Genomic DNA, 57,671 nt, shown 5'->3' with positions numbered 1-57,671 from the left:
CCGCGGCCACCGCGAAAGGCGAAGGACTTATTTTGCATCCGGAGTGGCTGGAAACCATGACCCGCTTCTTTGCTGAACGCGGGCGGCCGATGGCGGAAAGCAACCGTAAGCAGGCGGAAATCCCCGCCAGCGCCGAGATGATCAATAACCCGGTGGGCACGGCCTGCGGCTTTGCCATCCAGCTCAATCGCTGCCTGATGTTTTTCACCCCCGGCGTTCCCTCTGAATTCAAAGTGATGGTCGAGCAGGAGATTTTACCGCGCCTGCGCCAGCGCTTTACGCTGCCGGAACCGCCGGTATGCCTGCGGCTGACCACTTTTGGCCGCTCGGAAAGCGAGCTGGCGCAAAACCTCAATCCGCTGACGTTACCGCCTGGCGTGGTGATGGGCTACCGCTCGTCGATGCCGATCATTGAGCTGAAGCTGACCGGACCGGCTGAGCAGCGTGACGCCATGCTGGCCCTGTGGCCGGAAGTGCGTAAAGTGGCTGGCGACAGCCTGATTTTCGAAGGCACTGAAGGGTTACCGGCGCAGATTGCACGCTGCCTGCAGGAGCGGCAGCTGAGCCTGACGCTCAGCGAGCAGTTTACCGGCGGTCTGCTGGCGCTCCAGCTGTCCCGCGCCGGCGCGCCGCTGCTGGCCAGCGAAGTGGTCCCGGCGCAGGAGGAGACGCTGGCGCAGGCGGCCCGCTGGGCGGCCGAGCGGCGCATTAACCATTTTGCCGGCCTGGCCCTGGCGGTGAGCGGCCAGGAAAACGATCATCTTAACGTGGCCCTGGCCACCCCCGACGGCACCTTCGCGCTGCGGGTGAAGTTTAGCGTCACCCGCCACAGCCTGGCGGTACGCCAGGAAGTCTGCGCCATGATGGCATTAAACCTGCTGCGTCGCTGGCTGAATGGCCAACCGCTGGCCAGTGAACATGGCTGGATTAACGTGGTGGATTCCCTCTCAATGTAAGTCGTTTCCCGGCGCGCGGGCTTCTCCCGGGCGCCGGTTGTCCAGCCTGTTGTACTCTCCTGAAAAAATTCTGTGCGTTAAGTCGCAATTTTCCGCTGCGAACGGTCCAGCATACGGGAAAGCGATTGCCCCGCGATGTCGCTCACACTTTACCGCCCGGACAACCGCAACACTGATTCCAGTATTCAGGATTGGAGTCCAGTATGTTGGAATCAACGAAAGTCCCGGCGCTGACCCGCGCGATTGAGATCCTTAATTTAATTGGCCGCATCGGACCCTGCAGCGCGGCGACGATAATAGCGGAGCTGGGGATCCCGAAAAGCACGGTTTATCTGCTGCTGGGCGAGCTGAAAAAGCAGCGCTTCATCAGTATGGATAATCAGGATAACTACTGCCTGTGGACCAAACTGGTGGAGCTGGCCGGGCAGGCGCTAAGCAAAATGGACCTGCGCGAGCTGGCGCGGCCGCGCCTGACCCGCCTGATGGATGAGTGCGGCCTGCTCTGCCATCTGGGCATTATCGATCACGGTAACGCCTACTACATTCTGAAAATTGAATCACCCGCCACCATTAGCGTGCGTTCGCACGAAGGAAAGAGCCTGTCGCTTTACCGCTCCGGGATCGGCAAATGTTTGCTGGCCTGGCAGCCCGCCGGGGTTCAGGCATCGATTATCGATGAACTGCAGTGGGAGCGGGCTACGCCAACGACCATCAGCAATGCTCAACAGCTGCGGGAGGAGCTGGGGCGGATCCGCGCCCGGGGGTGGAGCTTTGATAATGGCGAGGACTATCCGGACGTGCGCTGCGTGGCCGCCCCGGTTTTTAACGCCAATAACGACCTGACCGCCGCCATCTCGGTGGTGGGCACCCGTCTGCAAATCAATGAAGACAATCGCGATTACCTTGCCGGTAAGGCGATTGCCTGCGCGAAAGATATTTCACGACTGCTGGGGTGGAAAAGCCCCTTTGAACAACTCGCCTCATCATAAGGAGAACGCCATGACCCTACCGAAAATTAAACACGTCCGCGCCTGGTTTACCGGCGGCGCCACCGCAGAGCAGGGCGCCGGCGGCGGCGATTACCACGATCAGGGGGCTAACCACTGGATTGACGATCATATCGCCACCCCGATGAGCAAATACAAACAGTATGAGCAGTCCCGCCAGTCGTTTGGCATCAACGTGCTGGGCACGCTGATTGTGGAAGTGGAAGCCGACAACGGGCAGACCGGCTTTGCCGTGTCGACGGCCGGAGAGATGGGCTGCTTTATCGTGGAAAAACATCTCAACCGCTTTATCGAAGGCAAATGCGTCAGCGATATCAAACTGATCCACGACCAGATGCTCAACGCCACCCTTTACTACGCAGGATCCGGCGGTCTGGTGATGAACACTATCTCCTGTGTCGACCTCGCGCTGTGGGATCTGTTCGGGAAAGTGGTTGGCCTGCCGGTCTACAAACTGCTGGGCGGAGCGGTGCGTGACGAAATCCAGTTCTATGCCACCGGCGCCCGTCCGGATCTGGCGCAGGAGATGGGCTTTATCGGCGGCAAAATGCCCACCCACTGGGGGCCGCACGATGGCGACGCCGGGATCCGCAAAGACGTCGCCATGGTGGCGGACATGCGCGAAAAATGCGGCCCGGATTTCTGGTTAATGCTGGACTGCTGGATGAGCCAGGACGTTAACTATGCCACCAAACTTGCCCATGCCTGCGCCCCTTACAACCTCAAGTGGATCGAGGAGTGCCTGCCGCCGCAGCAGTATGAAGGTTATCGCGAGCTGAAGCGCCAGGCGCCGGCCGGGATGATGGTGACCAGCGGCGAGCACCACGGCACCCTGCAGTCCTTCCGCACCCTGTCGGAGACCGGAATCGATATTATGCAGCCCGACGTCGGCTGGTGCGGCGGCTTAACCACGCTGGTGGAGATAGCGGCTATTGCTAAAGCGCGCGGGCAGCTGGTGGTGCCGCACGGCTCGTCGGTTTACTCACATCATGCGGTGATCACTTTCACCAACACGCCGTTCAGCGAGTTTCTGATGACCAGTCCTGACTGCGCCACGCTGCGTCCGCAGTTCGACCCGATCCTGCTCGGCGAGCCGGTGCCGGAGAGGGGGCGCATTCATAAATCGGTACTGGATAAACCCGGCTTTGGCGTCGAGCTCAATCGCGACTGCAACCTGAAACGTCCTTATCAACACTGATCCCCCGGGCCGCCCGGCGGCCCACGCCTGAGGATATTATGATGAGCAACACTCTGCTGGAGAGCGTGGTGAAGAAAAACCGCGCCCGCTTAATCCCCTTTATGCTGGCGCTGTACGTGCTGGCGTTTCTTGACCGTTCGAATATCGGTTTCGCCAAAGAGACCTACCAGCTGGACACTGGCCTCAGCAACGAAGCCTATGCGCTGGGGGCGGGGATTTTCTTTGTGGTCTATGCCTTTCTTGGGGTGCCGGCCAACCTGCTGATGCGCAAATTTGGCGCCAGAAAATGGATCGGCTGCACCACGCTGCTGTGGGGCGTGCTGTCGGCGGCGATGGCGTGGGCGGATACGGAAGCGAAATTCCTGCTGGTACGTACCCTGCTGGGCGCGGCGGAGGCGGGCTTCTTCCCCGGCATGATCTACCTCACGTCTCAGTGGTTTCCCCAGCAAAACCGCGCCAGCATTATGGGGCTTTTTTATATGGGGGCGCCGCTGGCGCTGACCCTCGGTTCGCCTTTATCCGGCGCGCTGCTGGAGATGCATGGGTTTATGGGCCATCCCGGCTGGTTCTGGATGTTTGTGATTGAAGGCCTGCTCGCCGTCGCCGCAGGAGCGTTCACCTTCTTCTGGCTGGACGATTCGCCGCAGCATGCCCGCTTCCTGAGCGCGGCGGAGAAACAGGCGCTGATAAGCGAGCTGGCGCGAGAGGAGGAGAAAAAGGTCACCTCGCGTCTGTCCGATGCGCTGCGTAACGGGCGGGTCTGGCAGCTGGCGCTGATCTACATGACCATTCAGGTGGCGGTCTATGGCCTGATTTTCTTCCTGCCCACTCAGGTCGCCGCGCTGTTGGGCACCAAAGTCGGCTTCATTGCCTCGGTGGTGACGGCTATTCCATGGGTGGCGGCGCTGTTCGGTACCTGGCTTATCCCTCGCTACTCCGATCGTACCGGCGAGCGGCGCAATATTGCCGCGCTGACGCTGCTGGCGGCAGCGGTCGGGATTGCGGTTTCCGGGCTGGTGGCGCCGGTGCTGGCTATCATCGCGCTGTGCGTGGCGGCGGTTGGGGTGATTGCCGTGCAGCCGGTCTTCTGGACGATGCCGACGCAGCTGCTCTCCGGCACGGCGCTGGCCGCCGGGATTGGCTTCGTTAACCTGTTTGGCGCCATCGGCGGCTTTCTGGCGCCGATCGTTCGCGTGCAGGCCGAAACGCTGTTCGCCAGCAGCGCCGCTGGACTGTTAACCCTGGCCGGCGTGGCCATCATCGGGGTGATCATCATCTTCTCATTAAGCCTCACCCGCGCGGTTCCTCAGCGCGGCGGCGTACAGCATTGATTAAAGGAATCGCTATGAACGCACTGTTATCAAACCCCTTCAAACGTGGATTATTACGCGGTGAGACGCAAATAGGCCTGTGGCTGAGCTCGACCTCCTCCTATCTGGCGGAGATTGCCGCCACTTCAGGATATGACTGGCTGCTGATCGACGGCGAGCATGCCCCGAACACTATTCAGGACCTTTATCATCAGCTCCAGGCCATCGCCCCTTATGCCAGTCAGCCGGTGATCCGTCCGGTGGAGGGCAGCCGCAGCCTGATAAAACAGGTGCTGGATATTGGTGCCAGAACGTTGCTGGTGCCGATGGTCGATACCGCCGAGCAGGCGCGGGAAGTCGTCTCGGCAACCCGTTATCCTCCCGTCGGTAGCCGCGGCGTTGGCGCCGGCGTGGCCCGGGCGGCGCGCTGGGGCAGAGTGGAGAATTATATGGCGGAGGCGAATGACGAACTCTGTCTGCTGATTCAGGTGGAGAGCCGAACCGCGCTGGAAAATCTGGACGCTATCCTCGAGGTGGAGGGCATTGACGGGGTGTTTATCGGGCCGGCGGATCTCTCCGCTTCGCTGGGACACCCGGACGATGCGGGCCATCCTGACGTGCAGCGGGTGATTGAGCAGAGCATCCGGCGCATTCGCGCGGCGGGAAAAGCGGCCGGATTTCTGGCGGTCGACCCGGCGATGGCGGATAAATGTCTCGCCTGGGGGGCCAATTTCGTCGCCGTCGGGGTCGATACCATGCTGTACACCCAGGCGCTGGACCGCCGGCTGGCAATGTTTAAATCCGCCAGCGCTCAGCCGCAGGAGAAAGCGAGCTATTGACGGCGCAGGCTGGCGCCGGACTCAGGCGAGCGCCTGCGCCAGCACCGTCAGCGGATGTTCGCAGCCTTTGCTGGTGGACATTTCTATCTGCCATTTACAGGTCTCGCAGTCGGTGACGACGATGTCGGCGCCGCTCTCCTCAATCTGACGGAACAGCGGGGCGCCGATAGCCTGGGATACCGCGTAATTCTCAGTCTTAAACCCGTAGGTGCCGGCGATGCCGCAGCACTGCGAATCCAGCACTTCCAGCTGCAGGCCAGGGATCAGCCGCAGCAGTTCGAGGGTATACAGCGACCAGCCCATTTTCTCCATATGGCACGGCGTGTGATAGACCACCTTCAGCGGCAGCGGGCGCAGCGGCAGCGTTTTGCCACTATCCAGTTGTTTCCAGATCCAGCGAGTGGCCAGCTCCACCCGGTCGCGGAGATCGCTGTTGTCGACATCAAGGAGGTGCGGGTATTCATCGCGCAGCGTAAAGGTGCAGGTCGAGGAGGTGGCGATGATCGGCAGCGCGTTTTCCCGCATCGCGGCGACGTTGCTCTGCGCCTGCTTACGCGCTTTGTCAAAAAAGCCGTTGGCGATCAGCGGCACGCCGCAGCATTTTTCCCGTGATAACAACTGCACGCCGGTGCCCAGCGCATTGACGACGCGAATCAGATCCTTGCCCAACTGCGGGTGGTTATAGTTGACGTAGCAACCATGAAAGAAGGCCACCTGCTCAGGGTACTGCGCCTGTCTGGCCGCGAGCTGGCGGAAAGCGCGGCGGAAGGTGCCGAAGCCATATTTTGGCAGCGTGCGGCGATGATCGATATTGAGCGCCGCGTCGAGCAGGCGGCGTACCGGTTTTAAGCCGGTGGTGGCGTTTACCAGTGGGGCAAAGGGGGTGGAAAGGGTGCCCATCAGGTCGGTATGGCTGAGAATGGCGTCGCGCAGGGTCGGTTTTTGCTGGCCATACTGTGCCCGGGCGCGTTGAATGATATCGCCAATTTTCACATCCGACGGGCAGGCGACCTCACAGCGCTTGCAGTTAATGCAGTACTTGAGCGCCTCATCGTACAGCGCGCCATCCTTCAGGCGCAGGCGTTCGCCGTCCGGCCCCGCCTGTTTCGGCCCGGGATAGCGCGGATTGACCCGGCTTACCGGACAGGTAGTGGTACAGACCGTGCACTTAATGCAGCTTTCAAAACGGGTATCGTTCATGGTCGGCCTCCGGCGAGGGCGTGGATCTGTCTGGCGGCGTGCAGTGCGGTGACGGCGCAGACCCCGCCGCCGCAGCCGAGCTGAATGGCATCGAACCCGCCGAGCAGCGAACCGATGGCGAAAAGATTGCTGAACGGCTGCCCGCCCAGCATGGGGCGCAGCAGGGCATCGGTTTTCACCCCGAAGCGCTGCCACGGCTGGGAGGCAAAGAAGTCGCGCTGGTACCAGTCGTCGCGCGGCAGGGTCTGCTGTAGATCGAGACCGAGAATGGGTTCGCGCACGCTATCCCGCGTGGCGACAAGACCGTTACTGAAAAAGCTGCCGCTGGCCAGCACGGTAAAACGCGGACGCAGCGCAATATCGCTGTGATTTCGCGTCCAGACGGCCTCGACGGCGCCCTGTCGATGGCTGATGTTCACCACTTCATCGCCGGCAAGCCAGGTGCCGCCGCCGCGAACAAACTGCCGCTGCAGCAAACTGTGCAGGCGCATCCCGGGAACCGAAGGCGGCAGCGTCGGCAGCAGACGCAGCGGGCAGGGCAGGCGCGCCTGCAGCCAGTGGTACAGGCGATCGTCGGCGAGGCCAAAGCAGGCGGGCATGATTAGCAGCTCATGCTGCTGCGCCAGCGGCAGCAGCGCCGCATGCAGGGCAGGCCAGTGGTTTTCATCGTCGAGGAGGCGGGCGATATTGGCGGCGCGAAACTCGGTGGGGTTGTCACGTAAAACATCCAGCAGCGGTAACTCGATTTCCGCCGCTACGGCGGTGACGCCGGTTTGCCCGAGCGCGGCGGCGGCGAGATGCGGCTGAAAATCGGCAAAGCCGCTGATCCCCACCAGACAGACCCCCTGTCGGGGGAGTGGCGCGACAGGAACCTCCTGCGGCGATAGCCACGCCGCGCGCAGCGTCCCCAGCGGCGTTACCCGCCGGTGCGGGCGGTGCGCGTCGCCCTGCATCACCGCGCCGCAGGCGGCCAGCAGGGCTTCAGTTTGTTTTGCGTATTCGAGCACCGCCCCGGCGCCGAGCCGGGAATAAGGGTGCTCAGGAAGCAGTTCAGCGAGCTGCTGCAGACCTTGCGCGAGGTCAGTGACGTTATCGCCGTTCGGCAGCGCCGAGAGCAGATCTAACGACGCGGAGGAAAAATGCAACGCGCTTTGCCCGCGGCTGATGATAACGCTGCGCAGGCCGGACTGATTCAGCGTCAGGCCGCACAGCAGGCCGGCCAGTCCGCCGCCGATAATCGCGCAGTCAAATTTCATCCTGATGCTCCTGTGGTAGTCCGCACAGGCCGAGGTAGACCCAGCGGGTGAATTCGCTTTCGCGCAGCGCGTCGCCCCAGGCGATGGGCTGCACGCCCTTCCAGCGCTCATTGAGAAACGCCGACAGCTGGGTCAACGACTGCGCGGGGGTGGTGACGTTAAAGCGCTGCAGCAGACCGGCGGCGCGGCAGGCGCAGAGTTCCCCCTGGCAGGTCCCCATGCCAATCCGGGTACGGCGGCGCAGGTCGAGCAGGGTGTGGACCGCCAGATTTTCCACCGCGTATTTCACTTCACCAGCGGTGACGGCTTCGCATTCGCAGACCAGACTACGGTGCTGGCGGCTGTCGCCAAGCCAGGCCGGCGTGCGATCGCCATGGCGGTAGACAGCAGAGCCGCGCAGCGGGCCCGGCAGGGAGATAATTTTTCGCAGGGTGCTTTCCGTCGGCTCCTGCGACCCGGGGAGCGGGCTCTCGGCCGTGGAACAGGGGGTGGTGTTGCCCAGCTTACGACAGACGGCGTCGGTGGCCCACTCGGCCATCAGGCGATAGGTCATCAGCTTGCCGCCGGTGATGGTAATGAAGCCTTCCATGCCGTCGCGCTGAGCATGGTCGAGCAGGACGATGCCGCGGCTGACGCTGCGTCCGCTGGGATCGTTGTCGCTGGCCACCAGCGGGCGCACGCCGGAGTAGGCGCGGAGGATCCGGGTGCGGCCCATGACCGGCGCCAGCTTTTCACCTTCGCGCAGCAGGGTTTCGACTTCCGTGGTCGTTACCCGGTTGTCGTCAATTTCGTCATAAGGAATATGCATCGAGGTGGTGCCGATCAGCGAGATGGTATCCCCGGGCACCAGAATATCGGCATCGGCTGGCTTACGGCAGCGGTTGATCACCAGGTTGTTAATCCGGTGGTCAAGGATCAACAGCGATCCCTTCGCCGGGAACATGGTGATGCGCAGGTCGGCATATTCCGCAATGCGCTGCCCCCAGATCCCGGCGGCATTGACCACTACCCCGGCGTACAGAGCGCGGGTCTGCTGAAGCTGACGATCGTATACCTGGACGCCACAGACGCGGTCGCCCTGGCGCAGCAGGCCTGTCACTTCGCAGCCGGTGAGGATCTGCGCGCCGTGTTCGCGGGCGTCGAGCATATTGGCCGCGGTGAGGCGAAACGGGTCAATGGTGCCATCCGGGACCTGCACCGCCCCCAGCAGCGTCGGGTTGACGGCGGGCTCGCGGCGCAGCGCCTCCTGCGCAGAAAGCGGCGTGGCCTCTATGCCAGCCTGCTGGCAGGCGGCGATAAAGGTCTGCTGCCAGGCCAGATCGTCTTCAGGCAGGGTAATGAACAGACCGCCGGCCGGTTCGATACAGTGACGGGCGATGCGGCGCAGGATGCGGTTCTCATTGATGCATTCGCGGGCGGATTCGTTGTCGGTCACCGCATAGCGGGCGCCGCTGTGCAACAGCCCATGATTACGGCCGGTGGCCCCGGTGGCGATATCATGGCGCTCAATGAGCACTGTGCGTAATCCGCGTCGGGCGCAGTCGCGGGCGATGCCGGCGCCGGTTGCTCCGCCGCCGATGATGATGACCTCGCTATCAAGACGTCCCGTCATCTTCAGCTCCTCTGCTTTCGTTTACCGCCATTTAGCCACAATCAATAAGGTTATTGTTTGATTTCGAGCATATTCGCGCGTTATTTGAGCGCGTTATGTGATTTTGTGCTCACATTGGAACCTTTTGTCATATTTCTGTAACAAATTGTGCGATGTTTCACAGTATCAGCTCTACGTATTGCCTACCATCGCGGCCAGATTCGAAGTTGGTGATTAATCTGGGATTGTTGTCGTGACGTCAGTAAAAAACAGCAAGGGCCACGGAGGCTGATATGTTAAGTATTTTTAAACCCGCCGCGCATAAAGCGCGTTTGCCAGCCGCGGAGATCGACCCGCTCTATCGTCGGTTACGCTGGCAGATTTTTATCGGCATCTTCTTTGGTTATGCCGCTTACTATCTGGTTCGTAAGAACTTTGCCCTGGCGATGCCCTATCTTATCGAGCAAGGTTTCTCTCGCGGCGATCTCGGTTTCGCCCTTTCCGGCATCTCCATTGCCTACGGATTTTCGAAATTCATCATGGGATCGGTCTCTGACCGTTCGAATCCGCGCATTTTCCTGCCGGCGGGGCTGATCCTCGCCGCGCTGGTGATGCTGGTGATGGGCTTCGTACCGTGGGCCACCTCGAGCATCATGATCATGTTCGTGCTGCTGTTCCTCTGCGGCTGGTTCCAGGGGATGGGCTGGCCGCCGTGCGGCCGTACCATGGTCCACTGGTGGTCGCAGAAAGAGCGCGGCGGAATTGTTTCAGTGTGGAACTGCGCGCATAACGTCGGCGGGGGGATTCCGCCGCTGCTGTTCCTGTTGGGTATGGCCTGGTTTAACGACTGGCACGCGGCGCTCTATATGCCGGCTTTCGGCGCTATTCTGCTGGCGATTTTCGCCTTCGCGATGATGCGCGATACGCCGCAATCCTGCGGCCTGCCGCCGATCGAAGAGTATAAAAACGACTACCCGGACGATTACAGCGAAGAGCATGAACAAGAGCTGACGGCGAAGCAGATCTTTATGCAGTACATTCTACCGAACAAGCTGCTGTGGTACATCGCGGTCGCCAACGTCTTCGTTTACCTGCTCCGCTACGGCATTCTCGACTGGTCGCCGACCTACCTGAAAGAGGTGAAGCACTTCGCGCTGGATAAGTCCTCCTGGGCCTACTTCCTGTACGAGTACGCGGGGATCCCGGGCACCCTGCTGTGCGGCTGGATGTCGGATAAAGTGTTTAAAGGCAACCGCGGCGCCACCGGCGTGTTCTTTATGACCCTGGTCACCATCGCGACCGTCGTGTACTGGCTGAACCCGCCGGGTAACCCGGGCGTCGATATGGCCTGTATGATTATTATCGGCTTCCTGATCTACGGCCCGGTGATGCTGATTGGCCTGCATGCGCTGGAGCTGGCGCCGAAGAAAGCCGCCGGCACCGCCGCAGGCTTCACCGGCCTGTTCGGTTACCTCGGCGGTTCCGTGGCCGCGAGCGCCATCGTCGGCTACACCGTCGATTTCTTCGGCTGGGACGGCGGCTTTATGGTGATGATCGGCGGCAGCGTGCTGGCGGTTGTCCTGCTGGTTATCGTGATGCTCGGTGAACGCCGCCATCATCAACAGCTGAAGCAAGCCTAAGGAGCGGCGATGAACATGAAACTCACCGCGCTAATGAGCGGCATGATGTTGGCCAGTTCGGCGCTGTGCTTCAGCGCGACAGCGGCGGATAAAATGGTTATCGCCCACCGGGGCGCCAGCGGTTATCTGCCTGAACATACCCTGCCGGCGAAAGCGATGGCCTACGCGCAGGGGGCGGATTACCTTGAGCAAGACCTGGTGATGACCAAAGACGACCGACTGGTGGTGTTGCACGACCACTATCTGGATCGGGTGACCGACGTCGCTCAGCGCTTCCCGCAGCGGGCGCGTCAAGATGGCCGTTTTTACGCCATCGACTTTACCCTGGCCGAGATCAAGTCGCTGACGTTTACCGAAGGCTTTGAGCCGAAAGATGGCAAGAATGTGCAAACCTATCCCGGGCGTTTCCCGATGGGCAAATCCGATTTCCGCATTCATACCTTTGAAGAAGAGATTGAGTTTGTCCAGGGGCTGAATCATTCCACCGGCAAAAACATCGGTATTTACCCGGAAATCAAAGCGCCGTGGTTCCACCATCAGGAAGGCAAAGATATTGCCGCCAGCACGCTGAAAGTGCTGAATGAATATGGCTACACCAGCAAGCAGGATAAGGTGTATCTGCAGTGCTTTGACGCCAGCGAGCTCAAGCGTATTAAGCATGAGCTGGAGCCGAAGATGGGCATGGATCTCAAGCTGGTGCAGCTTATCGCCTATACCGACTGGAATGAAACCCAGCAGCGGCAGGCTGACGGCAAGTGGGTGAACTACAGCTATGACTGGATGTTCAAGCCGGGGGCAATGGCGCAGATTGCGCAGTACGCCGACGGCATTGGTCCGGATTATCATATGCTGGTGGCGGAAGGCTCAAAGCCGGGGGCGGTGAAGCTGACGGCGATGGTGAAGGAGGCGCACGCCAGCCATCTGCAGGTGCATCCGTATACCGTGCGCGCGGATCAGCTGCCGGAGTACGCCAGCAACGTCAATCAGCTCTATGACCTGCTGTATCGCCAGGCGGACGTCGACGGCTTGTTTACCGATTTTCCGGATAAAGCGGTGCAATTCCTGGATGCTAAACGCTAAAAAGCCGGGTGGCGGTTGCGCCTTACCCGGCGTACGAACTGCGGTTTTGTTGACACTGTTCTCGGTGTGCAACGATTTCGACCCGGGAATAACGTTTGTTCTATGTTATTTCCTGGAAGATTGCGCTCCCGATAATTCTTCTACGTTATGCCTTTCATAGCGCAGGGAGCGCACAGGGGGAGGCCAGTCGCCGCCGCCCCCTGTACCCCCGGGCTCCGGCCAGCAAAATCGCCGCTGCGTCCGTGCAAAACACGGCCCTCAGCCCACATCCATGCGGGCTGCCCCAGCCTTCCGGGAACGTCTCAGCGATTTTGAGGCCGCAACACCGGCAGTTTCAGCAGCCCAGGACGGCAGTGCGTAAACGGCCGGTCCTGGAACAGTAGGTCAGGTAAGCGTAGCGCCACCTGACAAGACTACATCTCGATCTCAATATCGCCCTTCGCCCGGCAGCAGCAGGGCAAAATTTCTCCCGGCTGGATAAAGGCCAGCGGCTCGGTCAGCCAGTCAACCTGGCCGGAGACCAGACGAGTGCGGCAGGAGCCGCAATAGCCTGCGCGGCACTGATACTCGACGTCGATATTATGCGATTCAAGAGCAGCCAACAGGGAAGGGTGTTCATCCTGACACTCAAGGCGAGTGTCAGAGATTTTCAAGAAGATCCGCTTCATTACAGCTGGAAATTGCTCAGGTCGTCGGCATCGACTTCAGAGTCGATCTGGCCGACCAGGTAAGAGCTGACCTCTACTTCCTGCGGCGCCACCTGGACGTTGTCGGAGACCAGCCAGGTGTTGATCCACGGGATCGGGTTGGAGCGGGTCTGGAACGGCAGATCGAGGCCTACCGCCTGCATGCGGATATTGGTGATGTACTCGACGTACTGGCAGAGAATATCTTTGTTCAGGCCAATCATCGAGCCGTCGCGGAACAGGTAGTCCGCCCACTCTTTCTCCTGCTGCGCCGCCAGCACGAACAGGTCATAGCACTCCTGCTTGCACTCTTCGGCGATTTCCGCCATTTCCGGATCGTCGCTGCCGGAGCGCAGCAGGTTCAGCATATGCTGAGTGCCGGTCAGGTGCAGCGCTTCATCGCGGGCGATCAGGCGGATAATTTTGGCGTTGCCTTCCATCAGTTTGCGCTCGGCAAAGGCGAAGGAGCAGGCGAAGCTGACGTAGAAGCGGATCGCTTCCAGGGCGTTGACGCTCATCAGGCACAGATAGAGTTTCTTTTTCAGCTCGCGCAGATTGACGGTCACGGTCTTGCCGTTGACGGTGTGGGTGCCTTCGCCCAGCAGGTGCCAGTAGCTGGTCATCTCGATCAGCGAATCGTAATAGTGGGAGATCCCCTCGGCACGCTTCTGGATCTGCTCGTTGGTGACGATATCGTCGAACACGGTCGCCGGGTCGTTGACGATGTTGCGGATGATATGGGTGTACGAGCGCGAGTGAATGGTCTCGGAGAAGGCCCAGGTTTCCACCCAGGTCTCCAGCTCCGGGATGGAGATCAGCGGCAGCAGTGCCACGTTTGGGCTACGGCCCTGGATGGAGTCGAGCAGCGTCTGGTACTTCAGGTTGCTGATGAAAATGTGTTTTTCATGTTCCGGCAGCGCCTGGTAGTCAATGCGATCGCGGGAGACGTCAACCTCTTCCGGGCGCCAGAAGAAGGAGAGCTGTTTTTCAATCAGCTTTTCAAAGATATCGTATTTTTGCTGATCGTAGCGGGCCACGTTAACCGGCTGGCCAAAAAACATTGGCTCAAGCAGCTGATCGTTTTTCGTCTGTGAAAAAGTGGTGTATGCCATTGAAGTGAGTCCTGTTGAACTGTACTGCCCGGCGGCGATGCGTTGGCCGGGCCTACAAAATCGTAGGCCGGGTAAGCGTAGCGCCACCCGGCAAAAATACCTTAGATCTTACAAGCGCCGCTTTCGCAGCCGTCGTCCTGGATGGACGGCGCCAGGTCATCCTGAGCGTCTTCAGCGCCATCACGGGTGTTGTGATAGTACAGCGTTTTGACGCCGAATTTATAGGCGTTGAGCAGGTCTTTCAGCAACTGCTGCATCGGCACTTTTCCGGAAGGGAAGCGCGTCGGATCGTAGTTGGTATTCGCAGAGATCGACTGGTCGATAAACTTCTGCATGATACCCACCAGCTGCAGGTAGCCGTCGTTGTTCGGCATTTCCCACAGCAGTTCGTAGGCGTTCTGCAGGTTTTCGTAGTCCGGCACCACCTGGCGCAGGATCCCATCCTTCGACGCTTTGATACTCACGTGGCCGCGCGGCGGCTCGATGCCGTTGGTGGCGTTGGAGATCTGCGACGAGGTCTCGGACGGCATCAGCGCGGAGAGCGTGGAGTTACGCAGGCCGTGGGTTTTGATGGACGCGCGAAGCGCTTCCCAGTCGTAGTGCAGGGCTTCGCTGACGATGCCGTCCAGGTCTTTTTTATAGGTATCGATCGGCAGGATACCCTGCGCATAAGTGGTTTCGTTGAACCACGGGCAAGCGCCCTGTTCGATAGCCAGTTCGTTGGAGGCCTTCAGCAGGTAGTACTGAATCGCTTCGAACGTTTTGTGGGTCAGGTTGTTGGCGCTGCCGTCGGAGTAGCGTTTGCCATGCTTCGCCAGATAGTAAGCGAAGTTGATCACGCCGATGCCCAGCGTACGGCGGCCCATCGCGCCGCGTTTGGCGGCCGGGATGGGGTAATCCTGATAGTCGAGCAGCGCGTCCAGGGCACGCACCGCCAGCACCGCCAGCTCTTCCAGCTCGTCGAGACTGTCGATAGCCCCGAGGTTGAAGGCCGACAGGGTGCACAGCGCGATTTCGCCGTTTTCGTCGTTGACGTCTTCCAGCGGTTTAGTCGGCAGGGCGATCTCCAGGCACAGGTTAGACTGGCGCACCGGGGCGACCACCGGATCGAACGGGCTGTGGGTGTTGCAGTGGTCGACGTTCTGGATGTAGATGCGGCCGGTGGAGGCGCGCTCCTGCATCATCAGCGAGAACAGCTCAACCGCTTTAATGCGCTGCTTGCGAATGCTGTCGTCCTGCTCGTACTGGGTGTACAGGCGCTCAAATTCGTCCTGATCGGCGAAGAAAGCGTCATACAGGCCCGGGACGTCGGAAGGGCTGAACAGGGTAATGTCGCCGCCCTTCAGCAGACGGGTGTACATCAGCTTGTTGATCTGCACCCCGTAGTCCATGTGACGAACGCGGTTGGCGTCGGTCCCGCGGTTGTTTTTCAGCACCAGCAGGCTTTCCACTTCCAGATGCCACATTGGGTAGAAGAGGGTCGCCGCGCCGCCGCGTACGCCGCCCTGCGAGCAGGACTTCACCGCGGTCTGGAAATGTTTGTAGAACGGAATGCAGCCGGTGTGGAAGGCTTCGCCGCCGCGGATCGGGCTGCCCAGCGCGCGAATGCGGCCGGCGTTGATGCCGATGCCGGCGCGCTGGGAAACGTATTTCACAATCGCGCTGGAGGTAGCGTTGATGGAGTCCAGGCTGTCGCCGCACTCGATCAGCACGCAGGAGCTGAACTGACGGGTTGGGGTACGCACGCCGGACATGATCGGCGTCGGCAGCGAGATTTTAAAGGTCGACACCGCGTCGTAGAAACGCTTGATGTAGTCCAGACGCGTTTCGCGCGGGTAGTTAGAGAACAGGCAGGCAGCCACCAGAATATAGAGGAACTGCGCGCTCTCATAAATTTCGCCGGTGACGCGGTTTTGTACCAGATACTTGCCTTCCAGCTGCTTAACGGCAGCGTAGGAGAAGTTCATGTCGCGCCAGTGGTCGAGGAAACCGTCCATCTGCTGGAACTCTTCTTCCGTGTAGTCTTCCAGCAGATGATGATCGTATTTACCCTTCTCGACCATCTTCACCACGTGATCGTAAAGCGCCGGCGGCTCAAACTGGCCGAAGGCTTTTTTACGCAAATGGAAAATCGCCAGACGCGCGGCGAGGTACTGGTAATCCGGCGCCTCGCGGGAGATCAGATCCGCAGCGGCTTTGATAATGGTTTCGTGGATGTCCGCGGTTTTAATGCCGTCATAGAACTGGATATGCGAGCGCAACTCTACCTGGGAAATCGAAACGTTATTCAGTCCTTCTGCCGCCCAATCCAGTACGCGATGGATTTTGTCGAGATTGATGCGCTCGGTGGTTCCGTCGCGCTTTGTCACCAGCAGACTCTGATTCATGTGGATTTTACCTGTCCGTGAAAGAAAATATCCCCCGTTTATCCACAGAAGGCCGTTGTGACTAACTCTGTGGATAAATACTATATGTAGGGGGTTGTCGATAAAAGGAACGCTATATGGTGAGTATTTTAGTAAGGAATCTTTTGAGTACAAGGGTTGATTTTGACGTTAAATTGAGGTTGCGGAAGGGTAATAATCCGCAAGTCCACGTCGCATAAGGCCTGGAGAAGAAGTCAATAAAACAGAAAAAAAAATGAAAATTTGATCGAGTGCTGATTTCTTCATCGGAAGAAATAATCACGCGGCTTGATGCCGCGCAATCATCATAAGCGCAGGTGCTGACGTCACGCTTTTTTGGCGCTGGTATGCAACATATAGTTAACATCAACCCCCGGCGCCAACTTGAAGGTGTTGGTCAACGGATTGTAATGCAGGCCGATGATATGCTGCTCTTTCAGAGTAGTCTGATCTACCCAGCCCAGCAGTTCGGCCGGCTTGATAAACTTTTTCACATCATGAGTGCCTTTGGGCACCATCTTCATGACATATTCCGCGCCGACCACTGCCATCAGCCACGCTTTACCGTTACGGTTGATGGTGGAGAAGAAGACCTGGCCGCCAGGCTTCACCAGCCGCGCGCAGGCGTGGACGACCGACTGTGGGTCAGGGACGTGCTCCAGCATCTCCATGCAGGTGACGACGTCATACTGCTGCGGATGCTTCGCGGCATGTTCTTCAACCGTTTCCTGAACATACTCCACCTGAATTCCGCTCTCCAGGGCGTGCAGTTTCGCCACCTGCAGCGGCTCGGCGCCCATGTCCAGCCCGGTGACCGTCGCGCCTTCGCGCGCCATGCTCTCGGCGAGGATGCCGCCGCCGCAGCCGACATCGAGGACTTTTTTACCGAACAGGCCGCCAGAGCGTTCGGCGATATAGCCCAGCCGCAGGGGGTTAATGCGGTGGAGCGGTTTGAACTCGCCCTCCAGATCCCACCAGCGCGAGGCGACGGCTTCGAATTTGGCGATTTCAGCATGATCGACGTTAGGGGCTACCGACGTTTTTTCGGCATTCATGGGCGCTTTTACTCCTTTTCTGTTCAGACCTGCGAGTATATCAGCAGCGCGCCATGAATAAACCGTATTGCTTTACCTCTCTTAGCGCGGCTGTGTTATAATTTGCGACCTTTGAATCCGGGATACAGTAGAGGGATAGCGGTTAGATGAGCGACCTTGCGAGAGAAATTACACCGGTCAACATTGAGGAAGAGCTTAAGAACTCTTATCTGGATTATGCGATGTCGGTCATTGTTGGCCGTGCGCTGCCGGATGTCCGAGATGGCCTGAAGCCGGTACACCGTCGCGTACTTTACGCCATGAACGTATTGGGCAATGACTGGAACAAAGCCTATAAAAAATCAGCCCGTGTCGTTGGTGACGTAATCGGTAAATACCACCCGCACGGCGACTCCGCGGTATACGACACCATCGTGCGTATGGCGCAGCCGTTCTCGCTGCGTTACATGCTGGTGGACGGCCAGGGTAACTTTGGTTCCATCGACGGCGACTCCGCCGCGGCGATGCGTTATACCGAAATTCGTCTGGCGAAAATCGCTCATGAGCTGATGGCCGATCTTGAAAAAGAGACGGTCGATTTCGTTGACAACTATGACGGCACGGAGCGTATTCCGGACGTCATGCCGACCAAAATTCCTAACCTGCTGGTAAACGGCGCCTCCGGGATCGCCGTCGGGATGGCTACCAACATACCGCCGCATAACCTGACGGAAGTGATCAACGGCTGTCTGGCCTATGTCGACGATGAAGACATCAGCATTGAAGGGCTGATGGCGCATATTCCTGGCCCTGATTTCCCGACCGCCGCCATTATCAACGGCCGTCGCGGCATTGAAGAGGCCTACCGCACCGGTCGCGGTAAAGTCTACATCCGCGCGCGCGCGGAAGTGGAAGTGGACGCGAAATCCGGCCGCGAAACCATCATCGTGCATGAAATTCCCTATCAGGTGAACAAAGCGCGCCTGATTGAGAAAATCGCCGAGCTGGTAAAAGAAAAACGCGTGGAAGGCATCAGCGCGCTGCGTGACGAGTCTGATAAAGACGGGATGCGCATCGTGATTGAAGTGAAGCGCGACGCGGTAGGGGAAGTGGTGCTCAACAACCTCTATTCCCAGACCCAGCTGCAGGTCTCCTTCGGCATCAACATGGTTGCTCTGCACCATGGCCAGCCGAAGATCATGAACCTGAAAGACATCATCGCCGCCTTCGTGCGCCACCGCCGCGAAGTGGTGACCCGTCGCACCATTTTCGAGCTGCGTAAAGCCCGTGACCGCGCGCATATCCTCGAAGCGCTGGCCGTGGCGCTGGCCAATATCGACCCGATTATCGAACTGATCCGTCGCGCGCCGACTCCGGCTGAAGCGAAAGCGGCGCTGGTTGCCCAGGCGTGGGATCTCGGTAACGTCGCGGCGATGCTGGAGCGTGCCGGTGATGACGCCGCGCGTCCGGAATGGCTGGAGCCCGAGTTCGGCGTGCGCGAGGGTAAATACTACCTGACCGAGCAGCAGGCCCAGGCGATTCTGGATCTGCGTCTGCAGAAACTGACCGGCCTTGAGCATGAAAAACTGCTCGACGAGTATAAAGAGCTGCTGGAACAGATCGCGGAACTGCTGCACATCCTCGGCAGCGCCGACCGTCTGATGGAAGTGATTCGCGAAGAGCTGGAGCTGATCCGCGACCAGTTCGGCGACGAACGTCGTACCGAAATCACCGCCAACAGCGCTGATATCAACATCGAAGATCTGATCAATCAGGAAGACGTGGTGGTCACCCTGTCGCATCAGGGCTATGTGAAGTATCAGCCGCTGACCGACTACGAAGCACAGCGTCGTGGCGGTAAAGGCAAATCGGCAGCGCGCATTAAAGAAGAAGACTTTATTGACCGCCTGCTGGTGGCCAACACCCATGACACCATCCTCTGCTTCTCAAGCCGCGGTCGTCTGTACTGGATGAAGGTCTATCAGCTGCCGGAGGCCAGCCGCGGCGCGCGCGGTCGTCCGATCGTCAACCTGCTGCCGCTGGAAGCCGATGAGCGTATCACCGCTATCCTGCCGGTCCGCGAGTATGAAGAGGGCGTCAACGTCTTTATGGCCACCGCCAGCGGTACCGTGAAGAAAACCGCACTGACCGAGTTCAGTCGTCCGCGTTCCGCCGGCATTATCGCGGTGAACCTGAACGAAGGCGATGAGCTGATCGGCGTCGATCTGACCTCTGGTCAGGACGAAGTGATGCTGTTCTCCGCGGCCGGCAAGGTCGTGCGCTTCAAAGAAGATGCCGTTCGCGCCATGGGCCGTACCGCCACCGGCGTACGCGGCATTAAGCTGGCGGAAAACGACAGCGTCGTCTCGCTGATTATTCCGCGCGGCGAAGGCGCGATCCTGACGGTGACGCAAAACGGTTACGGTAAACGTACCGCCGCGGCTGAGTATCCGACCAAGTCGCGTGCCACCCAGGGCGTTATCTCGATCAAAGTCACCGAGCGTAACGGTTCCGTGGTCGGCGCCGTACAGGTGGATGATTGCGATCAGATCATGATGATCACCGACGCCGGGACGCTGGTGCGTACCCGCGTTTCCGAAGTGAGCATCGTGGGCCGTAACACCCAGGGCGTGATCCTCATCCGCACCGCGGAAGATGAAAACGTGGTGGGGCTGCAGCGCGTCGCTGAGCCGGTCGACGACGAAGAACTGGACGCCATCGACGGTAGCGCGGCGGAAGGCGATGACGATATCGCCCCGGAAGCGGATACCGATGACGACATCGCCGAAGACGAAGAGTAATCGTCCCAGGTAAATGTTCTGAAAGGGCCGGGTATTCTCCCGGCCCTTTTTGCATTAACATTGCGGCAAAGCCGGTTTACCGCTACTTTAACCCCATTCTGTTGAGTCCCTGACGGCCGAGCATCGCCACATTGAAATATCTTGCCTCTTTTCACACAACCCTGAAGGTTTCACGTTATCTGTTCAGAGCGCTGGCGGTATTGCTGTGGCTGCTGATTGCGTTTGTCTCTGTGTTTTATATCGTCAACGCGCTGCACGAGCGGGAAGCCGAGATCCATCAGGAGCTCAATCTCAACGCCGATCAGGCCCAGCGCTACATTCAGCGTACGGCGGATGTGATTAAAGAGCTGAAGTACGTCGCCGGTAACCGGCTTTCGGCAGGGGATGCGGTAGCGCAAGGGCAAAGCGGCGATATTGCAATCCCCAGCTTTGAACCCCTGTATCCTGACTCCGACTGCAGCGCGATGAGTAGCGCCTGGCGTAATTCGCTCCAATCGCTGGCGTGGTTTATGCGCTACTGGCGGGATAATTTCACCGCCGCCTACGACCTTAACCGCATCTTTCTCATCGGCAGCGATAACCTCTGTATGGCCAACTTTGGCCTGCGTGACGTGCCGATTGAGCGCGATCAGGCGCTGAAAGTCCTGCATCAACGCATTGAGCAATACCGCAATGCGCCGCAAAACGAGCGCGGCAACAACCTGTTCTGGATAAGCCAGGGCATGCGCCCCGGGGTGGGCTATTTTTACGCCCTGACGCCGATCTATATGGCCAATCGCCTGCAGGCGATGCTCGGCGTTGAGCAGACCATCCGCATGGAAAGCTTCTTTACGCCGGGCAGCCTGCCGATGAGCGTGACTATCTTCGACGATAACGGCCAGCCGCTGATCTCCCTGGCCGGCGCGGAAAGCAAAATCCAGAGCGAAGCGAAATGGATGCAGGAGCGGATGTGGTTTGGCTACAGCGCGGGTTTCCGCGAGCTGGTGCTGAAGAAAAGCCTCGCGCCGTCCTCCCTGAGCATCGTCTATTCCGTCTCGGTAGACCAGGTGCTGGAGCGGATCCGTATGCTGATCATCAACGCCATCGTTCTCAATATCCTCAGCGGCGCGATGCTGTTTGCGCTGGCGCGGATGTATGAGCGGCGCATTTTTATCCCTGCGGAAAATGACGCTCAGCGGCTGGAAGAGCATGAGCAGTTCAACCGCAAAATCGTGGCCTCCGCCCCGGTGGGGATCTGTATTCTGCGCACCCTCGACGGGACCAACATTCTCAGTAACGAGCTGGCGCACAACTATCTGAACATGCTGACCCATGAGGACCGCCAGCGGCTGACGCAGATCATCTGCGGCCAGCAGGTCAACTTTGTCGATGTGCTGACCAGCAACCATACCAACCTGCAGATTAGCTTTGTCCACTCGCGCTATCGCAACGAAAACGTGGCGATTTGCGTGCTGGTGGACGTTTCCGCCCGCGTGAAGATGGAAGAGTCGCTGCAGGAGATGGCCCAGGCGGCGGAGCAGGCCAGCCAGTCGAAATCGATGTTCCTTGCCACCGTCAGCCATGAGCTGCGCACTCCGCTGTATGGCATCATCGGCAACCTCGATCTGCTGCAGACCAAAGCGTTGCCGAAGGGCGTCGATCGCCTGGTGACGGCGATGAACAACTCCTCAAGCCTGCTGTTGAAAATCATCAGCGATATTCTCGATTTCTCCAAAATCGAGTCCGAGCAGTTGAAGATCGAGCCGCGGGAATTTTCCCCGCGCGAGGTCATGAACCATATCTCCGCCAACTATCTGCCGCTGGTGGTGCGCAAGCAGCTGGGTCTGTACTGCTTTATCGAACCGGACGTTCCGGAACAGATGTCCGGCGACCCGATGCGCCTGCAGCAGGTGATCTCCAACCTGCTGAGCAATGCGATCAAGTTCACCGACACCGGCTGCATTATCCTGCACGTCCAGTGCGCGGGGGATTATCTGCAGATTAGCGTCCGCGACACCGGGGAGGGGATCCCGGCGAAAGAGGTATTGCGCCTCTTCGACCCCTTCTTCCAGGTGGGGACCGGCGTGCAGCGCAACTTCCAGGGCACCGGCCTTGGCCTGGCGATCTGTGAAAAACTGATCAGCATGATGGATGGCGATATCGCCGTGGAAACGGAGCCGGGAATGGGCAGCCGCTTTACCATCCGCATCCCGCTGTATGGCGTGCAGAACACGCCGCAGATGACGGCGAACGGTTTCGCTGGCAAGACCTGCTGGCTGGCCATCCACAACACCTCGCTGGCGATGTTCGTCACCTCGCTGCTCAGCTATCACGGCCTCACGGTACGTCGTCATGCCGGAGAAACCCCGGACGCCGAGGATGTCTTACTCACTGACGATGAAGCGCTGAGCGGCTGGCAGGGAAGGGCGATGGTCATCTTCTGCCGTCGTCATATCGGTATTCCGCAGGAACGGGCCGCCGGCGAGTGGCTGCATAGCGTGACGACGCCGCATGAACTGCTGCCGCTGTTGGGGCGTATTTTCCACGTCGCGCTGGCCAGTGCGGACAATAGCCGGGCGCTGATGGCGCCGGAGGCGCAGGCCGGCAATAACGACGACATGATGATCCTCGTGGTCGACGATCATCCGATCAACCGGCGCCTGCTGGCGGATCAGCTGGGATCGCTCGGCTACCAGTGCGTGACCGCGAACGACGGGGTCGACGCGCTCAACGTCCTCAGCAAGCAGCACATCGATATCGTGCTCAGCGACGTCAACATGCCTAATATGGATGGTTATCGCCTGACGCAGCGCATTCGTCAGCTTGGCCTGACGCTGCCGGTGATTGGCGTCACGGCCAATGCCCTGGCGGAAGAGAAGCAGCGCTGTCTGGAATCGGGGATGGACAGCTGTCTGTCCAAGCCGGTGACGCTTGACGTGCTGAAGCAAACGCTGACGGTATATGCGGCGCGGGTACGTAAAGGGCGGGAATAACGGGGAACTCCGTCTCGCCGGGGCGAGACGGAGAGAGCGTAGGGTTACTCTTTGTCCGTCGCGCTCAGCGAGACGGAGGAGAGGTAGTTCAGCAGGGCGATGTCGTTTTCGACGCCCAGCTTCATCATCGCCGACTTTTTCTGGCTACTGATGGTTTTGATGCTGCGGTTAAGCTTTTTGGCGATCTCGGTCACCAGGAAGCCTTCGGCGAAGAGACGCAGCACTTCGCTCTCCTTCGGCGACAGGCGTTTATCGCCATAGCCGCTGGCGCTGATTTTTTCCAGCAGACGAGAGACGCTTTCCGGGGTGAATTTCTTCCCTTTCTGCAGCGCGGCCAGCGCTTTTGGCAGATCGGTCGGCGCCCCCTGCTTGAGGACGATCCCTTCGATATCCAGATCCAGCACCGCGCTGAGGATCGCCGGGTTGTTGTTCATGGTCAGAACAATGATCGACAGATCCGGGAAGTGGCGCTTGATGTATTTAATCAGCGTGATCCCGTCGCCGTATTTATCACCGGGCATGGACAGATCGGTGATCAGCACATGGGCGTCCAGCTTCGGAAGATTGTTGATAAGGGCCGTGGAGTCTTCAAACTCGCCAACGACGTTCACCCACTCAATTTGCTCAAGTGACTTACGAATACCGAACAGTACGATCGGATGGTCATCGGCAATAATTACGTTCATAGTGTTCATGTATAAGGCTACCTTCTACAGCAAGCTCTTGACGTAAGCGTCAATGTCGCTGATATATTTTTCTATGCCTTGCGCATCCTTTTCGCGAATCAGATGCTCAAGCGTTTCACATAACTGTTTGCCGGGTATCAGATTAAGCATAGCAAATGCCCCTTTGAGGCGGTGGGCGGTTTGTGCCAGAGCAGCAAAATCGCCCGCTTCGATTTCAGTATACAATCTCTGAACATCATCCGGTACCGTATCGGCAAACAGTGCGTAATAGCCGCTGGCATGGAGTTCGGCGTTACTCTCGTTTCCTGAGGTGGCGGGCTGAACCGCCTCCTCCGCCAGCTGCTGCTCAATAAGCTGCAGGATAGCCTCCTGCATCGCCGTGCTAATATTAAAGTTGACCCGCAGTTGGCCCGGGCCGATTTTGCGTATCCCAACCTCATCATCGCTTAAAAGCAAGCCCGAAGCAGTAAGATTAGACGGATTATCCGTTAAATACAGATCGAACGCTTGACTTGTCGCCCGATCGTCCGGCGTGATGCAGGACGCCCCCCAGCTCTCCAGCTGGCGGGTGACAATCCGCCGCACTTCGCTGGAGGTCACATCCAGCAGGACGATAACGTCATCCAGCAGATGTTCTCCCGCCTCTGGCGCCTCTTCGCTGGCCGGCATTTTCAGATGCAGGCTATAGCGAGTCCCCAGCGACTCCCGCGCTTTGATGGTCAACTGCCCGCCCAGCTTGCGCGTCATGCGGTCACATAACCAGAAGGTGAGGGCGTTCGCTTTGCCGTACAGATCGCTCTGGGTCTCATTGAGATACGGGAAGTGCATATTGTCGATCTCGTTAGCCGAGACCCCGTTGCCGGTATCGAGAATGCGGAAGGTCAGGCGATCGCTGGCCGACTCTTCCTGGCAGACGTCGAGGGTGATCTTGCCGATCGGCGTGGTGGTGACGGAATACTGGATCAGCAGCACCAGCGTGCGCCGCAGCGCTTCACGGTCGCCATAGCGTTGCTCGCCGGTAGGCAGCGCGTTATTGATAAGCAACTGCAGCCCCTTGCGCTTCATCGCCGGCAGCACCTCCGGTACGACGTCGTCGATCAGCCCCTGCACCGAGAACAGCGACTGGCTGGTTTTCCAGGCATCGCTTTCCAGCAGGTTAGCCAGCTGAATGTCATCGATCAGTGTGACCAGCTCATCGGCATGCTGCGCCAGCGTCCGGTTCTCCGCGCCGTCGAGCGCCGCTGCCTCGGCCGCCAGGTTCAGGGCGGGCTGCTTCAGGGCGCTGCCGATATGCTGCATAAAGGCCGCCCGGCCCTGCTGGTTTTTCTCATACAAGCGCTGGGCCTGTTTGAGCTTTTTATTGACCAGCACTTCGCGGTCTTGGTCTCGGATAATCAGGATCTGCGTGCGCGGCGCTACCTGGCTGCGATACTGGCGGATCTCATACTGTTCGTTGTTGACGGTGGCCTGGATCACCCCCTGATGCTGGTCCGCCATGTTGGTGATGTTCTGCAGGTTCAGGTGCGGAAGCAGATGGTCGGCAATCGGGTTGCTGATCACCGTTCGGTTGGCTTCCTGATCGTGGACGAGCAGCCCCAGCGGCAGCAAAGACACAATTTCTTCATTAATGGCGCGCAGTAAACGCAGTTCGCTATTGGCGGCGGAGGGGAGCCCGGCGCCCGAGGCGCTGCTGCGTCCTTTATAATGCCGAAAGGTGGTGAAACCGAACAGGGCCAGCGCCAGCAGGCCGATGTTAAGCAGGAGCGGCAGAAGAATGTTCTGCAGGGACTCCAGCAGCATGGTGCTCATCGGGACCGTCCACAGCACCTGCATACCGGTGGTGCTGATGTCGGTGGCGATGTCAATCTGCATGCCGTTGAAGGTGATCCCGATATGATCGCTAGCCTCTTTCTCGGGGCTGGCGGCAACATTTTGCGAGGGATCAGGCTCGATACGGAAGCTGTCCAGCGCCATGCCCGGCGGGATCAGATCGTTAATCGGCAGGTCGAAGGCGACCACTGTCGCCAGGTGTCCTGGCTGATTGAAGGTAGTACGTAACGTAAAGTAGTGCGCGTTCTGCCAGGCAAGATGGCGCAGCGGCGAGAAGGTCTCGCGCTCATCAAGGGTATTGGCCTGCAGCAGCATTTCCGCGCGCCGGGATTCCACCACGCTGCTGATGGTTGACTCTTTAAAGCTTGAGGAGAGGTCCTTCAACGGCAGGGTGGAGATGAGAATCAGGCTATTATCCAGACCATTGAGATAGTACATCGACCACGGAATGGTCTCCGCGCCCCACAAAATATCCAGATAATCGGACATTTTCTGCGTCATCTCGAGGGTCGAGCTGTCGTGGGAGCCAAAGATCAGGGCTTCGGTTTTACGTCGGGGCTTCTCCAGATAGTACACGTCCTGCTTTAAACGCGTCTCCTGCAGGCCGCCGCTGGCGGTGTTGGAAGAGGTGGCGGCGATATTGTCGTAGATTTGCCAGGTGGCATAGCGCCAGGTATCAATACGCTGGTGCAGGGCATGGGAGACATCAACCACCTGATAGCTCTTCTCTTTCAGCCAGGCATTGACGGCGCTTTGAATCATCACCCCCATCGTCGCCAGCAGGACAATAACCATCAAAATGAAGAAGCGGCTGATGTTGCCGGGGATCAGAGAGAATTTTTTCGGGGTCATCTTGTGGCTGAACGACTCATCATTGTTTGTAAACAGGATGTAGCGCCAGAGTAACTGGCAACAAAGCAGATGCTGCAGGCAGTATAAAGGCTAATGGCGTAAATCCATACTACAGATTGGCGCCAGCGGCGCGATACCGCCCAGGAATTATCTTAGAAACGAAGCGTAAATGAAACCGCGTCCGCAAGGCTGACAGCTGACGATATTGGCAGAAACAAAAGCGAAGAATCGCACGAAATAACAAGACATTGGCAGAATAAGTACGAAAGGCGGCCTAATTGATTGATTAATAGTCGTTAGGGAATCATTGGCTGTAGCACAGATAAATTAAAGTTGTGTAAAGAAGGGTAAAAAAAACCGGATGCGAGGCATCCGGTTGAAATAGGGGTAAACAGACATTCAGAACTGAATGACGGTAATAAATAAAGTTAATGATGATAGCGACTCTTATTTTAGTCACCAATGATCATTTTGTTTTACCATTCAGTGCTATAGGCTTGGTTTTGTATATCATATTGATTTTGAATGGCTAAATAATTTTTTTGATTATAAGTGCGTATTTCCCTGGCCATTTTGGGGTGAAAAAAAGTTCCGCTGCATTTACAAATTGAAACATCTTGTGGGAACTTTGAAACATCTTAGAAGTTTTAGTATCATATTCTTGTTGGATTATTCTGCATTTTGCAGCACAATGAAATAGCCGACTGATTAGAAGGGTAATCAGTAAGCAGTGGCATAATAAAAGGCATATAACAAACAGAGGGTTAATAACATGAAAGTTAAAGTACTGTCCCTCCTGGTACCGGCTCTGCTGGTAGCAGGCGCAGCAAATGCGGCTGAAATTTATAACAAAGACGGCAACAAATTAGACCTGTACGGTAAAATTGACGGTCTGCACTACTTCTCTGACGACAAGAGCGTCGACGGCGACCAGACCTACATGCGTGTAGGCGTGAAAGGCGAAACTCAGATCAACGACCAGCTGACCGGTTACGGCCAGTGGGAATACAACGTTCAGGCGAACAACACTGAAAGCTCCAGCGATCAGGCCTGGACTCGTCTGGCATTCGCCGGTCTGAAATTTGGCGACGCGGGCTCTTTCGACTACGGTCGTAACTACGGCGTAGTATACGACGTAACGTCCTGGACTGACGTTCTGCCGGAATTCGGCGGCGACACCTACGGTTCTGACAACTTCCTGCAGTCCCGTGCTAACGGCGTTGCAACCTATCGTAACTCTGACTTCTTCGGTCTGGTTGACGGCCTGAACTTTGCTCTGCAGTACCAGGGTAAAAACGGCAGCCCGAGCGGTGAAGGCGCTCTGTCTCCGACCAACAACGGTCGTACCGCTCTGAAACAGAACGGCGACGGTTACGGTACCTCTCTGACTTATGACATCTTTGATGGCATCAGCGCTGGTTTCGCATACTCTAACTCCAAACGTCTTGGCGACCAGAACAGCAAGCTGGCACTGGGTCGTGGCGACAACGCTGAAACCTACACCGGCGGCCTGAAATACGACGCGAACAACATCTACCTGGCCACTCAGTACACCCAGACCTACAACGCGACCCGCGCTGGTTCTCTGGGCTTTGCTAACAAAGCGCAGAACTTCGAAGTGGTTGCTCAGTACCAGTTCGACTTCGGTCTGCGTCCGTCCGTTGCTTACCTGCAGTCTAAAGGTAAGGATCTGGAAGGCTACGGCGACCAGGACATCCTGAAATATGTTGACGTTGGCGCGACCTACTACTTCAACAAAAACATGTCCACCTATGTTGACTACAAAATCAACCTGCTGGACGACAACAGCTTCACCCGCAACGCCGGTATCTCTACCGACGACGTGGTTGCACTGGGCCTGGTTTACCAGTTCTAAGTTGCAAGCTGTATAACAAAAAGGCGCCTCTGGCGCCTTTTTTTATGTCTGGTTTAACCTCGCTGGTATACTCTTGTCGCCCTGGTAAGAGGAGCCTCGATTAATGGATATGACTTTCTTTCGCGCCGCGCTGTTGGGCGCCTGCGTACTGTTCTCTGGCTGCGATTCAGCCACCACTCCCGCGACACCCGCTTCAACGGCCACCGTACTGGATGGTAAAACGATGGGCACCTTCTGGCGGGTCAGCGTTATCGGCGTGGATGAGGCAAAGGCCCAGGCGCTGCGCGCCAAGGTTCAGGCCCAACTGGACGCCGACGATCGCCTGCTGTCGACCTGGAAAAACGACTCGGCGCTGATGCGTTTCAACCACGCGGCGGATACCCGGCCCTGGCCGGTGAGCGAAGCGATGGCGGACATCGTGACCCTGTCGCTGCGGATTGGTGCCAAAACGGACGGCGCGATGGACATCACCGTGGGGCCGCTGGTCAATCTGTGGGGCTTTGGCCCGGATAAACAGCCGGTCGCCACCCCGGATGCGCAGGCGATCGCCGCGGCGAAAGCGCGCACCGGCCTGCAGCATCTGCAGGTTATCAATCAGAGCGGCAGGCAGTTCCTGCAAAAAGATATTCCCGATCTGTTTGTCGACCTCTCCACCGTGGGGGAAGGCTATGCCGCCGACCACCTTGCGCGCTTGATGGAGCAGGAGGGGATCTCCCGCTATCTGGTGTCGGTGGGCGGGGCGCTGGTCAGCCGCGGGATGAATGGCGAAGGCAAGCCCTGGCGGGTGGCGATCCAGAAACCGACCGACCGGGAAAACGCCGTTCAGGCGATTGTCGACATCAATGGCCACGGCATCAGCACCTCCGGCAGCTATCGCAACTACTATGAACTCGACGGGAAACGTATCTCACACGTCATCGACCCGCAGACCGGGCAGCCGATAACCCATAAGCTGGTCTCGGTGACCGTTATTGCGCCAACGGCGCTGGAGGCGGACGGCTGGGATACCGGGCTGATGGTGCTGGGGCCGGAAAAAGCGCAGCAGGTGGTGCGCGAGCAGGGGCTGGCGGTCTACATGATCGTCAAAGAGGGGGAGGGCTTTAAAACCTGGATGTCGCCGCAGTTCCGTACCTTCCTCGTCGGCGAAAAAAATTAAAAAGCAAGATTGCGGGTTTTTTGCGGCGGGCTTTACCGCAGACTGAGGATACACTTACAGCAGGAGACCCGTGATGAAACCGATAGTTGCCGATACCGATGACCGCCGCTGGCAGGCGGTCTGTGAGCGTGATACCCGGGCCGATGGTCAGTTCGTCTTTGCGGTACTGACCACCGGCATCTGCTGCCGTCCCTCCTGCCGCTCGCGGCGCGCGCGGCGGGAAAACGTGCGCTTTTTTGCTGACGTCGCTGCTGCCGTGGCGGCGGGATTCCGCCCCTGCAAACGCTGCCAGCCGGATAAAGACTGCCCGCAGCAGCAAAGGATCGATAAAGTGGCGCAGGCCTGTCGCTTGCTGGAGCAGGAGGCGCCCCTGACCCTCGAGGCGCTGGCGCGCGAGCTGGCGGTCAGCCCGTTTCATTTCCACCGTTTATTCAAATCCGTGACCGGTATGACCCCCAAAGCCTGGCAGCAGGCGTGGCGCGCGCGACGCCTGCGGGAGGCGCTGGAGCAGGGGAAACCGGTGACCCGCGCCGCGCTGGCGGCCGGCTTCCCCGACAGTAGCAGCTATTATCGCCAGGCCGATGCCGCCTTAGGGATGACCGCCAGCCAGTTTCGCCGCGGCGGCGCCGCCGCCGTGGTGACCTGGACGACGGGCGACTGCGCGCTGGGCCGCTGCCTGGTGGCGCAAAGCGAACGCGGCGTCTGCGCCGTGCTGCCGGGTGATAACGATGCTGCATTGCTCGACGATCTGCACCAGCGCTTTCCCCGCGCCGAGCTGCGCCAGGGCGACCCTGAGTTTCGTCGTCAGATGGCGGAGATTTTCGCCCACCTCGACGACAGCCGGCGGCCGGTGTCGCTGCCGCTGGATCTGCAGGGCACCGCGTTCCAGCTGCAGGTCTGGCAGGCGCTGCGGCAGATCCCGGCGGGCGAGACCCGCAGCTACCGCCAGGTGGCGGAGCATATTGGCCAGCCGCGGGCGGTAAGAGCCGTGGCCGGCGCCTGCGCGGCGAATTCGCTGGCGGTGATCGTTCCCTGCCACCGGGTGGTGCGTGAGAATGGCGCGCTGTCCGGTTATCGTTGGGGAACCGCGCGAAAAGCGCAGCTGCTGGCGCGCGAGGCGCAACGAGAGGAGGAGTAATGCTCGATCTGTTTAGCGATACCCCACCGTGGCAGGAGCCGCTGGCCCCCGGCGCGGTGGTCCTTCGGCGCTTTGCCCGCGAGCGCGCTCCGGGGCTGCTGCAGGCGATTGCCGACGTCGCCCGTCAGTCGCCGTTTCGTCAGATGGTCACGCCGGGCGGGTACACCATGTCGGTGGCGATGACCAACTGCGGCCGGCTGGGCTGGACCACCGATCGCCACGGCTACCTCTACGCCCCGGTCGACCCGGTAACTCATCACACCTGGCCGCCGATGCCGGCCGTATTCCGTGAACTGGCGCTGGCGGCAGCCGCGGCCGGCGGCTATCCGGGCTTTTCCCCCGACGCCTGTCTGATTAACCGCTACCAGCCCGGCGCAAAGCTGTCGTTGCATCAGGATAAAGATGAACAGGATCTGCGGGCGCCGATCGTCTCGGTCTCGTTGGGCGTGCCGGCCATCTTTCAGTTTGGCGGGATGCAGCGCAGCGACCCGCTGCAGCGGCTGCTGCTGGAGCATGGCGATGTGGTGGTCTGGGGCGGGGAGTCGCGCCTGTTTTATCATGGCGTTCAGCCGCTGAAAGCGGGCCATCATCCCGAGACCGGAGACTGTCGATATAACCTCACCTTTCGGCAGGCGGGCCGTCCCGGCGATTAAAATAAGAATTATTCTTGATGTCACCGGCGAGCCGTTTAAACTGCTGGCTGTTTTGCTTTTCCGGATAGCCTGTTATGGAACTTCTTTCTCTCGTCTGGCGCCAGTATCGCTGGCCGTTTCTGGGCGTTATTGCCCTCAGCCTGCTCAGCGCCGCGCTGGGTATCGGCTTAATTGCCTTTATTAACCTGCGCCTGATCGCCACTGTCGATACCTCGCTGCGGGTGCTGCCGGAATTTCTTGGCCTGCTGGGGCTGTTGATGGCGGTGACCCTGGGCTCGCAGCTGGCGTTGACCACCCTCGGCCACCATTTTGTTTATCGCCTGCGCGGCGAGTTTGTGAAACGCATCCTCGATACCCAGATTGAACAGGTGGAGAAGATCGGCAGCGCGTCGCTGCTTGCCGGGCTGACCAGCGATATCCGCAATATTACCATCGCCTTTGTACGCCTCCCTGAGCTGGTGCAGGGGATCATTCTCACCTTCGGCTCCGCCGCTTATCTGGCCTGGCTGTCAGGAAAAATGATGCTGGTGACGGCCCTGTGGATGGCGCTCACCATCTGGGGCGGTTTTGTGCTGGTGTCGCGGGTCTACAGACATATGGCCAGCCTGCGCGAAACGGAAGATAAGCTCTATCACGACTACCAGACGGTGCTGGAAGGGCGCAAAGAGCTAACCCTCAACCGCGAGCGCGCGGAGTATGTGTTTAATCAGCTCTACCTCCCGGACGCCCGTGAGTACCGGCACCACATCGTTCGCGCCGATACCTTCCACCTCAGCGCGGTCAACTGGTCGAATATTATGATGCTTGGCGCCATCGGGCTGGTGTTCTGGATGGCCAACAGCCTCGGCTGGGCCGATACCGCCGTGGCGGCGACCTACTCCCTGACGCTGCTGTTTTTGCGCACGCCGCTGCTCTCCGCCGTCGGCGCGCTGCCCACGCTGCTGAGCGCCCAGGTGGCGTTCAACAAGCTGCGCCAGTTCTCCCTCGCCCCTTACCGGGCCGATTTCCCCCGGCCGCAGCCGCAGGCTGACTGGCAGACGCTGGAGCTGCGCGATGTCACTTTCCATTATCCGGACCATCGCTTTGCGGTAGGGCCGCTTAATCTGACGCTAAAACGCGGCGAACTGGTGTTTCTGATCGGCGGCAACGGCAGCGGCAAGTCAACCCTGGCGATGCTCCTGACCGGCCTGTATCAGCCGGTTTCCGGTCAGATTCTGGTGGACGGCCAGCCGCTGGCGGCGGATAAACCGGAGGCGTACCGCAAACTGTTCTCCGCCGTGTTTACCGACGTCTGGCTGTTCGACCGTCTGCTCGGGCCGCAGGGCGAGGAGGCCGATCCGGCGCTGGTGGCAACGTGGCTGGAGCGTCTGCAAATGGCCCACAAGCTGCAGCTGGATAACGGTAAGATCGGCGACCTGCGGCTGTCGAAAGGGCAGAAGAAGCGCGTGGCGCTCCTGCTGGCGCTGGCCGAGTCCCGGGATATCATTCTGCTGGATGAATGGGCGGCGGATCAGGATCCGCATTTCCGCCGCGAGTTCTACCAGGTCCTGCTGCCGTTGATGAAGCAGATGGGGAAAACCGTGTTCGCCATCAGCCATGACGATCACTACTTCCAGCACGCCGATCGCCTGCTGGAGATGCGTGCCGGGCAGCTGTCAGAGCTCACCGGCGAAGAGCGGGCGCAGGCCTCCCGCGATGCGGTGGCCCGCACGGCCTGATTCACGCTGCGCGCCCGGGGAAAGCCCGGGCGCTGCTGAAATTTTCAGCGTCTACATTGCTGACGGTTATTATTTCCCCCTCCTCGCGCTATGCTTAAGGCTTCCGGCCTGCAGGCCGGCTCACTATTCTCAAAAGGATTGCCCGACCGATGTCCGTTTTGCATAAAAAAAGCGCCCGCTTGCGTGACGAAGAGCGCGCCCGTCTGATTTGGCTGTTGAGCACCGATAAAGCGGTGACCTCTGCGCTGCTGGGCAAACTGACGCTGGCAGAACGTTACGATGAAGGTACGCTCGCCGATGACCTGGCCGAAGTGGAAATCCTGGTCTCGCATCTGCCGCCGCCGGATCTCGCCGATGCGCTGGAAGCGCTCCCCTATGACGCCCGCACCGCGCTGTGGTGCCAGGTGCCCGACGATAAACGCGGCGAAGTGCTGCTGGAAGCCTCAGAAAACGTCTGGGGCGACCTCATCGATAAGATGAGCGACCACGAGCTGCTGCAGGCGATGCAGCCGCTGGATATCGATGAACAGGTTTACCTGCTGCAGCATCTGCCGCGCAACCTGACCGGACGGTTGCTGGCGACCCTGCCGGCCGAGAAGCGCGCCCGTATTCGCCAAATCATGCGCTACGCCGACAACAGCGTCGGGTCGATCATGGAGTTTGAGGTCATTACGGTGCGGCCGGAGGCCACCCTGGCGGCGGTCCAGCGCTATTTGCGGCGTCTCGGTAAAATGCCGGAGAACACCGACAAACTGTTTGTCACCACCCGCAATAAGCTGCTGCTCGGCGAGCTGGAGCTGCAGACCATTCTGCTCAACGATGCGCAGAAGCGGGTGGGGGAGGTGATGGAGGGCGATCCGGTCACCTTTCAGCCGCACGAAGAGGCGGAGAAGGTGGCGCGCACCTTCGAACGTGATGACTTGCTCAGCGCCGCCGTTATCGATGCCGATGGTAAGCTGATCGGCCGTCTGACTATCGATGAGATCGTCGATGTGGTCTATGAAGAGACCGACAACGATCTGCGGCGGATGGGCGGTCTGAGCGATGAAGAAGATGTCTTCGCCCCGGTCAGCAAGGCGGTAAAAACGCGCTGGGCGTGGCTGGCGGTCAACCTGTGTACGGCGTTTATCGCATCCAGGGTCATCGACGGCTTCGAACACACCATTTCTCAGCTGGTGGCGCTGGCCTCGCTGATGCCGATCGTCGCCGGGATCGGCGGCAATACCGGCAACCAGACGATCACCATGATCGTCCGGGCGATGGCGCTGCAGCAGATCCAGCCCGGCAGCTTTACCTTCCTGATCCTGCGTGAAATGGGCGTTGCGCTGATTAATGGCCTGGTGTGGGGCGGGATCATGGGGGCCATCACCTGGTGGCTGTATGACGATCCGCAGCTTGGCGGAGTGATGACGCTGGCCATGATGCTCAACCTGCTGATGGCGGCGATGATGGGCGTCATAATCCCGATGGTCATGGTGAAGCTGGGGCGCGACCCGGCGGTCGGCTCCAGCGTGATGATCACCGCTATCACCGACACCGGCGGCTTCTTTATTTTTCTGGGGCTGGCGACGCTGTTTCTGATGTAGCCTGCGCTTTTGCCCGCAGGCGGCGGGGGATGATCGCCATCGCGACGATCCCCGCCAGCACGCCAATCGCCAGATTGCTGGTTCCTACCGTCGCGGCGACGGTCACCAGCATCACCAGCGTTTCCGGCCACGGATTGCGTGCCAGCTCGCCCGGGCGAATGCTGTGCCAGCTAAAGGTCTTCACCGCCACGATCACCATCACCCCGGCCAGGACCGCCATCGGGATCTTCGCCATCACCTGGCTGAGCGCTGTCACCAGCAGGAGCAGCACCAGGCCGGCGATCGCCGTAGAGAGACGGCTGCGGGCTTTACCCATTTCCACGTTAACGATGGTCTGGCCGATCATCGCGCAGCCCGCGATACCGCCATAACAGCCGGCGAGGATGTTGGCGATACCCAGCCCGGCGCTCTCCCGCGATTTATTCGACGGCGTATGGGTCAGGTCATCCACCAGCTTAGCCGTCAGCAAAGACTCCATCAGGCCGACAAAGGCGATGCTGAGGGCGCACGGCCAGATAATCTGCAGCGTGGCAAGATTGAGGGGAACGGTCAGGGCGGTGAATCCCGGCAGGCCGCCGCTCATCGAGCCTTCATCGCCGACGGTCGGCAGCAGCTGGCCGGTGGTGACGGTATAGAGAGTGAGCGCGACGATGGCGATTAGCGGCGCCGGGATAGCCTTAATAAAGCGCGGCGCCCACAGGACGATAAGCAGCGTGAGGACAAACAGGCCGACGATGAGCGGCTGACGGCTCCAGAAGTGCGGCACCTGGGCAAAGAAAATCAGGATCCCGAGGGCGTTGACGAACCCGGTCATCACCGCCGGGGGGATAAAGCGCATCAGGCGCGCCATGCCGCACAGACCAAACAAAATTTGAATAATACCCGCCAGAATGACGGCTGGCAGAATGTAACCCACGCCGTGCTGATGCACCATCGGGCCAATGACCAGCGCTACTGAGCCCGCGGCGGCGGTGACCATCGCCGGGCGTCCGCCGAGTAGCGACATCGCCAGACAGAGCACCACGGAAGCAATCAGGCTCACCTGCGGGTCAACGCCGGCGATGACAGAAAACGAAATCACTTCCGGGATTAACGCCAGGGCGGTGAGCATGCCGGCCAGGGCTTCGCGCGTCAGCAGCGACGGAGAACGGAGGATGGTGCGCAGGTTGCCGGAAGCGGCGGAGTCAGAAACTGGAGGCATAAAAAAAGTTCGCAGCTTATAAAAAAAGGAGGAGCGGTGTCAGACCCTGCTTCCGTGCGGTCTGTCACAAAACCAGGGATGATAGCGCGGAATCTACCAGCGCACCAGTACAAAAAGTGATTTGCTGTATACATTTATTAAACATTTTTATAACGGATCTCAAAACAGAACTTAAAATTTAAACAATATTTAAATTTTTGAGCTTCGGTGGTAACGTGAGGGGTGAGAATCGTATCACCTGCGCTAAATAAAAACAGCGAGTAAAGTAAGGCTCAAATCCGATGAATAAAAAGATGGCCGTACCACGCTCACAGGCGGTTGGTCCCAACAGCACTCGGACCAACACCCGCCATGAGCAAGAGACGGATGTATTGTTGATTGGCGGCGGCATTATGAGCGCCACACTGGGAACCTGGCTGCAGGAGCTTGAGCCAGACTGGTCTATTACCATGGTTGAGCAGATGTCCAGCGTGGCGGAAGAGAGCTCAAACGGGTGGAACAATGCGGGGACCGGCCACGCGGCGCTGATGGAGCTGAACTACACGCCGCAGACCGCCAACGGCATCAATATCGACAAAGCGGTCGACATCAACGAAGCCTTCCACATCTCGCGTCAGTTCTGGGCGCATCAGGTGACGCGCGGCGTCCTGAACAAACCAAAATCATTCATTAACAGCGTGCCGCACATGAGCTTTGTGTGGGGCGAAGATAACGTCAACTTCCTGCGCGCGCGCTATGCGGCTCTGCAGCAGAGCGAACTGTTCCGCGGCATTCGTTACTCTGAAGACCATCAGCAGATCAAAGCCTGGGCGCCGCTGGTGATGGAAGGTCGCGACCCGCTGCAAAAAGTGGCCGCCACCCGTACGGAAGTGGGAACCGACGTCAACTATGGCGAAATCACCCGCCAGCTGATCGCCAGCCTGCAAAAGCATGATAATTTCTCCCTCCAGTTGGGCACCGTGGTGCGTCGCTTCAAGCGCAACGCCGACAAGAGCTGGACGGTCACCCTGGCGGATGCCGACAACCGTCGTCAGAAGCGGGTTATTAAAGCCAAATTTATCTTTATCGGCGCCGGCGGCGCGGCGCTGACCCTGCTGCAGGAAACCGGCATTCCGCAGGCCAAAGAGTATGCGGGCTTTCCGGTCGGCGGCCAGTTCTTGGTCTGCGAAAATCCGGAGGTGGTAAACCACCATCTGGCGAAGGTATACGGCCAGGCCGAAGTGGGCGCGCCGCCGATGTCGGTGCCGCATATCGATACCCGTATTATCGACGGTAAACGCGTGGTGCTGTTCGGGCCGTTTGCGACCTTCTCGACCCGCTTCCTGAAGAACGGTTCGCTGTGGGATCTGCTGGCCTCGACCAATACCTCGAATATCCTGCCGATGCTCAACGTCGGCCTGGACAACTTCGATCTGGTGAAATATCTGATTAGCCAGGTGATGCAGAAAGACAAAGATCGTCTGGCCGCGCTGTGCGAATACTATCCGGAAGCGCGGAAAGAGGACTGGCGGTTGTGGCAGGCCGGTCAGCGCGTGCAGATCATCAAGCGCGATGCGAAGAAGGGCGGGGTGCTCCGCCTGGGCACCGAAGTGGTCAGCGATGACGAAGGCACCGTCGCGGCGCTGCTCGGCGCATCGCCAGGCGCCTCCACCGCGGCGCCTATCATGCTGCAGCTGATGGAAAAAGTGTTTAAGGACAAAGTTAATTCGCCGGAATGGCAGGCCAGGCTGAAGGCGATCATCCCGACCTACGGTATTCGCCTTGATGGCAACCCGGCGGAGATTGAGAAAGCGCTGGCGTGGACCAGTGAAGTGCTGGAGCTGAAATATGAGCCAGCCGCGGCGATGGATGAAGCCCCGCAGGCGGAGCTGAAGCTGCTGAGCGGCGGCAAGCCGATAGCGGATATCGCGCTCTGACAAAAACGGCAGCCTGCGGGCTGCCGTTTTTTTATTGCCGTTTTAATGGCGCGCCTTAGCGGACCTCGGCGTTACCGATAGTCTCCTCCGCGCGCCAGATGCGATATTTCACATCGACATTGGTCGGCGTGTAGACGACGATCGGCAGCTTGCTGTTGTAGCGCAGCATGGCGTCATCGCCGAGGCCGGCAGTCACAAATTTCTTCGTTTTCTTGCCGTCCGGGCAGGCCATCATGGTGGATACCGGGCCGCTCAGCTTATCAAAAACATAGTAGTCATAACCCCAGCCTTCCAGGGTTTTGCTTTCCAGCTCCCCGCCAAGACGATGGTGGTTGCAGTCAACTTCCAGCGTCTGGCCGATCATCAGCTCAACCTTCAGCGCCGATTCATCCTGCTGCTGCGGCAGCTGAATAACCTGACGCTTCATGCCTTTTTCCGCTTTCGGGAACGGCGCGACTTTTTCCAGCGGCTGGTCTGCGGCCAGGGCGCCGGCAGACATGCAGGCGGCGGTCAGCAGAGAAACGGCTAGCGTAGTGATTTTTTTCACGGTTGATCATCCTTTATTTTCGTTCCTGACAGAGATAGCCTATCATCACTTTGCTAAATGTTAAGATTTATTTACCAATTTTTGCAAAATGAATAGTGTTATCTACTGGTAAGACGTCGGCCGCGCAGAGCGCAACAGGGGCGCTGGCAGGCCGCCAGAGGCCTGCCGGTGAAATTATTCATTACGGCTATTTTTCGCTTCCTCAATAAATTCTTCATCGATTTCATCGGTGTTGCCAGCGTGTTCCCGCCCCGACAGCAAATTCCAGCAGGCGATAAACAAGGCGGCGATCAGCGGGCCGATAACAAAGCCGTTAATACCGTAGATCTCCATGCCGCCCAGCGTGGCGATCAGGATCAGGTAGTCCGGCATTTTGGTATCCTTGCCCACCAGCAGCGGACGCAGAATGTTGTCCACCAGGCCAATCACAATGACAAAGAAGCCGACAATAAAGGCGCCCTGCCACAGCTGGCCGGTGGCAAAAAGGTAAATCGCCGCCGGCACCCAGATAATGGCCGAGCCTACCGCCGGGATAAGCGACAGGAACGCCATCAGCGCGCCCCAGAGAATGCTGCCGTCCAGACCGGCGATCCAGAAGGCAAAGCCGCCCAGCGCCCCCTGCGCCAGCGCCACGGCGACGGTGCCTTTTACCGTGGCGCGGGCCACCGCGGCGAACTTAGCGAACAGGTGCTGCTTCACGTAGCTGGATAACGGCAGAGATTCGAGGATCAACAGCACCAGGTGAGGGCCATCCTTCAGCAGGAAGAACAGCAGGTAGAGCATAATGCCGAAGCTGACGGTGAAGCCAAAGGTGCCTTTACCAATCAGAAACGCGCTGCCGGCCAGATACTGGCCGCCTTTCAGGGCGACATCGGAGAGCTGCTGCTGGATCTGCTGCGCGCTATCCAGGTTATGTTCGGCGAGGAAGCTTCTGGCCCAGCCGGGGAGGTGGGCGATCAGGCTGGCGACCACCGTCGGGAACTGGGTATCGTTATGCTGCAGTTTGCTGTACACCACGTTCAGCTCGTAGGCCAGTGACGACAGGATAATCGCCAGCGGCGTGAACACGATAAGGCAGATAATGACGATGGTCATCAGCGCCGCAAGGCCGTTACGTTCGCCGAGGCGGGTGCGCATCTTGTTTTTGACCGGATTGAAAATCACCGCGAGGATGGCGGCCCAGAGGATGGCGGAATAATAGGGTGAGAGAACATCAAAAAAGGCCAGGGTTACAATGAAGACGATAAGGATGAAAAATCCTTTGGTAAGTCCATTAATTCTCATGTCATCCGCTCCTGCTTATGAGTCATACGGTCGAATAATAGATGCTACGACGTAATTTACCATCAGGATAGTCGTACTCTATACGCTGTGGCGCGGAAAGGGCACAAATTCAAGGAGCTGGGGGGAACAGGCGTAAAAGAGGGGCATAAAAAAACCAGCCTTAAAAGGCTGGTTTCTCAGGGATTTTTGGTCGGCACGAGAGGATTTGAACCTCCGACCCCCGACACCCCATGACGGTGCGCTACCAGGCTGCGCTACGTGCCGACGCGTGGGGAACAATATTACCCGTTCCCCAGGCGAATGCAAGCGGGTCGCGCGCGATTGATTCATAATTAATCAATCAGTTAGCGATAAAGCGTTTTTCATCGGTCAGGACCTGCAGCAACAGGCTGAGCTGCGGTTTCTGATCTTTGATTTTCTCACCGTCGCGGCTCCAGGTGGTATAGGTGCCGTTATGGTTGAGGACCACGGTGATAGCCGGGGTGGTAATCGCCAGCGTATCGCCGTTGGCCGCGGTGACCCAGTTCCGACGCCGCGCGGCGCTGAACAGATCTTCCCCCTGCGAATACTCATTGGCCGGCGTCGACACGTGAAGCAGGCGCTGCATCAGCGTGGTCATCACATCTTTGTTATCGGTCAGGGTGGCAATTTCCTGGGCCGGCGTGCCCGGCCAGTGAATAACCAGCGGCACCTGCAGCTGCTCGCGCGACCAGTCGAACGGGTCGTGTTTGACGTTAAGCGGCTTGCCGTGGCCGCCGGTGATAATGACCACCGTATTATCGAGCTTGCCGGCTTCGCGCAGCGCGGTCAGCACCCGATCGATCTGGGCATCAACGTCGCCTGCCGCCTTGCTATAACGGCGGACAAAGCCCTGCTGCTGCGTATCGTCGAGGGTGGTGCCATTGAGCGAGACCCACGAGAACCAGCGATTCTCATCCTGCGCGTAACGGTCCAGCCAGCCGATCCACTGATTGGCGGTCTGCTCGTCGCTCTGGGTCTTCGCGCTCGGCAGCGAGAAGTCGGAGAGCAGCGCCTGGCGATACAGCGGGCTGCTAAACCCATCGGAAGAGAACAGGCCCAGCTGGTAGCCCTGCTGGTTGAGAGCGGTGATCAGCGCCGCGGGAATACGCGCCGAGAGGACACCGTCCATATAGCCTGGCGAAATGCCGTAGAACAGGCCAAACAGGCCGCTGTCGGCGGTATTGCCCGAGCTCATATGCTGGGTAAAGTTCACGTTTTCTTTGGCAAACGCCGCCAGCGCCGGCATCGTTTTTTCAAACCGCGAGTAGTTCAGGTTGTCGACGGTGATCAGTAGCACGTTATAGCCCGCACCGAGGTCGCGGTAGCGCAGGTTACTGAGCGGATACTGGACCGATACCGCCTCCGGCGCCCCTTGCTCCACCAGGCGACGCTGATAATCCTGGGCGTCGAGCAGGCCATGTTTCTCAAGGAAACGACGGGCGGTCATCGGATAAGAAAGCGGTAGATTCGCTCGCTGCATGGTGATCGGGCGATAAAAATTGGCATCCGCCCATATATAGACCAGGTGGCTGCTGATGAACGACAAAAAGAAGAACCAGGCGACCGGGCGGGCGTAATGACGGCGACGCGTCAGGCTGCGCAGCTTTTGCCAGCTCCAGGTGGCGAAGAGCATTTCAATCAAAAAGATGACCGGGACGCTGATAAACATCAGCTGCCAGTCGCGCGCCATCTCATTCTGGTCAGGGTTGATGACCAGCTCCCAGACCACCGGGTTTAAATGAAGATGAAAGCGGGTAAAGACCTCGCTGTCTATCAGCAGCAGCGTCATCCCGGCGGTGGCAAGGATCACCGACAGGAAGCGCATCAGGCGCTGCGAGACCACGATAAAGGTCAACGGAAAGAGGATCAGCACATAGCTGGTAAACACCAGGAAGCTGAAGTGCCCGACGAGACTGACGTACGAAAAGAGTCGTCCGGCAAGCGTCGTCGGCCAGTCGGCGACAAAAAGGTAGCGGCTGCCGAGCACCATGGCCAACAACATGTTGAACAGGGCGAACCAGTGCCCCCAGCTAACCATCTGGGAGACTTTTTCTCGGTAGGGCTGACGTAGAGTCACCATATACTGTTGCTGTTATCCTTAATGCGCTGGATCGTCGTTAATCGAAGATTGCAAAGCCTGCGCGAAAGAACGGGCGATGGCCTGACGCTGCGCCGGCGCGACGCTACTGTTGATCAGGTTGGTCACCATATTGCCTAACACCATCAGTGAAAGGTCAACCGGGGCTTTGTGTGATTCCAGGACGTTCGTCAGCTCGCTGAGCAACTGTTCGACCTGTTGATCGCTATAGCGGGAAATTTGCGGCATAAACTCAAAATCTGTTTGTTCGTGAAAGGGCAACATATTACCGTAGCAGCAGCTTTTTTTCCGCATTTTTTCGCCGCGGCGCAAAAGCGCACCGATCGTCAGTCATGACGTCGAAATGTGTGGCGCCAGTTGCGTCGGCAACCCGGCGGTGGTTGAATACCGCCCGGTCTAAAAGGAGAGTTTAACATGAGTCTGGATATCGACCAGATTGCCCTGCATCAGTTAATCAAACGTGATGAACAAAATCTGGAGCTGGTGCTGCGCGAGTCACTGCTGGAGCCGAATGCGACGGTCGTCGAGATGATGGCTGAACTGCACCGGGTTTATAGCGCCAAAAGCAAAGCCTATGGCTTGTTCAATGAAGAGAGCGAACTGGCGCAGGCGCTGCGCCTGCAGCGTCAGGGGGAAGAGGAGTTTCTGGCGTTCAGCCGCGCGGCGACCGGCCGCCTGCGCGATGAGCTGGCGAAATATCCGTTCGCCGAAGGGGGCATTGTCCTCTTCTGTCAGTATCGTTACCTGGCGGTCGAGTATCTGCTGGTGGCGGTGCTCAATAACCTGAGCAGCATGCGCGTCAACGAAGAGCTGGATATCCGCTCGACCCATTATCTGGATATTAACCATGCCGATATCGTCGCGCGCATCGATCTGACCGAGTGGGAAACCAACCCGGAGTCGACCCGCTACCTGACCTTCCTGAAAGGGCGGGTGGGGCGCAAAGTGGCCGATTTCTTCATGGATTTCCTCGGCGCCAGCGAAGGTCTCAACGCCAAAGCGCAGAACCGCGGCCTGCTGCAGGCGGTGGATGACTTTGCCGCCGACGCGCAGCTTGATAAATCCGAGCGACAGAATGTGCGTCAGCAGGTCTATGCTTACTGCAATGAACAGCTGCAGGCCGGGGAAGAGATTGAGCTGGAGTCGCTGTCCAAAGAGCTCGCCGGCGTCAGCGAAAAGAGCTTCCAGGAATTCACCGCCGAGCAGGGCTACGAGCTGGAAGAGAGCTTCCCGGCGGATCGCAGCACCTTACGTCAGCTGACCAAGTTTGCCGGCAGCGGCGGCGGTTTGACCATTAACTTCGACGCGATGCTGCTGGGCGAACGCGTATTCTGGGATCCCGCCACCGATACCCTGACCATTAAGGGCACCCCGCCGAACCTGCGCGACCAGCTGCAGCGCCGGACGTCCGGCGGCAACTAAGCGCCACGCCCCGTCAGCGCGACCGCTGAACGGGGACGATCTCCACGCCGCTCTGCACCAGCCGCTGGCGCAGCGCGGCGTCGGGCTCCCCATCGACGATAAGCGTACTGGCGAGGTTCAGCTCGCCGATGGCAAAGGCCGACGCGGCGTTGAGCTTTTCCCGGGAGGCCATCACCACGGTTTCCGCGGCCCTGGCCGCCAGCGCGCGCTTGATGCCTGCCTCTTCATAATCACCGGTGGTAAAACCCGCTCGCGGGTGGACGCCGGTCACCCCCATAAAGAACACATCGGCGTTGATCCGCGCCATTGCTTCCAGCGTTTCAGGGCCGACGGCGACAACCGAATGCTTAAACACTTTGCCGCCGAGCAGGATCACCTCGATTCGCGGGTGATCGACCAGCGCCACGGCGATGCCGGGGCTGTGAGTGACCACCGTGCAGCTGAGGTCGGCGGGTAATAAGCCGATCATCGCCGCGGTGGTGGTGCCGCCATCGACAATCACCACCTGTCCAGGCTGGATCAGGCCGGCGGCAGCGCGCGCCACCGCCTGTTTGGAGGCGATTTGCACGCTTTTGCGTGTTTCAATAGGGGCGATGGCGGCAGAGACCGGCAGCGCCCCGCCGTGGACTCGCTGCAGTTTTCCTTCCGCCGCCAGCTCGCGCAGATCGCGGCGAATGGAGTCCTCAGAGACGTTAAACCGTTGGCTCAGCTCCCCGGACATCACCTGTTTTTCCTCCGCAAGGATCTGCAGGATTTGCTGTTTTCGTTGACTGGCGAGCATGATTTTTCCTTCACGAGTGATCTTGTTTATGCACGATTATGCATGTTATGGTGCCTGCTGTCATCTGAAAGGGGATATAACATGCAAACTCACGCACCGCACGTCCGACACGTTCGCGAGACGCTGCTCTCTGATAACTGGTACACGCTGAAAAAATATACCTTTGAACTGCAGCGCCGGGACGGACGCTGGCAGGAGCAGAGCCGCGAGGCCTACGATCGCGGCAACGGCGCGGTCATTTTACTCTACAACCGGGAAAAGCGGACGGTGGTCCTGACCCGTCAGTTCCGTTTTCCGGTGTTTACTCACGGTCACGACGGATATCTAATTGAAGCGGCGGCAGGGCTGTTGGATAACGCCTCGCCGGAGGCGCGGATCGTTGCCGAAGCGGAAGAGGAGACCGGCTTTCGGGTGACGCGCATCGAGCCCCTCTTCACCGTCTTTATGAGCCCCGGCTCTGTCACCGAAAAACTCTACTTTTTTATCGCCGAATATCAGGCCGATGACCGGCAGGGAGACGGCGGCGGGCTGGCGGCGGAAGGTGAGGACATTGAAGTGCTGGAGTGGCCCCTGGCGCGGGCGCTGCAGGCCATTCGCGATGGCGAGATCATGGATGCCAAAACCATTATCCTGCTGCAGCACCTGGCGCTGAATGCCGACACGCTCCTCGCCGGCTGAGCGGCAAGGAGCAGGGAGGGTTAACGCAGCTCGCGGGCAATGGCGCTGTACATCAGCGCCGCTTCCAGCGGCTGGGCGTTAAAGGAAGGTTCCGCCTGCGGCCAGGTCGACCACTGGACGATCACCAGGTGTTCCGCACGGTTCACCATGATCACCTGGCCGTAGATCCCCAGCGCCCACAGCGAGTCTTTCAGCCCTTCCTGCGGCGTCGGCTGGACGTTTTGCGCATTCGCCGGAATGGCGTTATTCCACCACTGATAGCCGTAGATACCTTGCGGATGCGCCGCCGAGACCGAGTTCAGCGCAGTGGTCCAGCTTGTGGCCTGATCGAACCAGCCCGCCGGCACCAGCTGTTTGCCGTTGCTTAACCGACCATCGCGGGCGACGAATTCGCCGAAGCGGCCCCAGTCTTCAAGGGTGGCGTTAAAGCCGTGGGCGCCGACATCGTGCTTCCCTTGCTGATAAGCATGCCATACGCCGTCGTGGGCCATCCCGGCGGGCCGCCACAGCGACTGCTCAAGCCAGGCGGCCAGCGACATGCCGGTGGCGCGCTCCAGGATATCGCCCAGCAGCCAGGCGCCGCCGGAAGAGTAGGACCACTGCTCGCCCGCCGGATGTTTGCGCGCCAGGCCGGTGACGATCTTGCGCACGCAGGCATAGGCCCCGGGCTGCGCCTCGCACTGGGTCAGGCGGGCGAAGTGCGACTGCGGGTCGGTGTAGTCTTCATTCCATTCCACACCGCTGGTGTGCTGCATCAACTGCTTCAGCGTCACGCCGTCCCAGGCGGTGCCTTTCAGTTCGGGTTCATAAACGGTAATCAGATCATCGAGGGAGTGGATCTTACCCTGCTGAATGGCGATACCCACCAGCGTCGAGACCACCGATTTTCCCACCGAGCGTGAGGTCCACAGGGTGGTATCGGTGTTGCCGTCGCCAAGATATTTCCAGGCGACTTTGCCGTCTTTCAGCACCAGCATACCGCTGACGTTCTCGCGCTTCAGGTAATCCTGCAGGGTCCAGGTGTGGCCGTTGAGGGTATAGTGGGCATCGGTCAATTGTTTTTCAGCGCGTTCCAGCGGCGCCGAGGCGCCGTGGCGGAAAACATCGCCGGCATAGTTGCGATAGTCATTTCGAAAGCCAATCACGCGTGAAGTCTGATCCCAGCTGAGCATATCTTTGGCGGCGGGTAGCGTTTGGTCGTAAGGCGTTGGGCAGACATCCAGCGTCAGGTCGCCGCAGCGTTGTGCCATTGCCGCGGCCGGCAGCGCCGCCAGGATTAACGCCAGGGCCAGTGGTTTTCTTATCATCATCCTTTCCTCGTTTGCCATAGATTCGCATCGCAGTATATAAATCGGCGCGCGGCGGCTAAAATCAGTAAAGGGGGGATTTTCCCCCGCAAGGGAGAGAAGGATGAAAACCCTGCAGTATTCTTTCGCGCAGATTGAAGCATTCGCCACCATCGCCGAGACCGGCAGCCTGTCGCGGGCGGCCATTCGGTTAGGTAAAGACCGAACCACGCTGCGCGATCTGCTGGACTATCTGGAAGATGCGCTGGGCTATCGGCTGTTCAGCCGGGAAGGGCGTACCCTGACCTTAACCGCCGAAGGGGAGCAGCTTTTTCGTCAGGCGCATCTGCTGTTGCGCCAGGCGCAGGCTTTCGAGTCTTTTGCGCAAACGCTGCCGCAAACCGCCGGGCAGGCGCTGCGTCTGGTATACGATCCCTTTATCCCACGTGATTTTCTCTGCGCGCTGGCCGATACGCTGGCCCGGCGGCAGATCCGGTTAAGCTGCTGGAGCGCCTCGCGGCGCGAAGCCGAGCAGGCGCTGAGCGATGGCGTGGCGGATATGGCGATGTGCCAGGCCAACAACCGCACGCTGGGCAGCGAAATGGAGTGGCGGGCGCTCGGCACCGTGGATCTGCGTTTCTACGCGGCGGACCGCCTGTTCCGGGATGCCGCGCGGCCGCTGACGCTGCTGAATCTGTCGTTGACGCCGCAGCTGGTGATGCACCGGCGCAGCGACGATCAGATTGCCCGCCGGCTGCAGATCTCCGGCCATACGCTGTATATGAACGAAATTACCCTGCTGCGCCATGCGATGGAGCAGGGGAGGGGCTGGGGGTTTTTACCGGACCATTTGCGGCCAGGCGAGTGGCAGGGAGTCGGTGAAATCGCGACGGAGGTCGGCAGTCAGGGGCTGAACGTCACCATGGTGATGCTCTGGCTGCCCGGAATGAATAAGCACCGGCTGCTGAGCGACATCGTGGACGAGGCGCCGGCGCTTTGGCGGCGCGGATAACAAAACGCCCCGGAGCCGAAGACCCCGGGGCGCTTGCCATACAACTTGCTATCGGCGATTATGCGCGAACGAAGTCGATGTGAGTCAGTTTCGGCTTGAACGCGTGGCGCTGAACAGCCTGAACTTTGACTTTTTCTTCTTTGCCATCAACCACGACGGTCAGAACTTCGCCGTAAAACTCAGCTTTGTCCTGCATGTTCCAAACTTTGTCGTGGTCCAGTTCGATAGCAACCGGAGCAGCTTCGCCACCGTAGATGATTGCCGGGAACTTGTTAGCTGCGCGCAGGCGGCGGCTCGCACCCTTACCCTGCTCTTTACGTACTTCTGCGTTGATAGTAAACATTGATGTCTCTCTATATATAAAGCCTGCTACAGGCGACCCAGCAACAGGCGGATTATCTGCTTTGCGAATGCAAAAGCGGGCGGCATTATAGCCGCCAAACGACACACGGGCAATCAAAACCTCAGCTTTCGGGTGATTAACGCAGCTCGTTGGCGCGGCGAAAACGCCCCTGATAATCGAACACTTTTTCCCGCACCTGCCAGTACTGGCCTTTCATGCGGGCGACGACAAAGTCCGGATGGCGCAGCAGCGCCTGCTGGGCCACGATATCCGCCGGCGTTATCCAGCGCAGCGGCACGCCCGGCGTGCGGGTATGCGGGCGGATAAACAACTGCTCAAAGGCGGTACGCTGGGCGGGCGTTTGCAGACGGAAGCGCTCACTGACGTCGGCGCCGTCCTCATCGTAGTAGGTGATTTTCAGCCACGGGCCTTTCTCGTCGCTACCGTGCTGCAGGGCCATGCCGCTGCAGCGCAGCACCAGCGCGTCCTTCAGCTTCAGCGCCGCCTTCAGCATGTCGTCCGGGTCAACCAGAATGGTGTCGCACTCCCGGCAGCGGCGGGCGGCGATATCGTTTTCCGCGTTGCACTGCGGGCAGTTTTTGAAACGAAAGCGGAAGTCGCACTGTTCGCGGTGGCCGTCGTCGTCTTCGAACCACCCCTGGCAGCGGCGGCCAAAATGCTCAATCAAGGTGCCGTCGGCGGTGGTTTTGCCCCAGAAGGTGTTGGCGAAGCCGCAGGCCGGGCAGAAGACCTGCACCGGCACGTTGTCGCTTTTGCCCTTCGGCGTCCCCACTTCCGGGGCGTACAGGTCGTGCGGGTTGCCGGCGTAGTCGAGGATCAGACAGTCGGTTTTTCCCGGCGCCAGGCGCAGGCCGCGGCCAACGATCTGTTGGTAAAGACTCACCGACTCGGTGGGGCGGAGGATGGCGATCAGGTCGACGTGCGGGGCGTCGAAGCCGGTGGTCAGCACCGCGACGTTCACCAGATAGCGATACGCCTGCGCTTTAAACGCCTCGATGATGCGATCTCGTTCCGGACCCGGGGTTTCCCCGGTGATCAGCGCCGCCTGGCCTGCCGGCAGCAGGCCGGTCACTTCCCGGGCGTGCTCCACGGTGGCGGCGAAGATCATCACCCCTTTGCGGCTTTCGGCGAACTCCACGATCTGGCTGACGATATGTGGGGTGATACGCTGCTGTTTTTTCAGCTCATGGTTAAGATCGGCTTCGCTGAACAGGCCGTTGCTTTGCGCCTGAAGGCGACTGAAATCGTACTGTACCACCGGCATATCGAGGCGTTCCGGCGGCGTCAGGTAGCCGTGCTTAATCATATAGCGCAGCGGCAGCTCATAGATGCAGTCGCGGAACAGCGCTTTTTCATCGCCACGCACCATCCCGTGGTAGTGGAACTGATAGATCCACCCCTTACCGAGGCGGAACGGGGTCGCCGTCAGGCCGAGCAGCCGGAGCTGCGGGTTGACCTGCCGCAGGTGGCTGATGATCTGCTGATACTGGCTGTCGTCATCATCGCTGATGCGGTGGCATTCATCGACGATCAGCAGCGAAAACTCGCTGCGAAATTGCGCCAGATTACGCGCCACCGACTGCACGCTGCCGAACACCACTTTGCCGTGGCTCTCTTTACGCTGCAGTCCGGCGGCAAAGATATCCGCCTCGAGGCCAAGGGCGCAGTATTTAGCATGATTCTGCGCCACCAGCTCTTTGACGTGGGCCAGCACCAGCACGCGGCCGCGGGCCAGTCGGGCAAGCTCGGCGATCACCAGGCTTTTGCCCGCGCCGGTGGGCAGGACAATCGCCGCCGGCTCGGTATGGCGACGAAACCAGGCGAGGGTGGCATCGACGGCTTCTTGTTGGTAGGGACGTAATGTAAAAGTCATGAATTCACGGGGCTAATTAACTCGCGAATAGTATGCCATGAATCTTTTCCCTTGAGTGGTGTTAAGAGCCCGTTATACTAGCCAGTGAATTTCTTCTTTTTCGGGCGATTTGCCCGCTCCAGCACTTTGACAGGCTAAAAAAATCTCATGCGACTTGATAAGTTTATCGCTCAGCAGCTTGGCGTCAGCCGGGCTATTGCCGGGCGTGAAATCCGCGGCAGCCGCGTTACCGTGGACGGCGACATTGTAAAAGATGCTTCCTTTAAGCTTCAGCCGGAGCACGAGGTGGAGTATGACGGGAACACGCTGACCCAGCAGAACGGCCCGCGCTATTTTATGCTCAACAAGCCGCAGGGGTACGTCTGTTCCACCGACGATCCCGATCATCCGACTATCCTCTATTTCCTCGACGAGCCGGTGGCGCATAAGCTGCATGCCGCCGGTCGGCTGGATATCGACACCACCGGACTGGTGCTGATGACCGATGACGGCCAATGGTCGCACCGCATTACCTCGCCGCGACACCACTGTGAAAAAACCTATCTGGTGGCGCTGGAAAGCCCGCTGGCGGAAGGGACCGCGGAGCTGTTTGCCAAAGGCGTCCAGCTGCATAACGAAAAAGATCTCACCAAACCGGCGGTGCTGGAAGTTATCACTCCGACCGAAGTGCGCCTCACCATTAGCGAAGGCCGCTACCATCAGGTGAAACGCATGTTCGCCGCCGTGGGCAACCACGTGGTTGGCCTGCATCGGGAACGCATCGGCGACATCCTGCTGGATGAATCTCTGGCGCCGGGTGAATATCGTCCGCTGACGGAAGCGGAAATCGCCAGCGTGGGCGCCCCGCAGCCACGGAGCAAAACGTGACGCTGAAGCAAAATTCGTCTCTGGGGATTGTCTTTATCCTTGGCCTGCTGGCCATGCTGATGCCGCTGTCGATCGATATGTATCTCCCGGCCCTGCCGGTGATCGCTGCCCAGTACCACGTGCCGGACGGCAGCGCGCAGATGACTCTCAGCACCTATATCCTCGGCTTTGCGCTGGGGCAGCTGCTGTACGGTCCGATGGCTGACAGCCTCGGCCGCAAGCCGGTGATCCTCGGCGGAACGCTGGTCTTCGCCGCGGCGGCGGTGGCCTGCGCCCTGTCGCAGACCATCGAGATGCTGATCGCCATGCGCTTCTTCCACGGTCTGGCGGCCGCGGCGGCCAGCGTGGTGATCAACGCCCTGATGCGCGATATCTATCCGAAAGATGAGTTTTCGCGGATGATGTCGTTTGTCATGCTGGTGACGACCATTGCGCCGCTGGTGGCGCCGATGGTCGGCGGGGCGGTGCTGGTCTGGTTCAGCTGGCATGCCATCTTCTGGATCCTCGCCCTGGCGGCCCTGCTGGCGTCGCTGATGATCGGCCTGTTTATCCGCGAAACGCTGCCGGCTGAAAGGCGTCAGCCGTTCCACCTGCGCACCACGATGGGTAACTTTGCCACCCTGTTCCGCCATAAGCGGGTCCTGAGCTATATGCTGGCGAGCGGCTTCAGCTTCGCGGGCATGTTCTCTTTTCTTAGCGCCGGGCCTTTCGTCTATATCAATATTAACCACGTCGCGCCTCAGCACTTTGGCTACTATTTTGCGCTGAACATTGTCTTTCTGTTCCTGATGACCATGTTCAACAGCCGGTTTGTGCGGCGGGTAGGGGCGTTGCGCATGTTCCGCGCCGGGCTGTGGATCCAGTTTGCCATGGCGGTGTGGATGGTGGTTTGCGCCCTGCTCGACGTCGGCTTCTGGTCGCTGGTCATCGGCGTGGCGGCCTTCGTTGGCTGCGTATCGATGGTGTCGTCGAACGCTATGGCGGTGATCCTCGATGAGTTTCCGCATATGGCGGGCACCGCTTCGTCGCTGGCGGGGACTTTCCGCTTTGGTATCGGGGCGATTATCGGCGCGCTGCTGTCGATGGCCACCTTTACCACCGCCTGGCCGATGCTGATCTCCATCGCCTTCTGCGCCACCAGCTCTATTTTCTTCTCCCTTTACGCTTCCCGCCGGCGAAAAATCGCACGCTAGGTCACATTTTCAGGGGCGAAATCGCCCCTTTCTTGATGCACGTCAACCGCAATGGGCTTCAGGGTTCTGCGATTTGTTTCCTTTATGTAAAATCAATTAGTGTAAAAAGTCGCATTGTTGCGATAAAAAAGTTGTTTTGGATCACAGAAACGGGTACATATAGCGCCAATCGGCTTGCCGGGTTAAAAAATAACACGCTGGAATATAAGCGCTTAACCCTGGGCCGCCGCGGCTGTAAACGTTTTCTGCGTCTGAGCAGGACTATTTGTCAACAGTGTGTTAATATTGATGTAAATTTATTGTGAAGCCTTTTGCTTCCGGGGAAACCACGTGAATACACAACAACTCTCTATCGTACACCGTCTGCCGCAGAGCTATCGCTGGCTGGCCGGTTTTGCGGGTTCCAGAGTTGAACCGATTCCGCAAAACGGCGCGCAGAACGAAAACAGTCTCGTCGCCCTGAAGCTGCTGAGTCCGGACGGTGAAAAAGCCTGGCCGGTGATGCATAAGCTCAGCCAGGCGTTAAGCGACATCGAAGTCGACTGTTCCGTTCTTGAGTGCGAAGGCGAGCCCTGTCTGTTCGTTAATCTGCAGGATGAGTTTGCCGCCACCTGTCGTCTGAAAAACTTTGGCGTGGCGATCGCCGAGCCCTTCTCCGGCAATAACCCTTTCTGACCGTCAGCTTAGCGCCAGCAGCTGGCGGGTATACTCATGCCGGGGCGCGCTGAAGACGGACTGGCACTCGCCCTGCTCGACCACCACTCCCTGCCGCAGCACCATCACCTGGTGACACAGCGCGCGCACCACGCCTAAATCATGGCTGATAAAAATATAGGCCAGCTGATGCTTCAGCTGTAACGCTTTCAGCAGATTCAGGATCTGCGCCTGAACGGTTTTATCCAGCGAGGAAGTCGGCTCGTCGAGGACGATCAGCTGCGGCTTGACGATTAACGCTCTGGCGATGGCGATACGCTGGCGCTGGCCGCCGGAGAAAGCCGCCGGGTAGCGCTGGCGGCTGGCCGGGTCGAGGCCGACCTCCTGCATGGCAAGGATCACCGCCTGTTCGCGTTCAGCCGCCGTCAGCGTCGGCTGGTGGACGCGCAGGCCCTCCTCAATGATCTGCTGCGCCGTCAGGCGCGGATTGAGCGACGAGTTCGGATCCTGAAAAACCACCTGCATCTGTCGGCGCAGCGGCAGCAGCTGTCGGCGACCGCGTCCCTGAATCGGCTGGCCGGCAAAGGTTATCTTGCCTTCGGAGGGGATCAGGCGCAGCAGCGCCAGACCGGTCGTGCTTTTGCCGGAACCCGATTCTCCCACCAGACCCAGCGTCTCGCCGGCCCGTAGCTGGAAATGGAGATCATTGACCACCCGATGGTGATCGACCACCCGACGCAGGATCCCCCGGCGAATGGGGAACGCCACCTGTAACGCCTCCGCCTGCAGCAGCACCGGGGCATCGGCGGCCAGCGGCACCGGCTCGCCGTCCGGTTCGCTATCCAGCAGGCGTTGGGTGTAAGGATGGGCCGGCGCGCTAAACAGCGCCCGACAGTGATTGTGCTCCACGCAGCGGCCGTTCTGCATCACCGCCACCCGGTCAGCCAGCTGGCGGACGATGCTCAGGTTATGGGTGATAAACAGCATCCCCATGTTCAGCTCCCGCTTTAGCTCGCGCAGCAGCTGCAGAATTTGCGCCTGCACTGACACATCGAGGGCGGTGGTCGGCTCGTCGGCGATCAACAGCTCCGGGCGCGTCAGCAGCGCCATGGCGATCATCACCCGCTGGCGCTCGCCGCCCGAGAGCTGGTGCGGATAGTCCGCCAGCCGCCGCAGCGCCTGACGGATCCCGACGCGCTCCAGGCAGTCGAGGATCTCTCCGCGCGCCGCCTCTTTGCGTATTCCCCGGTGTAACGACAGCACCTCGTAGAGCTGTTTTTCCAGGGTATGCAGGGGATTGAGCGACACCATCGGCTCCTGAAAGATCATCGCGATCCGGTTGCCGCGCACGCCGCGCAGGGTCGCCTCATCCGCATGCAGCAGCGACTGGCCATGAAAACGGATATCGCCGCTGGGGTAGCTGGCCGGCGGGGTAGGGAGCAGCCGCAGCACCGACAGGGCGGAGATGCTCTTACCGGAGCCGGATTCCCCCACCAGGGCCAGCGTTTCGCCGGCCGCCACCTCGAGCGACAGATTATGCACGACGGTCTGCGTCTCCCCTTGCTGGCGAAAGGCGATAGAGAGATTGTCGATAGCTAACAGCGGGTGGGTCATATTACACCGCCTTACTGGGGTCAAAGGCGTCGCGCACCGCTTCACCGATGAAAATCAGCAGCGTCAGCAGCACGGCGACAGAGAGAAACGCGGCAATGCCCAGCCAGGGCGCCTGCAGGTTGTTTTTGCCCTGCAGGAGCAGCTCGCCGAGGGAGGGCGAGCCGAGCGGCAGGCCGAAGCCGAGAAAATCCAGCGACGTCAGGGTGGTAATAGAGCTGCAGAGAATAAAAGGCAGGAAGGTGAGGGTCGCTACCATCGCGTTGGGCAGCATATGCCGCAGGATGATCTGCCGGTCGCTGACCCCTAACGCCTGCGCCGCCCGGATGTAGTCGTAGTTGCGGGTGCGGAGAAATTCAGCGCGCACCACGCCCACCAGCGTCATCCAGCCAAACAGGACGGTGATCGCCAGCAGCCACCAGAAGCCCGGCTGCACGACGCTGGAGAGCAGGATGATCAGAAACAGCGTCGGCATACCGGACCAGACTTCGATAAAACGCTGCCCCCAGAGGTCGATTTTACCGCCGTAATAACCTTGTATCGCACCGGCCAGCACCCCCAGCACGCTGGAGAACAGCGTCAGCAGCAGACCAAACAGTACCGAGATGCGCGTCCCATAAAGGATCCGCGCCAGCACATCGCCGCCGTTGGCGTCGGTGCCGAGCCAGTTGCTGGCCGAGGGCGGCGATGGAAAAGGAACCGTGCTGGCAAAATTGATCGTCGTCGCGCCGAAGCGCACCGGCGGCCAAAGCGCCCAGCCGTGGCTGGCCAGCTGCTGCTGCAGCCAGGGATCCTGATAGTCGGCGGCGGTGGCGAATGCGCCGCCGAAGGTCTGCTCGGTATAGTTTTTTAACACCGGAACGTACAGCTGGCCCCGGTACTGCACCAGCAGCGGCCGATCGTTGGCCAGCAGCTCAGCCCCCAGGCTGCAGAGGAAGAGGATTAAAAACAGCCACAGCGACCAGTAACTGCGACGGTTGTGGCGAAAGCGCGCCCAGCGGGCCTGATTAACGGGACTGAAGAACGACATTAGCGGCCCTCAAAATCAATACGCGGGTCGACCAGCGTATAGCTGATATCGCTGACGATATTCAGCAGCAGGCCGATCAGGGTGAAAATATAGAGCGTGCCGAACATCACCGGATAGTCGCGGGAGACCGTCGCTTCATAGCCCAGCAGCCCCAGACCATTCAGGGAGAACATCACTTCGATCAGCAGCGAGCCGGTAAAGAACATACTGATAAAGGTGGCCGGGAAACCGGCGATCACCAGCAGCATGGCGTTGCGGAACACGTGTCCCCAGAGGATCTGTTTCTCACCGACGCCTTTGGCGCGGGCGGTGACTACATACTGTTTGCGGATCTCGTCCAGGAAGCTGTTTTTAGTCAGCATGGTCAGGGCGGCAAAGCCGCCGATCACCGTCGCCAGCACCGGCAGGGCGATGTGCCACAGATAGTCGAGGATCTTTTCATACCACGGGAGGGTGTCGAAGTTTGGCGAGACCAGACCGCGAAGCGGGAAGAGGTCGAAATAGCTGCCGCCGGCGAAAATCACGATCAGCAGGATGGCGAACAGAAAGGCGGGGATCGCATAGCCAATGATAATCAGCGTACTGCTCCAGATGTCAAAGCGGCTGCCGTTGCTGACGGCTTTGCGGATGCCCAGCGGAATGGAGACCAGATAGATGATCAGCGTGCTCCACAGCCCGAGGCTCACCGAGACCGGCAGGCTGTCTTTAATCAGCTGCAGTACGGAGGCGCTGCGAAACAGGCTGTCGCCAAAATCAAAGCGCAGATAATCGCCCAGCATCTTCAGGTAGCGCTCGTGCAGCGGTTTGTCGAAGCCGTAGCGGTGGGTGATCTCGGCGATGACTTCCGGATCGAGGCCGCGCCCCCCGCGATAGTGACCCTCGCTGATATTGCCGGCGCCGGTGCGGGCATGGCTGGCGCCCATCCCGCCGTCGCCGGCGCCTGGCATTCCACCGTGCTGACCAAATTCGATGGCGGCGATGGCCTGGTCGACCGGGCCGCCGGGAGCGATCTGTACAATAAAAAAGTTAATGGTAATGATGGCCCACAGGGTGGGGATCACTAACAGCAAACGGCGGATCAGGTAGCTGCCCATGGTATGTCCTTAGCGTCTGTCCGCGGGGAGGGTGGCCGCTTTGTTCGCGTCATACCACCAGGTATCAAGGCCGGACGAATAAATGGGGCGGGTTTGGGGGAACGAGAATTTATTCCACCACGCGGTGCGGTCCTGCGCCATATACCACATCGGCAACATGTAGTGGTTCCAGGTGAGGACGCGGTCCAGCGCCCGGCCAAGCGGGATCAGCTTCTGCTTATTACCCTGCCACTGCAGGATCTGCGCAATCAGTTTATCCACCACCGGACTTTGCACCCCCGGCGCGTTGTAGCTGGAGTGAATATAGTCCGACGCCCAGGAGATTTGCAGGTCAGTCCCCGGCCAGGGCATGGCGCGCCACAGGCTCGGCATCATGTCGTAATCGCGGCTGCGGCGGCGGTTGCTGTACTGCGAGTTATCCACCTGACGAATATCCATGACGATCCCCAGGCGCTGCAGGTTGTGCTGAAACGGCAGCACCCAGCGGTCATTGCTTCCGGCCGGCATCAGCAGTTCAAAACGCAGCGGCTTGCCGGTGGCGGCGTTAACCCGGCGCTGGTTCTTCACCGTCCAGCCCGCCGCGTTAAGCAGGGCGTCGGCTTTGAGTAAGTTGGCGCGGTCGAAGCCATCGCCGCGGGAGACCGGCGGCTGGTAAACCTGGCTGAAGAGCTCGGGGGGCAGTTCGTTTTTCATCGGCGTCAGCAGGGCCAGCTCGGCCGCGTCGGGCAGGCTGCGGGCGGCATATTCGGTGTTCTGGAAATAGCTGTTGGCGCGCTGATACGCGCTGTAAAACAGCGCCTTGTTCATCCATTCAAAATCAAACGCCAGGGTAATGGCCTCCCGCACCCGGCGATCGGCGAATACCGGGCGCTGAATATTGAACGCCAGCCACTGGGTATCCTGCGCCGAGGTGTTGGCATACTCCTCTTTAATGATGTAGCCGCGGCTGAAGTTGCGGCCGACGTAGCGGGTGGCCCAGTTTTTGGCGACCGTCTCTTCCCGGCGGTCGACGGCCCCGGCTTTAAAGGCTTCGAAAGCGACGTTGTCGTCAAGATAATAGTCATAGCGCAGCGTATCGAAGTTCCAGCGACCGCGGTTGACCGGCAGGTCGGCCGCCCAGTAATCGGCGACCCGGGAATAGGTAATATACTGTCCCATTCGCCAGGCGCTGATGCGGTAGGGCCCGCTGGCCAGCGGCGGCTTTGACAGCGGGTCGCTGAGTTTGTGATGACGCCAGAACGCCTCGGGCATCACCGGCAGGCTCAGCAGGCTCAGCATGTTCTCTTTACCGGGCTGGCCGAGGTCGATACGCACGGTCAACGGCGCGATGGCCTTCACGGTGGTGCCTTTATAAAAGAGGCGGAACTGCGGCACCCCTTCGGTCATAAACTTATTGAAGGTAAAAGCGACATCGCGGGCGGTGATTGGCGTGCCGTCGTGAAAACGGGCGCGCGGGTTGAGGGCGATCTCCATCCATGAATAGTCCCCGGCGTAGCGCGCCCGTTCGGCAATCAACGGATAGTAGCTGCCGGGCTCATCATCCGAGGTGGTGAACAGGGGATCGTAGAGCGCCTCAGTGCGTACCGCGGGATTGCCGCGCAGCGCGTAGCGGTTGAAGTTGTCAAAGGTGCCAATCGCCGCCAGGGTGAGGGTGCCGCCTTTCGGCGCCTGTGGATTAACATAATCAAAATGGCTGAAACCGGCGGCGTATTTGGGTTCGCCGATAATCGCGAAGGCGACGCTTTCCTGAATGGATTGCGCTTTAGCGCTCAGGCTAAACAGAGCAAGCAGAAGCAGAAAAAGTCGCGCATACATAGGCGGCAAAATACCCTGTCATAGCCGGCCCCCGTGGCCGACTTCTGTTCCCGCATCATAAGTGAGACTTAACGCGTTGTGAAATAATTCGCGGGTTCATCGTGCGCGGCCACTAGCGCCGCCAGCGACAGCGGCCGGCTGATCCAGTACCCCTGCAGGAAATGCACTCCCTGAGCGCGGAGCCACTCCGCCTGCTCCTGGGTCTCCACCCCTTCGGCAACGGTCATCAATTTCAGCCGGCGGCTGAGGGTCAGCACCGCATCCAGCACTGGCGAGGTGACGGTTTCGGTGCCGATCGCCTGCACAAAGCCGCGATCGATCTTCAGATAATCGAAGTTATAG

At 59.3% G+C, this 57,671-nt stretch carries 45 protein-coding genes and 1 tRNA gene (2 of these 46 cut by a window edge); 22 read left to right on the top strand and 24 right to left on the bottom strand.

Annotated features, from left to right (window positions below; translation table 11 throughout):
- From ABLU95_RS06785 to yfaU, 5 genes are all read left to right on the top strand, one after another.
- Positions 1 to 956: the 3' portion of a nicotinamide mononucleotide deamidase-related protein YfaY gene (locus ABLU95_RS06785; RefSeq protein ID WP_044524253.1), read on the top strand. Its footprint begins 241 nt before the window's first position; only the last 956 of its 1,197 coding nucleotides appear in the window; the start codon falls outside the window, past its left edge; the stop codon is at positions 954 to 956.
- 203 nt (positions 957 to 1,159) lie between these two features.
- A complete protein-coding gene (locus tag ABLU95_RS06780; RefSeq protein ID WP_023290494.1) occupies positions 1,160 to 1,945 on the top strand; it encodes an IclR family transcriptional regulator in 786 nt (261 codons plus the stop codon).
- A gap of 10 nt (positions 1,946 to 1,955) precedes the next feature.
- On the top strand, positions 1,956 to 3,161 hold the full coding sequence (rhmD, locus tag ABLU95_RS06775) for an L-rhamnonate dehydratase (protein ID WP_017899291.1): 1,206 nt from the start codon (positions 1,956 to 1,958) through the stop codon (positions 3,159 to 3,161).
- A 41-nt stretch (positions 3,162 to 3,202) separates the two neighbouring features.
- Entirely contained in the window at positions 3,203 to 4,492 is a 1,290-nt protein-coding gene (locus ABLU95_RS06770; protein WP_032453561.1) for an MFS transporter, read from the top strand.
- A gap of 14 nt (positions 4,493 to 4,506) precedes the next feature.
- Positions 4,507 to 5,310 (top strand): 2-keto-3-deoxy-L-rhamnonate aldolase, encoded by an 804-nt coding sequence (gene yfaU, locus ABLU95_RS06765; RefSeq protein WP_086075462.1) that lies wholly within the window; start codon positions 4,507 to 4,509, stop codon positions 5,308 to 5,310.
- 21 nt (positions 5,311 to 5,331) lie between these two features.
- Here the strand turns inward: yfaU and glpC are convergent, their stop codons facing one another.
- Genes glpC through glpA form a run of 3 tightly spaced genes read right to left on the bottom strand, consistent with a single transcriptional unit; the run spans position 5,332 to position 9,378 of the window.
- Positions 5,332 to 6,510 (bottom strand): anaerobic glycerol-3-phosphate dehydrogenase subunit GlpC, encoded by a 1,179-nt coding sequence (gene glpC, locus ABLU95_RS06760; RefSeq protein WP_087849530.1) that lies wholly within the window; start codon positions 6,508 to 6,510, stop codon positions 5,332 to 5,334.
- Positions 6,507 to 7,766, bottom strand: a complete 1,260-nt coding sequence (gene glpB, locus ABLU95_RS06755) for a glycerol-3-phosphate dehydrogenase subunit GlpB (protein WP_348879101.1) — start codon at positions 7,764 to 7,766, stop codon at positions 6,507 to 6,509. Before glpB ends, glpC begins: the two co-directional genes overlap by 4 nt.
- Positions 7,756 to 9,378 carry an anaerobic glycerol-3-phosphate dehydrogenase subunit A gene (glpA, locus tag ABLU95_RS06750; RefSeq protein ID WP_348879099.1) on the bottom strand — a complete coding sequence of 541 codons (1,623 nt, stop codon included), beginning with the start codon at positions 9,376 to 9,378 and terminating at the stop codon, positions 7,756 to 7,758. Before glpA ends, glpB begins: the two co-directional genes overlap by 11 nt.
- 272 nt (positions 9,379 to 9,650) lie before the next feature.
- On the opposite strand from glpA, the gene glpT reads away from it, so the two are divergent.
- Together glpT and glpQ are read left to right on the top strand one after the other, a co-directional pair.
- Positions 9,651 to 10,997, top strand: a complete 1,347-nt coding sequence (gene glpT / locus ABLU95_RS06745; protein WP_023290488.1) for a glycerol-3-phosphate transporter — start codon at positions 9,651 to 9,653, stop codon at positions 10,995 to 10,997.
- A gap of 9 nt (positions 10,998 to 11,006) precedes the next feature.
- A complete protein-coding gene (gene glpQ / locus ABLU95_RS06740) occupies positions 11,007 to 12,077 on the top strand; it encodes a glycerophosphodiester phosphodiesterase (RefSeq protein ID WP_348879097.1) in 1,071 nt (356 codons plus the stop codon).
- Positions 12,078 to 12,490: 413 nt separating this feature from the next.
- On the opposite strand, the gene yfaE is transcribed toward glpQ, so the two are convergent.
- The 4 genes from yfaE to ubiG form a co-directional block, all read right to left on the bottom strand.
- Positions 12,491 to 12,745, bottom strand: coding sequence for a class I ribonucleotide reductase maintenance protein YfaE (gene yfaE, locus ABLU95_RS06735; protein WP_004201692.1), 255 nt, complete (start codon positions 12,743 to 12,745; stop codon positions 12,491 to 12,493).
- Positions 12,745 to 13,875, bottom strand: coding sequence for a class Ia ribonucleoside-diphosphate reductase subunit beta (gene nrdB / locus ABLU95_RS06730; protein WP_004140835.1), 1,131 nt, complete (start codon positions 13,873 to 13,875; stop codon positions 12,745 to 12,747). Before nrdB ends, yfaE begins: the two co-directional genes overlap by 1 nt.
- A 101-nt stretch (positions 13,876 to 13,976) precedes the next feature.
- A complete protein-coding gene (gene nrdA / locus ABLU95_RS06725) occupies positions 13,977 to 16,262 on the bottom strand; it encodes a class 1a ribonucleoside-diphosphate reductase subunit alpha (protein WP_048297918.1) in 2,286 nt (761 codons plus the stop codon).
- A 344-nt stretch (positions 16,263 to 16,606) separates the two neighbouring features.
- Positions 16,607 to 17,335: a bifunctional 2-polyprenyl-6-hydroxyphenol methylase/3-demethylubiquinol 3-O-methyltransferase UbiG gene (gene ubiG, locus ABLU95_RS06720; RefSeq protein ID WP_064157266.1), complete on the bottom strand. Its 729-nt coding sequence runs from the start codon at positions 17,333 to 17,335 to the stop codon at positions 16,607 to 16,609.
- Positions 17,336 to 17,481: 146 nt separating this feature from the next.
- On the opposite strand from ubiG, the gene gyrA reads away from it, so the two are divergent.
- Together gyrA and rcsC are read left to right on the top strand one after the other, a co-directional pair.
- A complete protein-coding gene (gene gyrA / locus ABLU95_RS06715; RefSeq protein ID WP_004201688.1) occupies positions 17,482 to 20,115 on the top strand; it encodes a DNA topoisomerase (ATP-hydrolyzing) subunit A in 2,634 nt (877 codons plus the stop codon).
- 131 nt (positions 20,116 to 20,246) lie between these two features.
- Positions 20,247 to 23,087, top strand: coding sequence for a two-component system sensor histidine kinase RcsC (gene rcsC, locus ABLU95_RS06710; RefSeq protein WP_023290484.1), 2,841 nt, complete (start codon positions 20,247 to 20,249; stop codon positions 23,085 to 23,087).
- Between the two features lie 44 nt (positions 23,088 to 23,131).
- Here the strand turns inward: rcsC and rcsB are convergent, their stop codons facing one another.
- Positions 23,132 to 23,782: a response regulator transcription factor RcsB gene (rcsB, locus tag ABLU95_RS06705; protein WP_002913007.1), complete on the bottom strand. Its 651-nt coding sequence runs from the start codon at positions 23,780 to 23,782 to the stop codon at positions 23,132 to 23,134.
- 15 nt (positions 23,783 to 23,797) lie between these two features.
- A complete protein-coding gene (gene rcsD, locus ABLU95_RS06700; protein ID WP_285199109.1) occupies positions 23,798 to 26,455 on the bottom strand; it encodes a phosphotransferase RcsD in 2,658 nt (885 codons plus the stop codon).
- Between the two features lie 772 nt (positions 26,456 to 27,227).
- On the opposite strand from rcsD, the gene ABLU95_RS06695 reads away from it, so the two are divergent.
- From ABLU95_RS06695 to mgtE, 6 genes are all read left to right on the top strand, one after another.
- On the top strand, positions 27,228 to 28,331 hold the full coding sequence (locus ABLU95_RS06695) for an OmpK36 porin (RefSeq protein ID WP_032453553.1): 1,104 nt from the start codon (positions 27,228 to 27,230) through the stop codon (positions 28,329 to 28,331).
- A gap of 103 nt (positions 28,332 to 28,434) precedes the next feature.
- Positions 28,435 to 29,487, top strand: coding sequence for an FAD:protein FMN transferase ApbE (gene apbE, locus ABLU95_RS06690; RefSeq protein WP_023290481.1), 1,053 nt, complete (start codon positions 28,435 to 28,437; stop codon positions 29,485 to 29,487).
- 73 nt (positions 29,488 to 29,560) lie between these two features.
- Positions 29,561 to 30,625: a bifunctional DNA-binding transcriptional regulator/O6-methylguanine-DNA methyltransferase Ada gene (gene ada, locus ABLU95_RS06685; protein ID WP_348879092.1), complete on the top strand. Its 1,065-nt coding sequence runs from the start codon at positions 29,561 to 29,563 to the stop codon at positions 30,623 to 30,625.
- Entirely contained in the window at positions 30,625 to 31,278 is a 654-nt protein-coding gene (gene alkB / locus ABLU95_RS06680; protein WP_261902164.1) for a DNA oxidative demethylase AlkB, read from the top strand. Before ada ends, alkB begins: the two co-directional genes overlap by 1 nt.
- A 74-nt stretch (positions 31,279 to 31,352) precedes the next feature.
- Positions 31,353 to 32,996, top strand: a complete 1,644-nt coding sequence (locus tag ABLU95_RS06675) for a multidrug ABC transporter permease/ATP-binding protein (protein ID WP_087849524.1) — start codon at positions 31,353 to 31,355, stop codon at positions 32,994 to 32,996.
- A gap of 149 nt (positions 32,997 to 33,145) precedes the next feature.
- A complete protein-coding gene (gene mgtE, locus ABLU95_RS06670) occupies positions 33,146 to 34,582 on the top strand; it encodes a magnesium transporter (RefSeq protein ID WP_080901692.1) in 1,437 nt (478 codons plus the stop codon).
- On the opposite strand, the gene ABLU95_RS06665 is transcribed toward mgtE, so the two are convergent.
- Positions 34,545 to 35,693 (bottom strand): SulP family inorganic anion transporter, encoded by a 1,149-nt coding sequence (locus tag ABLU95_RS06665; protein ID WP_085551333.1) that lies wholly within the window; start codon positions 35,691 to 35,693, stop codon positions 34,545 to 34,547. The genes mgtE and ABLU95_RS06665 overlap by 38 nt on opposite strands.
- A 371-nt stretch (positions 35,694 to 36,064) precedes the next feature.
- On the opposite strand from ABLU95_RS06665, the gene mqo reads away from it, so the two are divergent.
- Positions 36,065 to 37,699: a malate dehydrogenase (quinone) gene (gene mqo / locus ABLU95_RS06660; RefSeq protein WP_348879090.1), complete on the top strand. Its 1,635-nt coding sequence runs from the start codon at positions 36,065 to 36,067 to the stop codon at positions 37,697 to 37,699.
- Positions 37,700 to 37,754: 55 nt separating this feature from the next.
- On the opposite strand, the gene eco is transcribed toward mqo, so the two are convergent.
- The 5 genes from eco to ABLU95_RS06635 form a co-directional block, all read right to left on the bottom strand.
- Entirely contained in the window at positions 37,755 to 38,246 is a 492-nt protein-coding gene (eco, locus tag ABLU95_RS06655) for a serine protease inhibitor ecotin (protein WP_023290474.1), read from the bottom strand.
- Between the two features lie 174 nt (positions 38,247 to 38,420).
- On the bottom strand, positions 38,421 to 39,530 hold the full coding sequence (locus ABLU95_RS06650; protein ID WP_348879088.1) for an AI-2E family transporter: 1,110 nt from the start codon (positions 39,528 to 39,530) through the stop codon (positions 38,421 to 38,423).
- Between the two features lie 187 nt (positions 39,531 to 39,717).
- Positions 39,718 to 39,794: transfer RNA gene (locus ABLU95_RS06645), tRNA-Pro, on the bottom strand.
- A 76-nt stretch (positions 39,795 to 39,870) separates the two neighbouring features.
- The gene (yejM, locus tag ABLU95_RS06640) at positions 39,871 to 41,631 is read right to left on the bottom strand and encodes an LPS biosynthesis-modulating metalloenzyme YejM (RefSeq protein ID WP_049013176.1); all 1,761 of its coding nucleotides are present in this window, start codon (positions 41,629 to 41,631) and stop codon (positions 39,871 to 39,873) included.
- A gap of 18 nt (positions 41,632 to 41,649) precedes the next feature.
- Positions 41,650 to 41,877, bottom strand: coding sequence for a YejL family protein (locus ABLU95_RS06635; protein ID WP_004195346.1), 228 nt, complete (start codon positions 41,875 to 41,877; stop codon positions 41,650 to 41,652).
- Between the two features lie 186 nt (positions 41,878 to 42,063).
- Between ABLU95_RS06635 and yejK the strand changes: the two genes are divergently transcribed.
- A complete protein-coding gene (yejK, locus tag ABLU95_RS06630; protein ID WP_004144267.1) occupies positions 42,064 to 43,071 on the top strand; it encodes a nucleoid-associated protein YejK in 1,008 nt (335 codons plus the stop codon).
- A 13-nt stretch (positions 43,072 to 43,084) separates the two neighbouring features.
- Here yejK and ABLU95_RS06625 read toward each other — a convergent pair whose 3' ends face one another.
- The gene (locus ABLU95_RS06625; RefSeq protein ID WP_049013174.1) at positions 43,085 to 43,852 is read right to left on the bottom strand and encodes a DeoR/GlpR family DNA-binding transcription regulator; all 768 of its coding nucleotides are present in this window, start codon (positions 43,850 to 43,852) and stop codon (positions 43,085 to 43,087) included.
- 81 nt (positions 43,853 to 43,933) lie between these two features.
- Between ABLU95_RS06625 and ABLU95_RS06620 the strand changes: the two genes are divergently transcribed.
- Positions 43,934 to 44,530, top strand: coding sequence for an NUDIX domain-containing protein (locus ABLU95_RS06620; RefSeq protein WP_032453543.1), 597 nt, complete (start codon positions 43,934 to 43,936; stop codon positions 44,528 to 44,530).
- A gap of 20 nt (positions 44,531 to 44,550) precedes the next feature.
- On the opposite strand, the gene ABLU95_RS06615 is transcribed toward ABLU95_RS06620, so the two are convergent.
- A complete protein-coding gene (locus ABLU95_RS06615) occupies positions 44,551 to 45,837 on the bottom strand; it encodes a serine hydrolase (RefSeq protein ID WP_348879086.1) in 1,287 nt (428 codons plus the stop codon).
- A gap of 103 nt (positions 45,838 to 45,940) precedes the next feature.
- Between ABLU95_RS06615 and ABLU95_RS06610 the strand changes: the two genes are divergently transcribed.
- The gene (locus ABLU95_RS06610; RefSeq protein ID WP_080901696.1) at positions 45,941 to 46,828 is read left to right on the top strand and encodes a LysR family transcriptional regulator; all 888 of its coding nucleotides are present in this window, start codon (positions 45,941 to 45,943) and stop codon (positions 46,826 to 46,828) included.
- A gap of 58 nt (positions 46,829 to 46,886) precedes the next feature.
- Here ABLU95_RS06610 and rplY read toward each other — a convergent pair whose 3' ends face one another.
- Positions 46,887 to 47,171 (bottom strand): 50S ribosomal protein L25, encoded by a 285-nt coding sequence (gene rplY / locus ABLU95_RS06605; protein WP_004201664.1) that lies wholly within the window; start codon positions 47,169 to 47,171, stop codon positions 46,887 to 46,889.
- Positions 47,172 to 47,307: 136 nt separating this feature from the next.
- Positions 47,308 to 49,065 carry a DEAD/DEAH box helicase gene (locus ABLU95_RS06600; RefSeq protein WP_032453539.1) on the bottom strand — a complete coding sequence of 586 codons (1,758 nt, stop codon included), beginning with the start codon at positions 49,063 to 49,065 and terminating at the stop codon, positions 47,308 to 47,310.
- Between the two features lie 147 nt (positions 49,066 to 49,212).
- On the opposite strand from ABLU95_RS06600, the gene rsuA reads away from it, so the two are divergent.
- From rsuA to ABLU95_RS06585, 3 genes are all read left to right on the top strand, one after another.
- Positions 49,213 to 49,932, top strand: coding sequence for a 16S rRNA pseudouridine(516) synthase RsuA (rsuA, locus tag ABLU95_RS06595; protein ID WP_023290466.1), 720 nt, complete (start codon positions 49,213 to 49,215; stop codon positions 49,930 to 49,932).
- Positions 49,929 to 51,125 (top strand): Bcr/CflA family multidrug efflux MFS transporter, encoded by a 1,197-nt coding sequence (locus tag ABLU95_RS06590; protein ID WP_023290465.1) that lies wholly within the window; start codon positions 49,929 to 49,931, stop codon positions 51,123 to 51,125. The genes rsuA and ABLU95_RS06590 overlap by 4 nt, the downstream gene beginning before the upstream one ends.
- Before the next feature lie 330 nt (positions 51,126 to 51,455).
- The gene (locus ABLU95_RS06585) at positions 51,456 to 51,800 is read left to right on the top strand and encodes a YejG family protein (RefSeq protein ID WP_002912974.1); all 345 of its coding nucleotides are present in this window, start codon (positions 51,456 to 51,458) and stop codon (positions 51,798 to 51,800) included.
- Between the two features lie 3 nt (positions 51,801 to 51,803).
- Here ABLU95_RS06585 and yejF read toward each other — a convergent pair whose 3' ends face one another.
- From yejF to ABLU95_RS06560, 5 genes are all read right to left on the bottom strand, one after another.
- Positions 51,804 to 53,393, bottom strand: coding sequence for a microcin C ABC transporter ATP-binding protein YejF (gene yejF, locus ABLU95_RS06580; protein ID WP_348879083.1), 1,590 nt, complete (start codon positions 53,391 to 53,393; stop codon positions 51,804 to 51,806).
- A gap of 1 nt (position 53,394) precedes the next feature.
- Complete coding sequence (locus tag ABLU95_RS06575) at positions 53,395 to 54,420, bottom strand: microcin C ABC transporter permease (protein ID WP_348879082.1); 1,026 nt, start codon at positions 54,418 to 54,420, stop codon at positions 53,395 to 53,397.
- A complete protein-coding gene (locus ABLU95_RS06570) occupies positions 54,420 to 55,514 on the bottom strand; it encodes a microcin C ABC transporter permease YejB (protein ID WP_080901699.1) in 1,095 nt (364 codons plus the stop codon). Before ABLU95_RS06570 ends, ABLU95_RS06575 begins: the two co-directional genes overlap by 1 nt.
- Before the next feature lie 9 nt (positions 55,515 to 55,523).
- On the bottom strand, positions 55,524 to 57,329 hold the full coding sequence (locus ABLU95_RS06565) for an extracellular solute-binding protein (RefSeq protein ID WP_080901700.1): 1,806 nt from the start codon (positions 57,327 to 57,329) through the stop codon (positions 55,524 to 55,526).
- 68 nt (positions 57,330 to 57,397) lie between these two features.
- Positions 57,398 to 57,671, bottom strand: partial view of a cyclic di-GMP phosphodiesterase gene (locus ABLU95_RS06560; protein ID WP_080901701.1) — the 3' portion only. 1,289 nt of this gene lie beyond the right edge of the window; 274 of the gene's 1,563 nt are visible here — the last part of the coding sequence; its start codon lies off the right edge, out of view — the gene reads right to left on this strand; it ends in the stop codon at positions 57,398 to 57,400.

This window comes from Klebsiella sp. GG_Kp146 (genome assembly GCF_040061975.1).
Lineage (GTDB): Bacteria > Pseudomonadota > Gammaproteobacteria > Enterobacterales > Enterobacteriaceae > Klebsiella > Klebsiella quasipneumoniae.
This window is presented reverse-complemented; position numbering and strand designations above follow the sequence as displayed.

Coding starts and splice junctions, on each gene's coding strand:
- gyrA (WP_004201688.1), top strand. CDS start 17,482: ATGAGCGACCTTGCGAGAGAAATTACACCGGTCAACATTGAGGAAGAG.
- ABLU95_RS06570 (WP_080901699.1), bottom strand. CDS start 55,514: ATGGGCAGCTACCTGATCCGCCGTTTGCTGTTAGTGATCCCCACCCTG.
- yfaE (WP_004201692.1), bottom strand. CDS start 12,745: ATGAAGCGGATCTTCTTGAAAATCTCTGACACTCGCCTTGAGTGTCAG.
- mgtE (WP_080901692.1), top strand. CDS start 33,146: ATGTCCGTTTTGCATAAAAAAAGCGCCCGCTTGCGTGACGAAGAGCGC.
- ABLU95_RS06625 (WP_049013174.1), bottom strand. CDS start 43,852: ATGCTCGCCAGTCAACGAAAACAGCAAATCCTGCAGATCCTTGCGGAG.
- alkB (WP_261902164.1), top strand. CDS start 30,625: ATGCTCGATCTGTTTAGCGATACCCCACCGTGGCAGGAGCCGCTGGCC.
- nrdB (WP_004140835.1), bottom strand. CDS start 13,875: ATGGCATACACCACTTTTTCACAGACGAAAAACGATCAGCTGCTTGAG.
- ABLU95_RS06575 (WP_348879082.1), bottom strand. CDS start 54,420: ATGTCGTTCTTCAGTCCCGTTAATCAGGCCCGCTGGGCGCGCTTTCGC.
- ubiG (WP_064157266.1), bottom strand. CDS start 17,335: ATGAATGCCGAAAAAACGTCGGTAGCCCCTAACGTCGATCATGCTGAA.
- rcsD (WP_285199109.1), bottom strand. CDS start 26,455: ATGACCCCGAAAAAATTCTCTCTGATCCCCGGCAACATCAGCCGCTTC.
- ABLU95_RS06695 (WP_032453553.1), top strand. CDS start 27,228: ATGAAAGTTAAAGTACTGTCCCTCCTGGTACCGGCTCTGCTGGTAGCA.
- rcsB (WP_002913007.1), bottom strand. CDS start 23,782: ATGAACACTATGAACGTAATTATTGCCGATGACCATCCGATCGTACTG.
- glpT (WP_023290488.1), top strand. CDS start 9,651: ATGTTAAGTATTTTTAAACCCGCCGCGCATAAAGCGCGTTTGCCAGCC.
- ABLU95_RS06780 (WP_023290494.1), top strand. CDS start 1,160: ATGTTGGAATCAACGAAAGTCCCGGCGCTGACCCGCGCGATTGAGATC.
- apbE (WP_023290481.1), top strand. CDS start 28,435: ATGGATATGACTTTCTTTCGCGCCGCGCTGTTGGGCGCCTGCGTACTG.
- nrdA (WP_048297918.1), bottom strand. CDS start 16,262: ATGAATCAGAGTCTGCTGGTGACAAAGCGCGACGGAACCACCGAGCGC.
- glpQ (WP_348879097.1), top strand. CDS start 11,007: ATGAACATGAAACTCACCGCGCTAATGAGCGGCATGATGTTGGCCAGT.
- ABLU95_RS06620 (WP_032453543.1), top strand. CDS start 43,934: ATGCAAACTCACGCACCGCACGTCCGACACGTTCGCGAGACGCTGCTC.
- rhmD (WP_017899291.1), top strand. CDS start 1,956: ATGACCCTACCGAAAATTAAACACGTCCGCGCCTGGTTTACCGGCGGC.
- rplY (WP_004201664.1), bottom strand. CDS start 47,171: ATGTTTACTATCAACGCAGAAGTACGTAAAGAGCAGGGTAAGGGTGCG.
- glpB (WP_348879101.1), bottom strand. CDS start 7,766: ATGAAATTTGACTGCGCGATTATCGGCGGCGGACTGGCCGGCCTGCTG.
- ABLU95_RS06635 (WP_004195346.1), bottom strand. CDS start 41,877: ATGCCGCAAATTTCCCGCTATAGCGATCAACAGGTCGAACAGTTGCTC.
- yejM (WP_049013176.1), bottom strand. CDS start 41,631: ATGGTGACTCTACGTCAGCCCTACCGAGAAAAAGTCTCCCAGATGGTT.
- glpA (WP_348879099.1), bottom strand. CDS start 9,378: ATGACGGGACGTCTTGATAGCGAGGTCATCATCATCGGCGGCGGAGCA.
- ABLU95_RS06600 (WP_032453539.1), bottom strand. CDS start 49,065: ATGACTTTTACATTACGTCCCTACCAACAAGAAGCCGTCGATGCCACC.
- ABLU95_RS06610 (WP_080901696.1), top strand. CDS start 45,941: ATGAAAACCCTGCAGTATTCTTTCGCGCAGATTGAAGCATTCGCCACC.
- ABLU95_RS06650 (WP_348879088.1), bottom strand. CDS start 39,530: ATGAGAATTAATGGACTTACCAAAGGATTTTTCATCCTTATCGTCTTC.
- yejK (WP_004144267.1), top strand. CDS start 42,064: ATGAGTCTGGATATCGACCAGATTGCCCTGCATCAGTTAATCAAACGT.
- ABLU95_RS06565 (WP_080901700.1), bottom strand. CDS start 57,329: ATGTATGCGCGACTTTTTCTGCTTCTGCTTGCTCTGTTTAGCCTGAGC.
- yfaU (WP_086075462.1), top strand. CDS start 4,507: ATGAACGCACTGTTATCAAACCCCTTCAAACGTGGATTATTACGCGGT.
- ABLU95_RS06770 (WP_032453561.1), top strand. CDS start 3,203: ATGAGCAACACTCTGCTGGAGAGCGTGGTGAAGAAAAACCGCGCCCGC.
- ABLU95_RS06665 (WP_085551333.1), bottom strand. CDS start 35,693: ATGCTCACCGCCCTGGCGTTAATCCCGGAAGTGATTTCGTTTTCTGTC.
- ada (WP_348879092.1), top strand. CDS start 29,561: ATGAAACCGATAGTTGCCGATACCGATGACCGCCGCTGGCAGGCGGTC.
- rsuA (WP_023290466.1), top strand. CDS start 49,213: ATGCGACTTGATAAGTTTATCGCTCAGCAGCTTGGCGTCAGCCGGGCT.
- ABLU95_RS06615 (WP_348879086.1), bottom strand. CDS start 45,837: ATGATAAGAAAACCACTGGCCCTGGCGTTAATCCTGGCGGCGCTGCCG.
- mqo (WP_348879090.1), top strand. CDS start 36,065: ATGAATAAAAAGATGGCCGTACCACGCTCACAGGCGGTTGGTCCCAAC.
- ABLU95_RS06675 (WP_087849524.1), top strand. CDS start 31,353: ATGGAACTTCTTTCTCTCGTCTGGCGCCAGTATCGCTGGCCGTTTCTG.
- glpC (WP_087849530.1), bottom strand. CDS start 6,510: ATGAACGATACCCGTTTTGAAAGCTGCATTAAGTGCACGGTCTGTACC.
- yejF (WP_348879083.1), bottom strand. CDS start 53,393: ATGACCCACCCGCTGTTAGCTATCGACAATCTCTCTATCGCCTTTCGC.